This is a genomic window from Williamsia limnetica (assembly GCF_003217475.1).
Taxonomy (GTDB): domain Bacteria; phylum Actinomycetota; class Actinomycetes; order Mycobacteriales; family Mycobacteriaceae; genus Williamsia; species Williamsia limnetica.
Genome location: NZ_QJSP01000010.1, coordinates 1 through 57671, shown reverse-complemented (window position 1 = coordinate 57671; position 57671 = coordinate 1). Strand labels below are relative to the sequence as shown.

The 57671-nt window shown below is 65.5% G+C and carries 53 protein-coding genes and 1 riboswitch (1 of these 54 running past the window's edge); of the genes, 30 read left to right on the top strand and 23 right to left on the bottom strand.

From position 1 onward, the window contains the following. Positions 1-406, top strand: partial view of an RNB domain-containing ribonuclease gene (locus tag DFR67_RS17255; RefSeq protein WP_110470751.1) — the final stretch only. The gene continues 1013 nt to the left of window position 1, outside the view; 406 of the gene's 1419 nt are visible here — the last part of the coding sequence; its start codon lies off the left edge, out of view; it ends in the stop codon at positions 404-406. Here the strand turns inward: DFR67_RS17255 and DFR67_RS17250 are convergent. The 3 genes from DFR67_RS17250 to panB all read right to left on the bottom strand — a co-directional run bounded on the left by DFR67_RS17250 (position 384) and on the right by panB (position 3863). Beyond that, the gene (locus DFR67_RS17250; protein WP_110470750.1) at positions 384-1907 is read right to left on the bottom strand and encodes a CYTH and CHAD domain-containing protein; all 1524 of its coding nucleotides are present in this window, start codon (positions 1905-1907) and stop codon (positions 384-386) included. The two genes, DFR67_RS17255 and DFR67_RS17250, sit on opposite strands and share 23 nt — an antisense overlap. Continuing rightward, the gene (gene pip, locus DFR67_RS17245; protein ID WP_110470749.1) at positions 1904-2890 is read right to left on the bottom strand and encodes a prolyl aminopeptidase; all 987 of its coding nucleotides are present in this window, start codon (positions 2888-2890) and stop codon (positions 1904-1906) included. The genes DFR67_RS17250 and pip overlap by 4 nt, the downstream gene beginning before the upstream one ends. 106 nt (positions 2891-2996) lie before the next feature. Beyond that, positions 2997-3863 carry a 3-methyl-2-oxobutanoate hydroxymethyltransferase gene (gene panB, locus DFR67_RS17240; RefSeq protein WP_110470748.1) on the bottom strand — a complete coding sequence of 289 codons (867 nt, stop codon included), beginning with the start codon at positions 3861-3863 and terminating at the stop codon, positions 2997-2999. 166 nt (positions 3864-4029) lie between these two features. Between panB and DFR67_RS17235 the strand changes: the two genes are divergently transcribed. The 5 genes from DFR67_RS17235 (at position 4030) to DFR67_RS17215 (ending at position 11810) form a co-directional block, all read left to right on the top strand. Next, positions 4030-5622, top strand: coding sequence for an alpha/beta hydrolase (locus DFR67_RS17235; protein ID WP_425451299.1), 1593 nt, complete (start codon positions 4030-4032; stop codon positions 5620-5622). Between the two features lie 85 nt (positions 5623-5707). Beyond that, positions 5708-7051, top strand: a complete 1344-nt coding sequence (gene glnA, locus DFR67_RS17230; RefSeq protein ID WP_084835275.1) for a type I glutamate--ammonia ligase — start codon at positions 5708-5710, stop codon at positions 7049-7051. Positions 7052-7112: 61 nt separating this feature from the next. Further along, positions 7113-10124: a bifunctional [glutamine synthetase] adenylyltransferase/[glutamine synthetase]-adenylyl-L-tyrosine phosphorylase gene (locus tag DFR67_RS17225; protein ID WP_110470747.1), complete on the top strand. Its 3012-nt coding sequence runs from the start codon at positions 7113-7115 to the stop codon at positions 10122-10124. Continuing rightward, on the top strand, positions 10121-11101 hold the full coding sequence (locus DFR67_RS17220) for an endonuclease/exonuclease/phosphatase family protein (RefSeq protein WP_158539980.1): 981 nt from the start codon (positions 10121-10123) through the stop codon (positions 11099-11101). Before DFR67_RS17225 ends, DFR67_RS17220 begins: the two co-directional genes overlap by 4 nt. 52 nt (positions 11102-11153) lie before the next feature. Then, positions 11154-11810 (top strand): biliverdin-producing heme oxygenase, encoded by a 657-nt coding sequence (locus DFR67_RS17215; RefSeq protein WP_110470745.1) that lies wholly within the window; start codon positions 11154-11156, stop codon positions 11808-11810. On the opposite strand, the gene DFR67_RS17210 is transcribed toward DFR67_RS17215, so the two are convergent. Continuing rightward, complete coding sequence (locus DFR67_RS17210) at positions 11811-12410, bottom strand: FKBP-type peptidyl-prolyl cis-trans isomerase (protein WP_110470744.1); 600 nt, start codon at positions 12408-12410, stop codon at positions 11811-11813. It abuts the gene before it with no gap. A gap of 135 nt (positions 12411-12545) precedes the next feature. Here DFR67_RS17210 and DFR67_RS17205 point away from each other — a divergent pair, with 135 nt between their 5' ends. Next, positions 12546-13583 carry an extracellular solute-binding protein gene (locus DFR67_RS17205; RefSeq protein WP_146240468.1) on the top strand — a complete coding sequence of 346 codons (1038 nt, stop codon included), beginning with the start codon at positions 12546-12548 and terminating at the stop codon, positions 13581-13583. A 22-nt stretch (positions 13584-13605) separates the two neighbouring features. On the opposite strand, the gene idi is transcribed toward DFR67_RS17205, so the two are convergent. Together idi and glnA (DFR67_RS17195) are read right to left on the bottom strand one after the other, a co-directional pair. Further along, the gene (gene idi, locus DFR67_RS17200) at positions 13606-14121 is read right to left on the bottom strand and encodes an isopentenyl-diphosphate Delta-isomerase (protein ID WP_110470743.1); all 516 of its coding nucleotides are present in this window, start codon (positions 14119-14121) and stop codon (positions 13606-13608) included. Between the two features lie 175 nt (positions 14122-14296). Then, positions 14297-15730 (bottom strand): type I glutamate--ammonia ligase, encoded by a 1434-nt coding sequence (gene glnA, locus DFR67_RS17195; protein WP_110470742.1) that lies wholly within the window; start codon positions 15728-15730, stop codon positions 14297-14299. A gap of 255 nt (positions 15731-15985) precedes the next feature. On the opposite strand from glnA (DFR67_RS17195), the gene DFR67_RS17190 reads away from it, so the two are divergent. Next, a complete protein-coding gene (locus DFR67_RS17190) occupies positions 15986-16453 on the top strand; it encodes an RDD family protein (protein WP_110470741.1) in 468 nt (155 codons plus the stop codon). Positions 16454-16546: 93 nt separating this feature from the next. On the opposite strand, the gene DFR67_RS17185 is transcribed toward DFR67_RS17190, so the two are convergent. The 6 genes from DFR67_RS17185 to DFR67_RS17160 form a co-directional block, all read right to left on the bottom strand. Continuing rightward, complete coding sequence (locus DFR67_RS17185; protein ID WP_110470740.1) at positions 16547-17284, bottom strand: DUF4191 domain-containing protein; 738 nt, start codon at positions 17282-17284, stop codon at positions 16547-16549. Between the two features lie 86 nt (positions 17285-17370). Next, positions 17371-18423, bottom strand: coding sequence for a lipoyl synthase (gene lipA / locus DFR67_RS17180; protein WP_110470739.1), 1053 nt, complete (start codon positions 18421-18423; stop codon positions 17371-17373). Continuing rightward, positions 18420-19160: a lipoyl(octanoyl) transferase LipB gene (lipB, locus tag DFR67_RS17175; RefSeq protein ID WP_110470917.1), complete on the bottom strand. Its 741-nt coding sequence runs from the start codon at positions 19158-19160 to the stop codon at positions 18420-18422. Before lipB ends, lipA begins: the two co-directional genes overlap by 4 nt. Next, complete coding sequence (locus tag DFR67_RS17170) at positions 19160-20053, bottom strand: TIGR01777 family oxidoreductase (protein ID WP_110470738.1); 894 nt, start codon at positions 20051-20053, stop codon at positions 19160-19162. The genes lipB and DFR67_RS17170 overlap by 1 nt, the downstream gene beginning before the upstream one ends. 3 nt (positions 20054-20056) lie before the next feature. Further along, positions 20057-21838, bottom strand: coding sequence for a 2-oxoglutarate dehydrogenase, E2 component, dihydrolipoamide succinyltransferase (gene sucB, locus DFR67_RS17165; protein WP_110470737.1), 1782 nt, complete (start codon positions 21836-21838; stop codon positions 20057-20059). Between the two features lie 134 nt (positions 21839-21972). After that, positions 21973-23493: a leucyl aminopeptidase gene (locus DFR67_RS17160; protein ID WP_110470736.1), complete on the bottom strand. Its 1521-nt coding sequence runs from the start codon at positions 23491-23493 to the stop codon at positions 21973-21975. A gap of 122 nt (positions 23494-23615) precedes the next feature. Here DFR67_RS17160 and gcvT point away from each other — a divergent pair, with 122 nt between their 5' ends. Together gcvT and DFR67_RS17150 are read left to right on the top strand one after the other, a co-directional pair. Next, positions 23616-24734 carry a glycine cleavage system aminomethyltransferase GcvT gene (gene gcvT, locus DFR67_RS17155; protein ID WP_110470735.1) on the top strand — a complete coding sequence of 373 codons (1119 nt, stop codon included), beginning with the start codon at positions 23616-23618 and terminating at the stop codon, positions 24732-24734. A gap of 54 nt (positions 24735-24788) precedes the next feature. Further along, positions 24789-25892, top strand: a complete 1104-nt coding sequence (locus DFR67_RS17150; protein ID WP_110470734.1) for a branched-chain amino acid aminotransferase — start codon at positions 24789-24791, stop codon at positions 25890-25892. A 99-nt stretch (positions 25893-25991) separates the two neighbouring features. On the opposite strand, the gene DFR67_RS17145 is transcribed toward DFR67_RS17150, so the two are convergent. The 3 genes from DFR67_RS17145 to DFR67_RS17135 are packed head-to-tail and all read right to left on the bottom strand — an operon-like array spanning position 25992 to position 29193. Further along, positions 25992-26756, bottom strand: coding sequence for an adenosylcobinamide-GDP ribazoletransferase (locus tag DFR67_RS17145; protein WP_110470733.1), 765 nt, complete (start codon positions 26754-26756; stop codon positions 25992-25994). Then, positions 26753-28516 (bottom strand): nicotinate-nucleotide--dimethylbenzimidazole phosphoribosyltransferase, encoded by a 1764-nt coding sequence (gene cobT, locus DFR67_RS17140; protein WP_110470732.1) that lies wholly within the window; start codon positions 28514-28516, stop codon positions 26753-26755. Before cobT ends, DFR67_RS17145 begins: the two co-directional genes overlap by 4 nt. Positions 28517-28521: 5 nt before the next feature. After that, a complete protein-coding gene (locus DFR67_RS17135) occupies positions 28522-29193 on the bottom strand; it encodes a DUF3043 domain-containing protein (protein ID WP_110470731.1) in 672 nt (223 codons plus the stop codon). 59 nt (positions 29194-29252) lie between these two features. Between DFR67_RS17135 and DFR67_RS17130 the strand changes: the two genes are divergently transcribed. The 3 genes from DFR67_RS17130 to DFR67_RS17120 all read left to right on the top strand — a co-directional run bounded on the left by DFR67_RS17130 (position 29253) and on the right by DFR67_RS17120 (position 31978). Continuing rightward, the gene (locus DFR67_RS17130; RefSeq protein WP_110470730.1) at positions 29253-30308 is read left to right on the top strand and encodes a glycerate kinase family protein; all 1056 of its coding nucleotides are present in this window, start codon (positions 29253-29255) and stop codon (positions 30306-30308) included. Positions 30309-30444: 136 nt separating this feature from the next. Then, positions 30445-30819, top strand: a complete 375-nt coding sequence (locus tag DFR67_RS17125; RefSeq protein ID WP_084837109.1) for a HesB/IscA family protein — start codon at positions 30445-30447, stop codon at positions 30817-30819. 181 nt (positions 30820-31000) lie between these two features. Beyond that, positions 31001-31978 (top strand): carbohydrate kinase family protein, encoded by a 978-nt coding sequence (locus DFR67_RS17120; protein ID WP_110470729.1) that lies wholly within the window; start codon positions 31001-31003, stop codon positions 31976-31978. A gap of 88 nt (positions 31979-32066) precedes the next feature. Here DFR67_RS17120 and asnB read toward each other — a convergent pair whose 3' ends face one another. Then, positions 32067-33992, bottom strand: coding sequence for an asparagine synthase (glutamine-hydrolyzing) (gene asnB, locus DFR67_RS17115; protein ID WP_110470728.1), 1926 nt, complete (start codon positions 33990-33992; stop codon positions 32067-32069). A gap of 300 nt (positions 33993-34292) precedes the next feature. On the opposite strand from asnB, the gene ctaC reads away from it, so the two are divergent. Genes ctaC through DFR67_RS17100 form a run of 3 tightly spaced genes read left to right on the top strand, consistent with a single transcriptional unit; the run spans position 34293 to position 36289 of the window. Then, the gene (gene ctaC / locus DFR67_RS17110) at positions 34293-35300 is read left to right on the top strand and encodes an aa3-type cytochrome oxidase subunit II (RefSeq protein ID WP_245938026.1); all 1008 of its coding nucleotides are present in this window, start codon (positions 34293-34295) and stop codon (positions 35298-35300) included. 18 nt (positions 35301-35318) lie between these two features. Further along, the gene (locus DFR67_RS17105; protein ID WP_110470726.1) at positions 35319-35735 is read left to right on the top strand and encodes a cytochrome c oxidase subunit 4; all 417 of its coding nucleotides are present in this window, start codon (positions 35319-35321) and stop codon (positions 35733-35735) included. Between the two features lie 38 nt (positions 35736-35773). After that, on the top strand, positions 35774-36289 hold the full coding sequence (locus DFR67_RS17100) for a GNAT family N-acetyltransferase (protein WP_245938005.1): 516 nt from the start codon (positions 35774-35776) through the stop codon (positions 36287-36289). A 136-nt stretch (positions 36290-36425) separates the two neighbouring features. Here the strand turns inward: DFR67_RS17100 and DFR67_RS17095 are convergent, their stop codons facing one another. From DFR67_RS17095 to ctaE, 5 genes are all read right to left on the bottom strand, one after another. Beyond that, entirely contained in the window at positions 36426-36881 is a 456-nt protein-coding gene (locus tag DFR67_RS17095; protein WP_110470724.1) for a GNAT family N-acetyltransferase, read from the bottom strand. Between the two features lie 185 nt (positions 36882-37066). Beyond that, positions 37067-38683, bottom strand: a complete 1617-nt coding sequence (qcrB, locus tag DFR67_RS17090) for a cytochrome bc1 complex cytochrome b subunit (protein WP_110470723.1) — start codon at positions 38681-38683, stop codon at positions 37067-37069. After that, positions 38680-39852, bottom strand: coding sequence for a cytochrome bc1 complex Rieske iron-sulfur subunit (gene qcrA / locus DFR67_RS17085; RefSeq protein WP_110470916.1), 1173 nt, complete (start codon positions 39850-39852; stop codon positions 38680-38682). The genes qcrB and qcrA overlap by 4 nt, the downstream gene beginning before the upstream one ends. After that, positions 39849-40772: a cytochrome bc1 complex diheme cytochrome c subunit gene (gene qcrC / locus DFR67_RS17080; RefSeq protein ID WP_110470722.1), complete on the bottom strand. Its 924-nt coding sequence runs from the start codon at positions 40770-40772 to the stop codon at positions 39849-39851. Before qcrC ends, qcrA begins: the two co-directional genes overlap by 4 nt. 74 nt (positions 40773-40846) lie before the next feature. Beyond that, on the bottom strand, positions 40847-41458 hold the full coding sequence (gene ctaE / locus DFR67_RS17075; RefSeq protein ID WP_081729571.1) for an aa3-type cytochrome oxidase subunit III: 612 nt from the start codon (positions 41456-41458) through the stop codon (positions 40847-40849). 149 nt (positions 41459-41607) lie between these two features. On the opposite strand from ctaE, the gene DFR67_RS17070 reads away from it, so the two are divergent. Further along, the gene (locus DFR67_RS17070) at positions 41608-42069 is read left to right on the top strand and encodes a hypothetical protein (protein WP_211325091.1); all 462 of its coding nucleotides are present in this window, start codon (positions 41608-41610) and stop codon (positions 42067-42069) included. 10 nt (positions 42070-42079) lie between these two features. Next, positions 42080-43132, top strand: coding sequence for an anthranilate phosphoribosyltransferase (gene trpD, locus DFR67_RS17065; RefSeq protein WP_110470721.1), 1053 nt, complete (start codon positions 42080-42082; stop codon positions 43130-43132). Between the two features lie 6 nt (positions 43133-43138). On the opposite strand, the gene DFR67_RS17060 is transcribed toward trpD, so the two are convergent. Both DFR67_RS17060 and DFR67_RS17055 read right to left on the bottom strand, forming a co-directional pair. Next, on the bottom strand, positions 43139-43414 hold the full coding sequence (locus tag DFR67_RS17060) for an Lrp/AsnC family transcriptional regulator (protein WP_110470720.1): 276 nt from the start codon (positions 43412-43414) through the stop codon (positions 43139-43141). Further along, positions 43411-45279, bottom strand: a complete 1869-nt coding sequence (locus DFR67_RS17055; protein WP_110470719.1) for a DEDD exonuclease domain-containing protein — start codon at positions 45277-45279, stop codon at positions 43411-43413. Before DFR67_RS17055 ends, DFR67_RS17060 begins: the two co-directional genes overlap by 4 nt. A 611-nt stretch (positions 45280-45890) precedes the next feature. Then, positions 45891-46071: riboswitch (cyclic di-AMP (ydaO/yuaA leader) on the top strand. Positions 46072-46086: 15 nt separating this feature from the next. On the opposite strand from DFR67_RS17055, the gene DFR67_RS17045 reads away from it, so the two are divergent. The 12 genes from DFR67_RS17045 to DFR67_RS16990 all read left to right on the top strand — a co-directional run bounded on the left by DFR67_RS17045 (position 46087) and on the right by DFR67_RS16990 (position 56995). Further along, positions 46087-46665, top strand: coding sequence for a C40 family peptidase (locus DFR67_RS17045; protein WP_110470717.1), 579 nt, complete (start codon positions 46087-46089; stop codon positions 46663-46665). 206 nt (positions 46666-46871) lie between these two features. After that, positions 46872-47915: a C40 family peptidase gene (locus DFR67_RS17040; protein ID WP_245938004.1), complete on the top strand. Its 1044-nt coding sequence runs from the start codon at positions 46872-46874 to the stop codon at positions 47913-47915. Between the two features lie 8 nt (positions 47916-47923). After that, entirely contained in the window at positions 47924-49327 is a 1404-nt protein-coding gene (locus DFR67_RS17035; RefSeq protein ID WP_158539979.1) for a hypothetical protein, read from the top strand. Positions 49328-49345: 18 nt separating this feature from the next. Then, positions 49346-50470 carry a glycosyltransferase family 4 protein gene (locus tag DFR67_RS17030; RefSeq protein ID WP_110470715.1) on the top strand — a complete coding sequence of 375 codons (1125 nt, stop codon included), beginning with the start codon at positions 49346-49348 and terminating at the stop codon, positions 50468-50470. Positions 50471-50617: 147 nt separating this feature from the next. Further along, positions 50618-51046, top strand: coding sequence for an SRPBCC family protein (locus DFR67_RS17025; RefSeq protein ID WP_110470714.1), 429 nt, complete (start codon positions 50618-50620; stop codon positions 51044-51046). Beyond that, on the top strand, positions 51043-51480 hold the full coding sequence (locus DFR67_RS17020) for an SRPBCC family protein (protein ID WP_110470713.1): 438 nt from the start codon (positions 51043-51045) through the stop codon (positions 51478-51480). The genes DFR67_RS17025 and DFR67_RS17020 overlap by 4 nt, the downstream gene beginning before the upstream one ends. Positions 51481-51503: 23 nt before the next feature. Further along, complete coding sequence (locus tag DFR67_RS17015; RefSeq protein ID WP_158539978.1) at positions 51504-52730, top strand: ArsA family ATPase; 1227 nt, start codon at positions 51504-51506, stop codon at positions 52728-52730. A 74-nt stretch (positions 52731-52804) separates the two neighbouring features. Further along, positions 52805-53245, top strand: a complete 441-nt coding sequence (locus tag DFR67_RS17010; RefSeq protein ID WP_110470711.1) for a hypothetical protein — start codon at positions 52805-52807, stop codon at positions 53243-53245. Positions 53246-53283: 38 nt separating this feature from the next. Continuing rightward, positions 53284-54252 (top strand): ROK family protein, encoded by a 969-nt coding sequence (locus DFR67_RS17005; RefSeq protein WP_110470913.1) that lies wholly within the window; start codon positions 53284-53286, stop codon positions 54250-54252. A gap of 68 nt (positions 54253-54320) precedes the next feature. Beyond that, entirely contained in the window at positions 54321-55031 is a 711-nt protein-coding gene (locus DFR67_RS17000) for a lysophospholipid acyltransferase family protein (protein ID WP_110470710.1), read from the top strand. Between the two features lie 7 nt (positions 55032-55038). Next, positions 55039-55527 carry a polyadenylate-specific 3'-exoribonuclease AS gene (locus DFR67_RS16995; RefSeq protein ID WP_110470709.1) on the top strand — a complete coding sequence of 163 codons (489 nt, stop codon included), beginning with the start codon at positions 55039-55041 and terminating at the stop codon, positions 55525-55527. Between the two features lie 64 nt (positions 55528-55591). Further along, positions 55592-56995, top strand: a complete 1404-nt coding sequence (locus DFR67_RS16990) for a class II 3-deoxy-7-phosphoheptulonate synthase (RefSeq protein ID WP_110470708.1) — start codon at positions 55592-55594, stop codon at positions 56993-56995. Positions 56996-57671 lie beyond the last annotated feature (676 nt).

Below are 57671 nucleotides of genomic sequence, written 5' to 3'. Positions count from 1 at the left end.
CTACGCCCACGTGACCGCCCCACTCCGTCGCTTGGCGGACCGCTTTGCCACGGAGGTCTGCCTGGCGTTGACCGCAGGCGAACCCGTGCCGGAGTGGGTGCTCGCGGCTCTGCCGACCTTGCCCGAGATCATGCGCAGTTCGGGCTCGGTCGCGGGTCGGGCGGACCGGGCGGGTCTCGACCTCGCCGAGGCGATCCTGCTCGCAGACCGGGTGGGCGAGACGTTCTCGGCCACCGTCCTGCATCCGAAACGGGGCAAGCGTCCTGCCCAGATCTTCGTCAGCGACCCGCCCGTCTTCGCGACGTGCAGCGGTGACCCGGCCGAGGGCAGTCAGATATCGGTGCGGTTGACCAAGGCCGATCCGCAAGGCCCGGATCTGGAGTTCACAGCCGAGACTTTGCCCTGAGGTACTCACGCATGGCGGTGGCGGCCGCCGCCTGCTCGCGGGCGTCAAGGCGGCCGTAGACGAACGCGTCGGCGACCGAGACACCTGAACCACCGGCCAACTGAGCGAGGTGTTCGCGACTGACCTCGGCGTCGTGGAAGTCGCCGAGCGCCGCCTGCTCTTGCTTGGCTTGTTTGGCGATCTTCTTGTGCCTGGTGGTGCCCAGCCGATCAGCCGAGTCGGTGGTGTACCGAAGCTGCTTCGCCCGTTTCCGGATGGTGTGCAACTGCTCGATCCACTCCTCGGACTCGACGGTGAGTTCTTCGAGCTTGCGCTGGGCTTTCCGAACTCGCTTGGCGCTGCGTGCCACCGCCTCGTCGAGGGCCTTCGCCGCGGTGAGGTCGGCGTCGGGTCCCGGCTGTGGTTCTGCCACGGTGCTGTCGAGTTCGTTGAGCAGTTCGTAGTACCTCGTCGACCTGAGGTAGTCGAGAACCACCTCGACGGTGGACGCACAGGTCTTGATCTGGTCATCGATCAAAGCCGCGATGATGGTCGCGGGCGCGGTCTCACCTTCGAGCAGGTTCCGATTGCGCTCGAGTTGCACCTCGGCATCGCGGGCGTCGCCGAGAATGCTCGCCAAGTGCTTCAGTTCACCTTCCAGGTGTCCGATGACGTCGCCGTGCAGCACGTCAGGGAACGACCGCAGGACGCTGCGGGCGCGCCGGGTCGCCACCCGCATCTGGTGTACGGAGTCGGGTGCATCGACCCGCACCAGCGGGTCCTGTGCGATGAGATGATCCCGGTGTTCGGCGAGTTCGGCGATCACGAGTTCCAGCGCGGACAGCTTCTTCGCCGCTTTCTTCTTGCCGCCGTGCCCGGGCGAGTCGTTGCCGGTCGGCGTCGGTCCGATGGCGCGGGCCAGTTTCGATGCACTCGAGGCGGTACGGGCGCCACTGCTCCGTAGGATTTTGTCCGCTGCCTTCAACAACTTCTCGTCGCCGGTGACCAGTTCGAGTTCCCACTCGTTCCACGTCTGCGCATGACCACCCGGTAGCAACGACTGGGTGGCGACGCTGTCCTCGCAGAGCACGGCGAGAACCTGGCCTGCCGAATCGAGCAGCTCGGTGATGCGGCGGACGGTGGAGACCGTGGCGATGGGGGACAGCCGCCGCCCGCGCACATGTACCTGGACGTGATCGGTGAGTTCGGTCGGGACCAACACTTCCGAGAAAGGATCGGCCGCCGTTTCCAGCCCGACCTGCATCTCCCGACGACCGGGTCCGGCGGAGGTGGCCGGCCGCTTGAGATGCCAGCCCTCGTCGTGGCCGCCCTCGCGGCGTCGGAGCGTGATCTTGTTGCCCGCGAGATCGAGGGCGTCGGTGTCGTAGTAGGTCGCGTCGAGATGCTCGACGATCGGTCCGGACACCGAGTGCACCGCCTCGAGCACGGTGAGGTCCGGCACCGACGCGCCGGCGTCCAAGTCGTACTTGAGCTCGATCTCCAGGGCCTCGTGCGCGGTCAAGTCAGTGTCCTTTCTCCGGGGGCGGCCAGACCTGCAAACCGGTCGGTCGCCTCGATCAGATGATGGCGGATACCCGTCTCGAACGACGCGTGTCCGGCGTCGGCCACGATGTGCAGGTCGGCGATCGGCCATGCGCGGTGCAGATCCCAGGCACTGCGGGCGGGGCAGACCACGTCGTAGCGCCCCTGCACGATGACGCCCGGGATGTCTTTGATCAGGTGCGCATCGGACAGCAATTGCCCGTCGTCGAGGAACCCATGGTTCCAGAAGTAGTGGTTCTCGATGCCGGCGAAAGCCAAGGCGTACCGATCGGACTCGGTGTCGTCGTCCTCGTCGGATTGGGGCAGAAGGTAACTCGTCGACTTTTCCCAAGTGGTCCAGGCCACGGCCGCACGAGTTGCTGCCGCCTGATCGCCGCCGGTCAGCAACCGGTGGTACGCCTCGACGAGATCACCGTCGCGCTCGGCGGCCGGGATGGGCTCGAGGTACGCCTCCCAGAGGTCGGGATAGATGTTGGCGGCGCCGCCGTTGTAATACCAGTCGATCTCGCTGCGGCGCAGCAGGAAGATGCCGCGGAGCACCAACTCTGTGACCCGCTCCGGGTGGCGCTGTGCGTACGCGAGGCCGAGGGTGGATCCCCATGACCCGCCGAAGACCTGCCAGCGGTCGATGGAGAACTCCTCACGGAGCTTTTCCATGTCGGCGATCAGATGATCGGTGGTGTTGACGGACAGGTCGGCACCGTCGGCGATGTGAGGTGTGGATCTACCGCAGCCGCGCTGGTCGAACAGGATGATCCGGTAGGCGTCGGGGTTGAAGAACCGGCGCTGCGCCGGTGCGGTACCACCGCCGGGGCCGCCGTGCACGAAGATCGCGGGCTTACCGGAGGGATTGCCGCTCTGCTCCCAGTAGATCTGTTGTCCGTCACCGACGTCGAGATGGCCTGCGGCAAAGGGCTCGATCGGGGGATAGAAGTCGCGCATGTGTCCACTATGCCCGCCCCGCGCCGCGCGGGCCCGGAAGTGGTGGGTTCTGGCGAAGTCGACCAGGGGGAACGCTCGCCAGAACCCACCACAATCGGAAGTCGGGTCAGTAGCTGTGCTCGGGGCCGGGGAAGGCCCCGCGACGCACCTCGTCGTTGTATTGTTCTGCCGCGCGGCGCAACTCGCCACCGACGTCGGCGTAACGCTTGACGAACCTGGCGGTCTTGCCGTGGGTGAAGCCGGCCATGTCCTGCCAGACGAGAACCTGGGCGTCGGTTTCGTTGCCTGCGCCGATGCCGACCGTCGGGATGGTGAGTTTGCGGCTGATCTGCCCGGCGAGATCGGCGGGGACCATCTCCATGACGACGGCGAAGGCGCCTGCTTCCTGCACGGCGATCGCGTCATTGATCAGCTGGTCACCGGCGTCGCCGCGGCCCTGGACGCGGAAGCCGCCGAGACCGTTGACACTCTGCGGGGTGAAGCCGATGTGCGCCATCACGGGGATCCCGGCGGCGGTGAGCGTGGCGATCTGGTCGGCGACCCGCTCTCCACCTTCGAGTTTGACGGCGTGGGCGCCGCCTTCCTTGAAGAACCGGATGGAGGATTCGAGGGCTTGCTGCGCGCCCGCCTCGTAGCTGCCGAAGGGCAGATCGGCCACGACCAGGGCGTGGGGGGCACCTTTGACGACTCCGCGGACGAGCGGGAGGAGTTCGTCGATGCTGACCGGAATGGTGGTGTCGTAGCCGTACACGACGTTTGCTGCGGAGTCCCCGACCAGGAGGACTGGGATCTGTGCCTCGTCGAAGATCCGGGCGCTGGAGAAGTCGTATGCGGTGAGCATCGACCACTTCTCGCCCTCGGACTTCATCTGGGCGAGGTGGTGCACGCGGGTGACGCGGCGTCGGGGAGCATCGGCTGCGCCGGCTGAAGTACTCGCCGAAGACGCAGCGCCATAAACCGAATTCTCAGACATCGTTGTCTCTTTCGTGCCTCGAGTCCTGCATCAGCAGGTACCCGGGTGGGTGGATGACCCCACCAGTGTGGCACCGGCTGGTTTGGCGGGAAACAGCAGACGGCTGTGCAATGTGTCACATCGGGCGCTCGGTTCGTTCACGTACGACGACGGGTCCCGTGGCACGATGTGCCTGGTGATCAGGCGAGGGCGACCGCAGGTGCGGCGATGGGTCGGCGCGACAGGTGCAGGGCTGGCCCTGCTGATGGCCGTGACGGCGTGTTCCGAAAGCGTCGACGGCCAGGCCGAGGAGGCCACGTTCAGTGTCGGAGCGGGACCGACCCCGAGTCTGGACCGGTTCTACGGCCAGACGATCCGCTGGGAATCGTGCGCCGCCTACGCCGACCAGGAGGTGACCGGTTATCCGGAGGATCGCAGCGACTGCGCGACGATCACCGTGCCGGTGGACTACGAGAACCCCGACGGCGACGCTGCGGACATCGCAATCTTCCGGGTCCGGGCGTCCGGCGACAAGGTGGGGTCACTGCTGATGAATCCCGGCGGGCCGGGCGCATCGGGCGTGGAGTTCATGGCCGGTCAGGCGCAGAGTTTCGGCAGTCTCGATCTCGGCAAACGGTTCGATCTGATCGGTTTCGATCCCCGCGGAATCGGGAGGTCGACACCGCAGATCCGTTGTTTCACAGCGCAAGAACGCGATGAAGCGAGGGCCGAGACGCTGGTGGACATGAGCCCGGCGGGGATCGCGAAGATCGAAGCGGAGAACAGGGCCGACGCAGACAAATGTGCGCAACGTGTCGGCACCGACTTTCTCGCCCACGTCGGCACCGTCGACGTGGTGAAGGACATGGACGTGCTGCGCGCCGCTCTCGGCGACGACAAGCTGAACTACCTCGGCTACTCCTACGGCACCAAGATCGGGTCGGCGTACGCAGAACAGTTCCCGACCAAGGTCCGCGCGATGGTCAACGACGGTGCGGTCGACCCCTCGGCGAATCCGGTGGACGAGAACATCCGGCAACTCGCCGGATTCCAGTCGACCTTCGACGCTTTCGCAGCCGATTGCATCAACCGGGGCGACTGCGCTCTCGGCGACGACCCCGCCGCGGCGACCACGAGATTCCAAGAACTGACCAGGCCTCTGATCGACAAACCTGCGCCCACGTCGGATGGTCGGCCCCTGTCCTATGGCGACGCGATGACCGGTGCGGGTCAGGCGATGTACTCCGACGCGTTGTGGGAACCGCTCCGTGATGCTCTGACCGAACTCGCCGGCGGTCGCGGGGACACCCTGTTGCGGTTGGCCGACCTCTACGAGGGGCGCGATGCCGCGGGCTACTACACCAACAGCACCGACGCTTTCACGGCGATCCGTTGCGTCGACGACCCGCGTCTGACCGACCAGGCCGAGATCGATCGGCTCGACGTCGAAGGACGCCGCGCCGCGCCGTTCACCGATGACGGGAGGGGAACAGGTAAGGGCGCGCGCGATGTGTGTGCTTTCTGGCCTGTTCCGCCCACCAGCGCGCCGCACGATCTGAACATCCCGAATCTGCCCACGACCGTGGTCATCTCGACGACCAACGACCCCGCGACCCCCTATCAGGCCGGCGTCGACCTCGCAGCGCAGCTCGGGGCCCGATTGATCACTTTCGAGGGTGCTCAGCACACGGCGTCGTTGGAGGGTCACGACTGCGTCGACGATGCCGTCACCGAGTACTTCGTCAATCTCACTCTGCCGGACGAAGGCCTCAAATGCTGAGATTTTTGCCAGAAATCCGCTGGATATTCTGGTTGAAGCGCGCTCGTAACATGCATTTAACAGGGCACTCCTAGGCTCCGGTGTCATGGATCGCCAAAAAGAATTCGTGCTCCGGACGCTCGAAGAGCGCGACATTCGTTTTGTTCGGCTGTGGTTCACCGACGTACTCGGATATCTGAAGTCGGTTGCCATCGCGCCGGCCGAGCTCGAGGGCGCCTTCGCCGAGGGCATCGGTTTCGACGGCTCGGCGATCGAGGGCTTCTCGCGGGTCTCGGAGGCGGACACCATCGCCAAGCCCGATCCCTCGACCTTTCAGATCCTGCCGTGGACGACCAGCACAGGTCGCCACCACTCCGCCAGGATGTTCTGCGACATCGTCATGCCCGACGGTGAACCGTCGTGGGCAGACTCCCGCCACGTGCTCCGTCGTCAACTAAACAAGGCTGCCGACCAGGGCTTCAGCTGTTACGTCCACCCTGAGATCGAGTTCTTTTTGCTCAAGAATCCGCCGACCACCGACGGATCGGTCCCGATTCCCGCCGACAACGGCGGCTACTTCGATCAGGCCGTCCATGACTCCGCGCCGAACTTCCGTCGGCACGCGATCGAGGCCCTCGAGTCGATGGGCATCTCCGTCGAGTTCTCGCACCACGAGGGCGCGCCCGGCCAACAGGAAATTGATCTCCGGTACGCCGACGCGCTGTCGATGGCCGACAACGTGATGACCTTCCGCTACGTGGTCAAAGAGGTCGCGATCGCAGAGAATGTCTGGGCGACGTTCATGCCGAAGCCCTTCAGTGAATACGCGGGCTCGGCGATGCACACCCACATGAGCCTGTTCGAGGGCGACACCAACGCCTTCCACAACCCGGACGACCCCATGGCGCTGTCGGACACCGGCAAGCAGTTCATCGCGGGAATCCTGCACCATGCCGATGAGCTGAGCGCCATCACCAACCAGTGGGTCAACAGCTACAAGCGACTGATCCACGGTGGCGAGGCCCCGACGGCGGCCAGTTGGGGCGCGGCGAATCGCTCGGCGCTGATCCGGTTGCCGCTCTACACCCCGAACAAGGCATCGTCGCGGCGTATCGAGGTCCGCAGTCCCGACTCCGCCTGCAACCCGTATCTGACCTTCGCGGTCCTGCTCGCCGCCGGGCTCAAAGGCATTAAAGAAGGATACGAACTGCCCGAACACGCCGAGGACGATGTCTTCTCCCTCACCTCGGCCGAGCGTCGCGCGATGGGGTACAAGGAGCTGCCGGGCTCGCTGGCGGAGGCACTGACCAAGATGGAGAAGTCCGAACTGGTCGCCGAGGCCGTGGGCGAGCACGTCTTCGAGTACTTCCTGCGCAACAAGTGGGCGGAGTGGACCGAGTACCGCAGCCACGTGACGCCGTTCGAGTTGAAGAACTACCTCTCGCTCTAGCCGCGGCGACAGGCGGTGGGTTGATGGTGCTCGCTGGAATCAGACCAGTACCTTTACACCTGTGACACCACCTGCGTCCCGATCTCGTGTACCCGGCGTCGGCCGGTTGGGTCTTCTCGAGTCGACCGCTCCGGATGACCTGGCCACGCTCGGCTGGAACGGGGAGAAGTGCGTCGACCTGCTGTGGTCGCTGTCGCGGGCACCCAGCGCCGACATCGCATTGCGGGCACTGGTCCGGCTGCGGGCTGCGGTGGGCGAGGACTGGGACGAGATCGACGACCTCCTGCGCACCGATCGCCGATTCCGGGGGCGACTGTTCGCAGTGCTGGGCTCGTCTACCGCGCTGGGCGATCACCTGGTCGCCGAAACCCACGCCTGGCGGTTGCTGACCCGCGAAGATCTGCTCGATGTCGCCGAACTGCGGCGCACGATGCTCGACGCGGTATCGGCGCAACCGGAAACGGGTCACGAGGACAACGACAATCTCATCTACCGGGCCGAACTGACCGGCCCCAAAGCCGTCATCGCATTGCGACTGGCCTACCGCGACCTGCTGCTTCAAGTCGCCGCCCGAGATCTCGCGCCCACCGTCGAGGACGAGCCGGTGCTGCGGTTCGGTGAGGTCAGCAACTTCTTGGCAGAACTCGCCGACGCAGCACTGACCGCGGCGCTCGCCGTGGCGATCGCCGAGGTCTGCGGCGATCAACCGATGACGGCCAGGCTCGCCGTCATCGCGATGGGCAAATGCGGTGCCCGCGAACTCAACTACGTCAGCGACGTCGATGTCATCTTCGTGAGCGAACCGGCCGACGGTCAGACCAGCCGCATCGCAGGAGAGATGATGCGGGTCGGGTCGATGGCGTTCTTCGAGGTCGACGCAGCGCTGCGACCGGAGGGCAAGGCGGGCGCCCTGACCCGCACTCTCGAGTCGCACCTGACCTATTACCGGCGCTGGGCCAAGACCTGGGAGTTCCAGGCGTTGCTGAAGGCCCGCCCGATGACCGGCGACATGGAACTGGGCCGTTCGTACGTCGATGCCGTGAGTCCGATGGTCTGGGAGGCATCCGAGCGCGAGGACTTCGTCATCGATGTCCAGGCGATGCGCCGCCGCGTCGAGGAGATGTTGCCCGAAGACCTGCGAGAGCGCGAGATCAAGCTCGGCAGGGGTGGCCTGCGCGATGTCGAGTTCGCGGTACAACTCCTGCAGATGGTGCATGGCCGCGTGGATGAGAGCCTGCGGGTGAAGAGCACTGTCGAGGCGCTGACCGTCTTGCGCGACGGTGGCTACATCGGTCGCGACGACGGCGCCAATCTCGTTGCCTCGTACGAGTTCTTGCGACTGCTCGAGCATTGTCTGCAGCTCCAGCGGCTCAAACGCACGCACACCCTGCCCGAGTTCGACGATATCGAGGCGATGCGGTGGCTCGCGCGTGCGGCGCACATCCGTCCCACCGGCGATCTCGATGCGGGTGGCGTTCTGCGCGAAGAGATCCGCAGGCAATCCCACCGCGTCCGCCGACTGCACGAGAAGCTGTTCTACCGGCCTCTGCTCGAGGCGGTGACGCGTTTCGACAAGGACGAACTGCGACTGTCGGACACCTCGGCGATCAGGCGGCTCGGCGCCCTCGGCTACGGCAAACCGGAAAACGCGCTCGGACACCTCAAGGCGCTCGTCTCCGAGGCAGGCCGCAAAGGCCAGATCCAGGAACTGCTGCTCCCGACCCTGCTGGAATGGCTCAGCCGCACACCCGATCCCGACGCCGGGTTGCTGAATTACCGCAGGCTCTGTGATTCTGCAGCCGACCGGGACTGGTTCCTGCGATTGCTGCGTGACGAAGGTGTGGTGGCCGAACGGCTCATGACTGTACTGGGTACCTCGGCGTACGCGGCCGAGCTGCTCATGCGCTCGCCGGATGTGATCCGGTTGTATGCCGATGGGGCCAGGGGCCCCAAGCTCAAGGAGGTCGATCCGCAGGACGTCGTGGGCGGTATGGTCGCCTCGGCCATCCGCCAGCGGGACCTCAAGGCGTCGATCTCGGTGGCGCGCTCGCATCGTCGTTTCGAACTCGCCAGGGTTGCCTCGGCGGACATCCTCGGCATGCTCGACGTGCCCGAGGTGTGCCGCGCCCTGTCGCTGGTTTGGGCCGGAGTGCTCAACGCAGCGCTCACCGTTGTCGTCAATGCCTCTGTCGCAGAACGGGGTTCACCGGCTCCCGCCCGGATGGCGGTGATCGGGATGGGGCGGCTCGGTGGCGGCGAACTCGGCTACGGGTCGGACGCCGACGTGCTGTTCGTCTGTGATCCGATCGAGGGAACCGACGACGCCGACGCCGTACGCTGGGCCAACACGATCGCGGAGCGGGTGCGTTCACTGCTGGGTACCCCGAGTGCGGACCCGCCACTCGAAGTGGACACCGGGCTGCGTCCGGAGGGCCGCAACGGTCCCGTGGTCCGCACCCTGGCGGCATACGCGGCGTACTACCAGCAATGGGCGCAGGCCTGGGAGATCCAGGCACTGTTGCGGGCACACCAGGTCGCGGGAGACGAGGATCTCGGACTTGCGTTCCTGCTCATGGCCGATCAGATCCGGTACCCGGCAGGGGGAGTGTCCTCGGACGCGGTCCGCGAGATCCGCCGGATCAAGGCCAGGGTCGACTCCGAACGGTTGCCGCGTGGCGCCGACCCGGCGACCCACACCAAACTGGGCCGCGGCGGTCTGGCCGACGTCGAATGGACCGTGCAGCTGCTGCAGTTGCGGCACGCGCATCGATTGCCGTCCTTGCACAACACCTCGACGCTGCAGTGCCTCGATGCGATCGGTTCGGCCGAGCTGCTGGCCCAGGACGACGTCCTCCTGCTCAAAGAAGCGTGGTTGACCGCGACCAAGGCGCGCAATGCACTGGTACTGGTGCGCGGGAAGCCGATCGACCAACTGCCTGCGCCGGGCAAGACGCTGCGAGCGGTAGCGTTCGCAGCCGGCTGGCATGACGACGATTCAGGGGAGTTCCTGGACAACTATCTGCGGGTCACCCGCAGAGCCAAAGCGGTGGTGCTGAAGGTATTCGGCGGGTGAAGCAGCGTCTGGCTCACCGCGGAGCTGCCTTCAAGGTCTTCTATTTCATCGCGGTCGTGCTGGGTTGGGCTCTCCTCGCGGCGGTCATCGTCGCCATCTGGTTGCACTACTATCCCGGTCGGGGTCGCGCGTCGACGGCTGTCGCCAGCGCGGTGCCCTGGCTGCTGCTGGCTGCGATCCCGGCTGTGATCATCCTCGCCGCTACCCGGCGGTGGATCTCCACGGCTCTGGCGGTGATCCTCCTCGGCGTCGGGATCTGGACGCAGGCGCCGCTTCTCATAGCTTCTGACGCACCAGCCGGTGAACGCATCACTGTTGTGACGTCGAACGTCACCTTGGGGGAAGCAGATGTCGATGACGTTGTCGCGGAAGTGAAGTCGAGCGGCGCCGACCTGCTCACGGTGCAGGAGATCACGCCGCAAGCACTGGCCAGATTCGAGCAGACCGAACTCCGGAGCATGCTTCCGTATGAGTTCGTGGTGCCCGGCAACGGTGGAGTGGGTACCGGCATCTTCAGTCGATTCCCGCTGCGCAACACGGCCCAACTGAACGGCTTCGCACTCAACAATCTGCGGGCCGAGGTCGACCTTCCCGGTGCGCCGACGACGACGGTGTACGCGGTGCATCCGATTCCGCCCTACCCGTACGATCCCGATCGATGGGTGGGGGAGATGAAGCGGCTCCGGCAGACCATTCACTCCACGACCGCCGACCGGGTGATCGTGAGCGGTGATCTCAACGCGACCTGGGACCATGCCCAGTATCGGGCGCTGCTGGAGAACGGATTCCGGGATGCCACCGAGCAGTCCGGAGGCATGTGGAAGATGACCTATCCGGCCGACCGGACCTTTCCTCCAGTCATCGCGATCGATCATGTGATCTCCCGCGAGTTCGTCGCCGCCGACCTCAATACTTTCGGAATCGGTGATTCAGATCACCGTGGACTGGTTGTATCACTGGTACCGGCCGGGGGATGAGGTGCGCCCGCAGGCACCGGTGATCGGACGAGCCGGCTGTGGAGAGTGAACGATGACGACCTTTGATCCGGCGACACCCACTGCGATCGGTTCGGTTTCCGCGCGACTGCGCGCTGCGACCGCAGTGGCACATGAACGCGCCGAAGGTTCCGCGTTCGTTGAACAGTTGCTGGGCGGCCGACTCGATGTCGCTGCCTATTACGCGATGGCTGCTCAGTTGTATTTCGTCTATGACGAACTCGAAATCGTCGGAGACGGCCTCCATCATGATCGGGTGGGAGGCGCAGTGCACGACGAGAGGCTGCGGAGGGCTCCTCGGCTACTCGCTGACCTCACCGAGCTGGGGATCGGCGCGGAGGACATGGTGCCCCTGCCCGCGACACTTGCCTATGTAGCGCAGATTCGCGCTACCGCCGGTGATCCGGTGGCATTCGTGGCCCACCACTACACACGGTATCTAGGTGACCTCTCGGGTGGCCAAGTGATCCGCAGCCGCATGAAACTGCACTACGGGCTCGCCGACGGGGCCCTGAGTTTCTACGTGTTCGACGGCATCGACAAACTCAAGCTTTTCAAGGACGACTATCGGGCCACACTGGACGGGCTGGAGTTGACGGAGCCCGACATCATCCGTCTCCTCGACGAAGCGGTACGGGCCTTCGAATCGAACGAGGCGTTGTTCGCCGAACTGGGCGAGCGTCTGCCGTGATCAGCCCTGCGCCGACAAGATCTTGATGGCGAAGATCAGGGTGTCACCGGGTTCGATGCCGGCGGCAGGCTGCCCGGTGGCATACCCGTCGGCCGACGTCATCGCCACGCCGACGGTGGAGCCGACCTTCTGTCCGGCGATGGCCTTCTGGAAGCCGGGAATGACGCCCGTCAGCGGGAAGTCGACAGGCGAACCGGTCTCGTAACTGCTGTCGAAAACGTTGCCGTCGCGGCCGTTGACACCCATGTAGCAGACCGACACCTCGGCGGTCTCGGGCACGAGCGCCCCGTCGCCCTCGGTGAGCGTCTGGACCTGGGTCGCGTCGACCGAGAACGGTGTGGTCACCGTGACCTTGGGCACTGCGGTGTCGGTCGATCCGGTCACTGCGACCGCACCGGTGGTGCCGTCGAGCGTCCACTGCGGAGCGACGTCGGCGGCCGGGGCCTCGGTGGGACACGACGCGGCGGCCGCGGCAGTGGTGCCGGTCGCTCCTGCAGCGGTGGTGGACTCGGTTGACGACGATCCGTCGTCGGATCCGCATGCGGCCAACATCAGGGCGGACGAAGCGAGGACAGTTGCGGTCAGCCGCTTGAAAGTCATGCTCGCAACTTAACAGTCGGCTCCGAGCGATCGACGGTCACCTTCGGCGACCTTTTGTGCACAGCAACAAGATTCGATACTGTGTATTTGCGCGCCCGAAATGCCCGAATATCCGTTCGTCGAAATGGAGATCGTGTGACGCTCGTCCGGCGAGTCGTGTCCCTTGCAGTGGTATCCGCAGTACTTGCGATCACGGTGGCCTGCGGCGCAGGCGACAACGGATCGAATCTGCAAGGCCGAGAATCGATCTTGGTGTACTCCGGGCGAGATGAGGGTCTGGTGGCCCCGATGATCGAAATACTCAGCGGTGACCTGGGTTTCACGGTTGACGTCGACTACTCGGGCAATACGCATGCGCAAGCGGACAGATTGCTGGCTGAAGGCGATGACACCCCTGCCGAGGTCTTCTTCGGTCAGGATGCGGCAGCCCTCGGGATGTTGGACCAACGTGAGATGCTCGAGAAGTTGCCCGACGACATTCTCGGAATGGTCCCGGCGCGATACCGGTCGAATGACGGAACCTGGATTGCGACCTCGGCGCGTGAGCGGGTGCTCGTCTACAACACGGTGCAGGCGACCGCCACTCAGTTGCCCGCTGGAATCGATGGACTGCTGGACCCCCGCTGGCGAGGCAGGATCGCGTACGCCCCGACCAACGCGTCGTTCCAGTCATTCGTCACGGCTCTGCGGGTTGCCCGAGGCGACGAAGCGGCTCGCCGTTGGCTCACCGATTTCGTGGCCAACGACCCGATTCCTCTCGCGGACAACGGTTCTGTGGTGCAAGCAGTGACCGCCGGACAGGCGGCCTTGGGACTCACCAACCACTACTACTGGTATCCACTGGTCCTGGCCGGCGGCGCTGGATCGCCGGTCGGCCTCCATCGATTCTCCGCCGGAGATCCGGGCGCGCTCGTCAACGTCGCAGGCGCCGGCGTCGTCAAGCACTCCGACAACAAACCGCAGGCGATCGAGTTCCTGCGAGCGTTGTTGTCCGAGGGTGCCCAGACATATTTCGCGGACGAGGCGGCCGAGTACCCGGTGGTGTCCGGCGTGACCTCGAGCACCTACGAGCTACCCCCGCTGGAGGAGGTGGCCGGGCTCGACATCGACCTCGACGAGCTGGCATCTGTCGCTCAGACCCGGACCATGCTGTCCGAAGTCGGAATGTTGTGACTCGGCGAGTGCTCGCCGGGACTCAGTAGAGTTCGCGGGCCTGCATCACAAGCCAGGGGCTGAAAGCCCATGGCGTCGCGTCGATGGCCGTGCGAAGGGCTGCGGTATGGACCCACCGGATCTCCACGACTTCATCCGGATTGGGCTGCAGGTCACCCACCAGCTCCGATCGAAAGACCGGACAGATCTCGTTCTCGACGACACCGGACCCGTCGACGGCGCGGTAGCGAAAGTCGGGCAGGGTCACTGTGATCCGGTCGATGCTGACCCCCAGCTCGAACGAGGCCCGGCGCACGACTGCGTCTTCCATCGCTTCCCCGGGGCCCGGATGCCCGCAGAACGAGTTCGTCCAGACTCCGGGCCAGGTGCTCTTGGCCAGCGCTCTCCGTGTCACCAGGACCCGCCCTTCCTCATCGAACACGTGGCACGAGAATGCCAGGTGGAGAGGGGTATTGCCGTCGTGGACCGACGCTTTGGGGGCCACACCGATCGGCGTGCCGTCATCGGAGACCAGGACGACCTGTTCGGCGGCCTGCATTGCGGTTGTACCTCTTCCGTTCGGTGATCGGTCGACCGTGTTTCCGGCGATCGTCCCCCTACGTACCCACCGTAGGCGATGTCCGGTTTTCGTGGCGGAGCAGATACACCGTCACACAAACAAACCGCCCGCCTGACCGAGGTCAGACGGGCGGATTGAGATGAATTACTGCAGATCACACGTCGTAATAGAGAGAGAACTCGTACGGGTGCGGACGGATCTGCACCGGCTCGATCTCGTTCTCACGCTTGAAGTTGATCCAGGTCTCGATGAGATCCTCGGTGAACACGCCACCTTCGGTGAGGTACTCGTGATCGCCTTCGAGGCGGTCGATGACCGCGCCGAGTGACGTCGGGGCCTGGGGGATGCCCTTGGCCTCCTCCGGCGGGAGCTCGTAGAGGTCCTTGTCCACGGGCTCGTGCGGCTCGATCTTGTTCTTGATGCCGTCCAGGCCTGCCATCATCATCGCGGCGAACGCCAGGTACGGGTTGCCCGAGCTGTCCGGGCAACGGAACTCGAGGCGCTTGGCCTTCGGGTTGTTGCCGGTGATCGGGATACGCACGCAGGCACTGCGGTTGCGCTGGCTGTAGACCAGGTTGATGGGGGCTTCGTAGCCGGGAACCAGACGCTTGTACGAGTTCACCGTGGGGTTGGTGAACGCCAGCAGCGACGGGGCGTGGTGCAGGATGCCGCCGATGTAGTGGCGGGCGAGGTCAGAGAGTCCCGCGTAGCCTGCCTCGTCGTGGAACAGCGGCTTTCCGTCTTTCCACAGCGACTGGTGGGCGTGCATGCCCGAACCGTTGTCGCCGAACAGCGGCTTCGGCATGAAGGTGACGGTCTTGCCGTGCTGCCATGCGGTGTTCTTCACGATGTACTTGAACAGCTGCACATCGTCGGCCGCGTGGAGCAGGGTGTTGAACTTGTAGTTGATCTCGGTCTGTCCACCGGTGCCGACCTCGTGGTGGCCGCGCTCGAGGATGAACCCTGCGGTCTGCAGGTTGGTCGAGATCTCGTCACGCAGGTCCACATAGTGGTCGTACGGGGCGACGGGGAAGTACCCGCCTTTTTGGCGGACCTTGTAGCCGAGGTTGGGGCTACCGTCCGGGTTGGTCTGCGATCCGGCGTTCCACCAGCCCGATTCCGACTCGACCCGGTAATGGGTCTCGTTGATCTCGGAGCTGAACGAGACGGAGTCGAAGATGTAGAACTCGGCCTCGGCACCGAAGAAGCAGGTGTCTGCGATGCCGGTGCTGGCCAGGTAGTCCTCGGCTTTGCGCGCGATGTTGCGCGGGTCGCGGCTGTAGGCCTCGCGGGTGAACGGGTCGTGCACGAAGAAGGTCACGTTCATCGTCTTCGCCTTGCGGAAAGGATCGATACGCGCCGTCGCGGGGTCGGGGAGCAGCATCATGTCCGACTCGTCGATCGACTGGAATCCGCGGACCGAAGATCCGTCGAAAGCCAATCCGTCCTCGAAGACGCTCTCATCGAACGCCGATGCCGGGATCGAGAAGTGCTGCATCACTCCCGGGAGATCACAAAACCGGATGTCGACGTATTCGACGCCCTCGGCCTTGATGCCCTCGAGCAGTTCTTCCTTTGAGTTGTACACCTGCGGGTGGCTCCTTCACTTGTGCCCAATTGCTGCCAGCACCCCATGTTCATGGATGTTGCAAGGCCTGGCGATTGTCCTTCTCCACTCTAGAGTGGCGGATCATCAACGCTGACCGTATTGACGCCAGGTTGCTGGCCAGATACTTCGGTGTTTCGCCTGTGTTACGTACGCAAATCCCCACGGCAACGATTGTGAGATGCGGCACGAAGACGTCGCCGCGTCCCACTCTGTGCGACACCTATCATTGAAGGCATGGGAAGAATCACCGGATCGTGGCTGTCAGGTCCGCAGGCGGCGCTGGAAGACGGTGCTGACGTAGGCGACTACCGCGGCGAGAAGCTCGGCCTGCCCGAATCCGGTCCGGGTGCGTTGGCCTCATCCTGGCATCGTTGCCTGGGACTGCTCGTGGACTGGTTGATGTGCGGCGGCGTCTCACTGCTGTTCGTCCAGGATCTGCAGTCGTCCTCGCTGTCCACCGTGGTGCTGGGGGTCTGGTTCATCGTCGGCGTCGGTACCGTCACCACGTTCGGTTTCACCCCGGGACAATTCCTCACCGGTATGCGCGTCGCCCGCGTGGACGGTGGCGAGCGGGTCGGCTTTGTGCGGGCGTTGATCCGCCAGGCGCTGATCGTGTTCCTGGTGCCGCCGCTGATCAACGATCACGACGGTCGGGGCATGCACGACCGGGCCACCGGAACTGCACTCATCCGCACTCGCTGAATCTCCCGCAGACAAAAACACCCGTTCCGGACAAAAACACCTGCTTGAACGGGTGTTTTTGGCCGGAACGGGTGTTTTTGTGACTGGAGACGATCAGCGCCGACGGGCGGTGCGCTGGATGTTGCGCATCTTCGCACCTGCGGGCATCGGGCCCTTGGGCATACCGGCGCCCGGTCCCTTGCCGCCCAGTGCCGCAAGCCTCGACTCGAGGCTGTCGATGCGGGCCTTGTTGATGTTGTTCGGCAGTTTGCTCAGGTGCCGTTCGAGCTTCTTGAGGGGGACCTGACCCTCTTCGTTGCCGACGATCACGTCGTAGATCGGGGTGTCGCCGACGACGCGAGCGATCTTTTTCTTCTCCTGGGCGAGCAGGGTCTTGACCCGGTGCGGCGATCCCTCGCCGACCAGGATCACTCCCGGCTTACCGATGACGCGGTGCACCGCATCCAGGTGGGTGGTACCGGAGACGGCCTGCTTGACCCGCCACTGCCCGCGCATGTTGTCCAGCGCCCAGGCGGCGGCTCCCGCCTGCCCATCGGCCTTCGTGAACACCGTCTTCTGCACCCGGCGACCGAAGATGATGAATGCGATCAGCACACCGAGAACGATGCCGAGCGGGAGCACGAACACGAGAGAGCCGGTGAGCAGGCCGATCAGCACCGCGAGTCCGGTGAGCCCGATGATCGACCCGATCATCAGCGGCAGAAGCAGCTTGTCTTCCTTGCGCTGCATCTGGAACGCCTGCCACAGCTGTTTGCGACGGGCACGCGATGCTTCTTTACGCGCGGCTTTCGCAGCCGCCTTTGCCTCTTTGCTCGCCTTTGCCTTCGCCATGACGTCCAGGATACTGGCCCACCTCGAGAACTCGGCAGGCCGTGCCGGGTTGCGTCAGCCGAGGACCCGAGGTCCTCGGCGCAGGCTCAGCGGGCAAGGCGGGCCATCAGCGACGACGCCTCCTGAGACGCGTCACCACCATCGGTCAGGTGAGACATCGACTCGGGGAGTTCACGCCCATGGTGTGCCATCGCCTGGGCGTACAGTCGTCCCGCCCGGTACGACGAACGCACCAGCGGTCCGGCCATGACGCCGGCGAATCCGAGGTCCTCGGCGAACTTCGAGTGCTCGACGAATTCCTCGGGCTTTACCCAACGGTCCACCGGGTGATGCCGTGGCGACGGACGCAGGTACTGCGTGATGGTCAGGATGTCGCACCCTGCCTCGTGCAGGTCCGTCATCGCCTCGCGCACCTCGTCCGGGGTCTCACCCATGCCGAGGATCAGATTCGACTTGGTGACAAGTCCGTAGTCCCGGGCGGCGGTGATGACGTCGAGGCTTCGCTGGTAGCGGAAGGCCGGTCGAATCCGCTTGAAGATGCGCGGCACGGTCTCGACGTTGTGTGCCAGCACCTCGGGCCGCGACGCGAAGACCTCCGCTAGCTGCTCCGGGTCGGCGTTGAAGTCGGGGATCAGCAACTCGACGCCGGTGGTCGGGTTCAGTTCCTTGATGTAACGCACCGTTTCTGCGTACAGCCAGGCGCCGCCGTCGGCCAGATCATCGCGTGCCACACCGGTCACGGTCGAATAGCGCAGGCCCATCGTCACGACACTCTCGGCGACGCGACGCGGTTCGTCGCGGTCGAGATCCGCAGGCTTGCCGGTGTCGATCTGACAGAAGTCGCACCGCCGGGTGCACTGTTCGCCGCCGATCAGGAAGGTGGCCTCACGGTCTTCCCAGCACTCGTAGATGTTCGGGCAACCGGCCTCTTCGCAGACCGTGTGCAGGCCCTCGCTCTTGACCAGAGCCTTCAGTTCGGTGAACTCCGGACCCATCGTCGCGCGCGTCTTGATCCAGGACGGCTTGCGCTCGATCGGGGTCTCGGCGTTGCGGGCCTCGAGCCGGAGCAGTTTGCGTCCGTTGGGGCCGACCGACCCCGGGGCGCTGGACTGGGTGGGTTTGTCTTGCTGAACGGTCACCGGACCAACCCTACGCCGCTACCATTTGTCGCGACGATCTGCGGCGTTTCGGCTCGAGGTGGCCGATGTTCGACGACGGGGAGGGTTCCGTCGAGTGCGTCGGAGATGGCTCGGCCGAGTAGTGGACGGACATCCTCGACGGTGATCTTTCGGTCCAACTCGCCTGTGAGAGAACCTGCTCCGGCGTCAGGGATGCCGCACGGGATGATCGAGGTGAAGGCGCTCAGGTCCGGATCGCAGTTCACCGCGATGCCGTGCAAGGCGACAGCCCTGGCGACGCGGATGCCGATGGCACCGATCTTGCGGTCCTGCCGCAGACCGTCGCCCAGCACCCACACGCCGGACCGCCCGTCCACGCGGTAGGTGTCCAAACCAAACTGGTGGGTCACGGTGATCATGGCCTCTTCGAGCCGCCGCACGTAGTCGACGACATCGACCGGATGAGCGAGCGCGACGATGGGGTAGGCGACCAATTGCCCGGGTCCGTGCCAGGTGAGTTTGCCACCGCGATCGACGTCGATCACAGGAGAACCGTCGGTGGGGCGATCGGCATCTTCGGTCCGACGCCCGGCGGTGTACACCGCCGGGTGTTCCAGCAGGAGGAGCACGTCATGGTCGAGAATCCCGTCGGCGCGCTCGGTGGCGAGCCGGTGCTGCAGATCAAAGGTCTCTTGGTAATCGACCCTGCCCAGCCAGCGGATCTCGAGCGGTTCGCTGGAAAGACGAGCGCTACCCATCACGCCTCCTTGCTCACGGCATGAGCCAGGGCTGCATCGAGGGTCGGATGCCGGAACTGGAAACCTCTGTCGATCAACACACGGGGTACAACGTTCTGGCCCTGCAATAACATTTCATCGGCCATCTCGCCCGCGGCTTTCGACAGGACGACCGCCGGCACGGGCCACGGCGCCGGGCGGTGCACGGCACGACCCAGGGCTGCGGTGAACTCCGCGTTTGTCACCGACACCGGCCCGCACATGTTGACCGGCCCGCTGATCGGAGAATCCATGACGAACTCGAGCACCCGGACCGCGTCGGGCAGGCTGATCCATGGCAGGTACTGACGACCGTTGCCCAGCCGCCCACCCATTCCGAGCTTGAACAGCGGGCGGAGTTTGCCGAGCATCCCGCCGGAGGGGGACATCACCGGCGCGGTGCGGATGAGCGCCACCCTTGTTGCATCAGGTGCGCCGCTCAGTGCCGCGGCTTCCCAATCGATGGTCAGATCTGCGAGAAAGCCACTGCCCGCAGGGTCCTCTTCGGTGACGGCCGACGATCCGGTGTCTCCGTAGTGACCGGTTGCGCTCGAGCTGATGAACGTCGGGACCTGCGCGACGCGAACCGCTTCCGCCAGGACCTGGGTCGGGATGATCCGGCTGTCCCGCAGCTGCTGCTTGACGTGGCCGGACCATCGCCGATCGCCGATGCCGCGTCCACAGAGATTGACGACGACGTCGACGCCGGCCAATGCCGCGGGATCGATCCCGAAGGATTCCGGTTGCCAGTGGACCTCGTGCTCCGAGGTCGTGGGTCTGCGAACCAGGCGGAGCACCTGATGGCCGGCCCCGGTGAGACTGTCCACCAGGGCCGTGCCGATCAGGCCAGATGATCCCGCGACAGCGATCCGCATGGGCTATAGGCCCAGGTCCGCCTCAAACGCCGCCTCTTCCAGCCGGTGCTTCACGGTGGTCAGGAACCGTCCCGCGTCGGCGCCGTCGATCAGCCGGTGGTCGTAGGTGAGCGGCAGGAACGACATCGACCGCACGGCGATCGATTCGGATCCGTCGGCACCGGTGAGCACGACCGGACGCTTGACGATCGCTCCCGTACCCAACATCGCCGCTTGCGGCGGGACCAGGATCGGGGTGTCGAACAAAGCGCCCTGGCTGCCGATGTTGGTGATCGTGAAGGTTCCACCGGTCAGGTCGTCGAGTTTGAGCTTGTTGCTCCGCGCCCGACTCGCGATGTCTGCGATCGCCCGTGCCAGCCCGGCGATCGACAGATCGTCGGCGTTGTGGATCACGGGGGATAGCAGGCCCTGCTCGGTGTCGACCGCGATACCGAGATGCACCTTGGAGTAATAGGTGATCTCTTTGGCCTGCTCATCGATCGACGCGTTGACGTTGGGGTGTGCCTTGAGGGCTTCCACAACGGCCTTCGCGATGAACGGCAGGAACGTCAGGTTGACGCCTTCGCTGGTCTTGAAGCCTTCCTTCGCGGCCTTGCGCAGGGTGACGATCTTGGTCATGTCGACCTCGAACACCTGCGTGAGCTGTGCGCTCTCCTGCAGCGACTCGCGGGTCTTCTTGGCCGTGATCTGGCGGATCCGGTTGATCTTCTGCGTGGTGCCGACCAACTGTGCCAGCTCTGGGCTCGGCGCGGCGGGTGCCGACTTCTTCTCCGCAGCAGCCGGTTCGGACTTCGACGGGGCGGGCTCTGCGGGGGCCTTGGCGGCCTCCGCTGCGGCCAGCACGTCCTGTTTGCGAATACGGCCACCGACGCCGGTGCCCTTGACCGAGCTCAGGTCGACGTCGTTCTCTGCAGCCAGCTTGCGCACCAGCGGGGTGACATAAGGGCTGGAACCACTGTCGTCCGACTTGGCCGCAGGCGCCGACTCCTTCTTGGGCTCAGGCTTCTGGGGCTCGGGCTTCTTGTCGGGCTCCGGTGTCTCGACCGGTGACAGCTCTTCTTTGGCCTCGGGCTCGGGCTCGGGCTCAGGTTCCGGCTCTGGCTGTGCCTCGTCCTTGGTCTCTTCCGGCTCGGAAGGTTCAACGGTCGGGGTCGCATCTGCTGAACCGACCACGGCCAGCCGTCCGCCGACCTCGACGACGTCGTCTTCGGCCGCCACGATCTCGAGCAAGGTGCCGGCGACAGGGGACGGGATCTCGGTGTCGACCTTGTCGGTGGACACCTCGAGAAGCGGCTCGTCGGCGTCGACGGAATCGCCGACCTCCTTGAGCCAGCGGGTCACGGTGCCCTCGGTGACGGACTCGCCGAGCTCGGGCATGGTGACGTCGGTGCCATCACCCGAACCGGACGACGACGGCTTCTTCGGCTCCGGCTCCGCTGCGGGCTCCGGTTCGGACTCTGGCTCCGCTTCGGGCTCGGCCTGCGTCTCGTTCTCGGCAGGAGAATCGTCGGAGCTGCCCGAGTCGTCGGAGTCATCGGCGGACTCGCCGGCCTCACCGATCTGGGCCAACTCACCGCCGACCTCTACGACGTCGTCTTCCTGCGCGACGATCTTGGTGAGCACGCCCGAGGCGGGAGCCGGGATTTCGGTGTCGACCTTGTCGGTCGACACCTCCAACAACGGCTCATCGGCCTCGACCGTGTCACCCTCCTGCTTGAGCCACCTGGTGACTGTGCCCTCGGTGACGCTTTCACCCAGGGCGGGCATTTGGACGGAGAAGGCCATCGTTGTCGACTCCTCGATTTCGAGATCCGGTGTGCGGTCTGATGTCTGGACCGGGTCGCCGGTATTGGTGACCCGGAGTGGGGGTGGGGCACGCCCGGTAGGGCAAACCGCCGGTTCAAACCCTACCTTCCGAGCTAGCCTTCGGCAGCGATCTCCTCCAGCAAGGCGTAGATGGTTCTGACCGGGACGCCGGTGCCACCCTTACCGGTATAGCCCCACGGGCCGCCGGTGTTGAAAGCAGGTCCGGCGATGTCGATGTGCGCCCACTGGACGCCGTCCGCGACGAACTCACGGAGATAGATTCCAGCGGACAACATGCCACCCCAGCGGTGGTTGGTGACGTTGGCCAGATCGGCGACGCGAGAATCCAGGTCCGGGCGGAGCTCGTCGGGAAACGGCATCGGCCAACCCGATTCGCCCTCGGCCTGCGAGATGGCCGCGACGCGGTCGCGGAACTCGTCTGTGCCCATCACACCGGGGGTACGGGTTCCGAGTGCAACCATCTGCGCGCCGGTCAGCGTCGCGGTGTCGATCAGATAGTCGGGGTCGTCCTCGCAGGCGCGCACGATGGCGTCGGCGAGAATGAGCCGACCCTCTGCGTCGGTGTTGATCACCTCGACGGTCTTGCCGCCGTACTGGGTCAGGACATCGCCTGGCCGCTGCGCCGTGCTCGACGGCATGTTCTCGGCCATCGGGACCGTTGCGATCACGGTGACGCCGACGTTCAGCTCGGCGGCCAAAATCGTGGTCGCGATGACGGCGGCGGCGCCGCCCATGTCCGAGGTCATGTTCTCCATGCCGGCGGCGGGCTTGATGGAGATACCGCCGGTGTCGAAGGTGATGCCCTTGCCGACGAGTGCGACGGTTTTCGCCTTCCGGCCCCCGCTGTGGGTCAACCGAACCAGCCGCGGTGGGCGCGAGGAGCCCTTGCCGACACCGATGATGCCGCCATAGCCACCCTTCTCGAGGGCGACCTCGTCGAGGATCTCGACCTTGAGGCCTGCCGCCGACCCGAGGGCCTTGGCGCGGGCGGCGAACTCGTCCGGGTACAGGTGGCTCGGCGGCGTGTTCACGAAGTCGCGGGCGATGGACACCGCACGAGCGATGGCTTCGGCGCGCTCGAGGACTGCCTTGGTGTCCCGGTCCACCGCGGGGACGAGCAGACGGACGGACCCAAGCGGTGCCTTCTCGGGCGGGGTCGTGCGGAACTCGTCGAACCGATAGGCCCCGAGGAAGAAGCCTTCGGCGGCGGCGGTGAGATCGGCAGTCGACAGCGTGGTGACGGCGGTGCTGACACCTGCCAGGCTGCGAGCCGCGACACCCGCCTGACGGCGGATGTGCTCGGCATCATCGAGTTTTGCCGGAGCGCCGAGGCCGACGGCGAGAACGGACGCGACGTCGAGGCCGGCGGGGGCGGGCAGGCGGGTCAGCTCTCCGGCCGATCCCTGTGCGCCGACGGCGGCCAGTGAGGCGTCGATGGCCGAGGCGACCGCGTCGTCGAACAGTCCCTCGCCGATGACCAGGCTCGGCGTCCCGTCCCCGTCGGTCTCATCCGCCGTGGTCAGTCCGATCACCAGGACGTCGTCGTTCTTGCCGATCCCGGTGGCCAGCGACAGCTCCGGACCCAGACGACGATTTGCACTCGACTTGCTCACGTTTGCACTCCCACTCGTAGCCCTACTCATGCCTGCCGGTCAGCTTAGTTGGCTGCCCGGCAACGCCGACGGGGGTGCGCGTCCGCCGTCGTCGCGGCACCGGGCGCGATAGCGTTGGCGTCATGAGTGAAGGTGAATTGCTGGCAGGTCCCATCGAGGCATCGCATCGCGCGCTCGGCGCGAGCTTCGCCGCGTTCGGTGGCTGGAACATGCCCGTGTCCTACGCAGGCACGGTGGCTGAACACACCGCGGTCCGGGAGGCTGTGGGCATCTTCGATGTCAGCCACCTCGGCAAGGCGTCGGTCACCGGCCCCGGCGCCGCCGATTTCGTCAACCGCGCGCTGACCAACGATCTCGGCAAGATCAGGCCCGGCAAGGCTCAATACACGTTGTGCACCAATGACTCCGGTGGCGTCATCGATGACCTGATCGCCTACTGGGTGTCATCGGACGACGTCTTCCTGGTTCCCAACGCCGCGAACACCGCCGCGGTGGTCGCAGCGCTGGCTGCCGTCGCGCCCCAAGGGATCGAGGTGACCGACCGGCACCGCGATTTCGGTGTCATCGCCGTGCAGGGGCCCAAGTCGGCGGAGGTGCTGGACAGCCTCGGGTTGCCGACCGAGATGGAATACATGTCGTTCATCGATGCTGAACTGGTGGTGGGTGATTCAAGCTATCCGGTACGGGTGTGCCGAACCGGGTACACGGGTGAGCGCGGGTACGAACTGCTGCCGACGTGGAACGACAGCGCCGGCGTCTTCGACGCGCTGCTGACCGCGGTGACGGCAGCCGGTGGACAACCCGCCGGCCTCGGCGCCAGGGACACCCTGCGCACCGAGATGGGCTACCCGTTGCACGGGCACGAACTGTCGGTCGACATCACCCCCGTGCAGGCTCGCTGCAGCTGGGCTGTCGGCTGGAAGAAGCCGGAGTTCTTCGGCCGCGACGCGTTGCTGGCGGAGAAGGAAGCAGGACCCGTGCGCAGGCTGTGGGGGCTGCGGGCCATCGGCAGGGGTGTTCCTCGCGCCGACCTGGGCGTGCTCGCCGAAGCGGGCGGCGACCGAATCGGGGTGTGCACGTCCGGAACGTTCTCCCCGACCTTGAAGACCGGCATCGCGCTGGCACTGATTGATACGGCAGCAGGGGTCTCCAAGGGAGACACGGTGGTGGTCGACGTCCGTGGACGCCCACTCGAATGCGAAATCGTGTTGCCGCCCTTCGTGACAGGAAGCACCAACTGATCTGCGAACCCCTCGCGTCGCAGCGCACGCGAGGCCGGGCGTTACGATTGCCGAATGACCTTGGAGTTCGTCCGGACCGAGCACCCGCAACCGGTGTCGCAATCACGCCGCGCCGACATCCTGGAGGCCCCGGGATTCGGTAGGCACTTCACCGACCACATGGTCGTGATCGATTACACCGCCGACAAAGGCTGGCACGACGCGAACGTGGTGCCCTACGGGCCCATCTCGCTCGACCCGTCTGCGATGGTGCTGCACTACGCGCAGGAGATATTCGAGGGCCTCAAGGCCTACCGGCAATCCGACGGCACCATCGCCTCTTTCCGTCCCGACGCCAACGCCGCACGCCTGCAGCGTTCGGCGCGACGGCTGGCCATGCCCGAACTGCCCGCCGAAGACTTCATGGCCTCGCTGCGAGCGTTGCTGGAGGTCGACCACGAGTGGGTGCCCGCCGCAGGGGGCGAATCGTCGTTGTATCTGCGACCGTTCATGATCGCGACCGAGCCCGGTCTGGGCGTCCGTCCGGCGACGGAGTACCGCTACCTGCTCATCGCCTCGCCCGCAGGCGCCTACTTCCCCCGGGGCGTACACCCCGTGAGCGTCTGGCTGTCGACCGAATACGTGCGCGCCGCACCCGGTGGAACCGGCGCGGCCAAGTTCGGCGGCAACTACGCAGCCTCACTTCTGGCCCAGGCGCAGGCGGCCGAACACGGCTGCGATCAGGTGGTCTGGCTCGACGCGATCGAACGCCGCTTCATCGAAGAGATGGGCGGGATGAATCTGTTCTTCGTGTTCGGCTCCGGAGCCGACGCAAAACTGGTGACGCCTGAGCTGTCCGGTTCGCTACTGCCGGGCATCACCCGTGAGTCGCTGTTGCAGCTCGCCACCGACGCCGGATTCGACGTCACCGAACGCAAGATCAGTGTCGAAGAGCTGCGCAAGGGCGTCGCGTCCGGGGAGATCACCGAAGTCTTCGCCTGCGGGACCGCGGCCGTCATCACCCCGGTCGGCCATGTCAAGGGTGATACGGACGACTACACCATCGCGAACGGGGAGCCGGGCGAGGTGACGATGGCACTCCGCGACACCCTCACCGGGATCCAGCGCGGAACGTTCGCCGACACGCACGGCTGGATGACGACGCTCCACGGGAACTGACGTTCGTCGTCTCTGAACCGGGCCCCGCCGCGGCGAGACTGCGGCAATGAAGCGGCCTACTCGGCCGATGGCTTCGTGGTGGCAGTCTCGATGGACGGGTCAGCCGGCAAGGACGACACACAGCGCGATCAAGGTACTCACCTCGATGAGGGCACCGAGCACATCGCCGTTCATCCCACCGAAACGCTGCGCGCAGTGGGCACTGAACAGCCAGGCGAACAGCGTCACGACCACGACGGCTAGCACGCCCGGCACCGGTAGATCCGGACCGACCGCGAAACCCACGGCGAGCGCACCGAGTACCCAGAACGGAATGGTCAATCGCTGAGTGCCTGCGGTGAGGCCGCCGAACTTGGATTCTGCGGCCGGTGGCAGGGAGATCCGGCAGCCGATCACCGTGGCCACGCGTGACACGAACCCGATGAAGATGAATGCGGCCCAGTTGCTCTCCTGCATCAGAGTGCCGTAGCCGACGGCTTGGGCGCCCATCACGATCACCAGGGTCGCCGCGCCGAACGGCCCCGTGGAGCCGCTGTGCATCACCTGGTGGACGCGGACCGGGGGTCCGTAACAGCCGAGCCCGTCAGCGGTGTCGGCGAGTCCGTCGAGGTGCATGCCGCGGGTCAGGACCGCCAGCAATCCGACTATCAACAGCCCGCACAGCAGTGCCGGGAGTTCGGTGTGTTCCAACCCGAATGCGGCGGCCGCGGCGATGGCGCCGAGCACGCACCCGACCAGCGGCGTGGAACCGATCGCGGCGCCACCGAGGGAACGGTCGAACGGGCCGGCGGGCTCGGGTACGGGCAGGATGGTCAGCCACGAGAACGCTGTCTGGGGGCCACGGATCGCGCCGCGCAGACTCATCTCTCCGGATTCACCGACGTCGGATCCGCCGCGCCGCTGACCGCGGCCTCGGAGAAGGTGGCCATCGAGGCGAGGGTGGCGACCGCCGACTGTACGACGGGCAGCGCGGTCAGCGCGCCGCTACCTTCGCCGAGTCGCATCGACAACTCGAGCAGCGGTTCGAGATCGAGTTGTCTCAGGGCGATGGTGTGCGCGGGCTCTGCGGACCGATGACCTGCCAGCCACCATTCCCGGGCGCCGGGCGCCATGTCATTGGCCACGAGCGCCGCGGCCGTCACCACGAGACCGTCCAGGATCACAGGCGTCCGGCGCAGGGCCGCCTGCGCGAGAAAACCTGCCATGGCCGCTATCTCCGCTCCGGCGACCGTGCGCAGCAGTTCCAGCGGAACCCGTGCATGAGGGCGGCCCCGGCGCATGCCGTCGCGGACCGCGCCGGTCTTGCGGATCCATCCGTTGTCGTCGATGCCCGTGCCGCGCCCGACCACGACCACCGGTTCGGAATCGGTGAGCAGGCCGACGAGGATCGTCGCCGGAGTGGTGTTGCCGATCCCCATCTCACCGGCCATCAGCAGATCGGCGCCGGAATCGATCTCCTGATCGGCGATGGCGCGTCCCGCTGCCAGCGCGGCCCGGGTCTCTTCGGTGCTCAACGCGTCCTCGCGGGTGAGATCGCCGGAACTCCTGCGCACCTTGAAACGGCTGATCGCCTCCGGGGTCTGGGCATCGACCGCGAGGTCTTCCACCCGGACCCGGGCACCGTGCAGGCGTCCGAGCACGTTCACGGCCGCGCCGCCTGCGCCGAAGTTCGACACCATTTGCGCGGTCACCTCGGGAGGGAACGCCGACACACCTGCTCTGGCGACGCCGTGGTCGCCGGCGAAGACGACCACGGTCGGCGTTTCGAACGGCGCGGGTGGGCATTTTCCCTGGCAGGACGCGACCCAGACCGCAACCTCTTCGAGCCGCCCGAGTGAGCCGGGGGGTTTGGTGAGCTCACCTTGCCGTTTGCGGGCCGCGATCGCCGCGTCGCGGTCGGGCGCAGCGATGAACTCGAACTGCTCGGGAAGTTCGAACTCCGTTGTCGAGGCGAGGCTTTCAGCACTCGTGGTCCCGGCCTCGGGGGCGAACTCGCGCGCCGCTGCGTCGACTGGGTCCGAGTCCGCTGTTGAATCGACGGGGGCACCGGTCGGAACGGGCAGAGGGACGGCTGTTGCGACGGTGTCGACGCCGATGCGGGTGTCCACACCGAGTTCGAGAACCTGCCCGGCGACGATGAGGACCACGCGGTCACAGGCGGTCGCGACGGCGCTGTTGAGCAGGCCGAGCTGATCTTGGAAGAGGCGGCCGGCGGGTGTCGGCGCCACGAGGGACAGGCCGACCTCTGGACTGATGATGACGAGGTCTCCGGTGAACTCGGAGATTGCAGAGGAGATCTCGTCGATCACGCCAGACATGTCGAAGTCGTCGTCGCTCCAGCCGCCGACCGAGTCGATATGACGACTGACCCAGCTGCCGAGGTCGTCGACGAGCGTGGAAGTACTCGAGTCCGAACGCAATTCGGCAGCGATGTCGCCTGTTTCGATGGTCGTCCACTGCGCGGGACGACGGACTCGGTGCTGCGCTATCCGGTTGGACCACTCGGGGTCGCCGGTGGCGGGGTTTGCCGCCGTGGCCAGATAACGCACCCCGGTGTGCGGAAGAAGCCCTTCACCGAACGCTGATTTTCCCGAACGAATCCCACCCAGAACCAGAGTTCGCATCCCGGTCAGACCGCGTCACCCGGTTTGACCCTGGGTCGCGGCGCCCGCATGAACCGCATCTGCATGGCGCGGCTGAACCCGTACCAGCCGAGTTTGAAACCGCCGTCGGTGGTGCTCGGGAAACGTTCGCGTACACGGTTGTTGAGGATCCGGCCGAGCAGCACGCCGTCGATCACCAGGAAGACCACGAAGATCAACATCAGCAGGGTGGCGTACACCGCGATGGCCGGGACGAACATCACGATGATCAGCATGATCGCGAACGGCATGAACAATCCGGCGAAGTTGCGCCTCGAGTCGACGAGGTCACGGGCGAACCGGCGAGCGTCGCCCTTGTCGCGCGGCATCAGGTACCGCTCGTCGCCCTCCATCATCTTCTCGCGCTGATCGGCCCGTTGCTGGCGGCGCGTATCGGACTGGGCCTTCTTGTCTTCCTTGCTCAGATTGACCGAGCTGCCCTTCAGCTCTTTCTTGCGCGCGCGAGCCTCGGCCCGCGTGGTCGGGGCCGGAGCGACCGGGCCGCGACGCCTGCCCTGGGCATCGCGCCGCTTCGGCGTGGGCCGGCCCTTGGCCTCGGTGTACCGGCGCTTGGCCGCAGCTTCTTCCACGGTCAGCGCGACGGTGGTGTCGGCCGCGTCGTCGGCGGCGACGTCGTCTTTCTTCCAGGGCAACTTCACCCGTCCAGATTATCGCGACGTGCGCTGCCGGAGTGGGCCACCCTTCATATACTCAGCCGATGAAGGCTTTGATCGCCCCGGATTCCTTCGGCGACACCTTGACGGCCGTCGCGGCAGCCGAGGCGATCGCCGCGGGTTGGGCCCTCGGGCGCCCCGCCGACGAGCTCACCCTCGTTCCGCAATCCGACGGCGGGCCCGGTTTCGTGTCCGTCCTCGCCAGCCGATTCGGTGAGGTATACACCGAACGCGTCAGTGGTCCCCTCGGCGCGATGGTGAGCGCCCACTGGTTGCTGGACCGGCGACAGGACCGCTCCGTTGCGTATGTCGAGTGCGCCCAGGCCTGTGGGTTGCATCAACTCGGCGGCGCGCCGACGCCCCGGACCGCCCTCGCGGCGGACACGTTCGGTGTCGGTGAACTGATCGTCGCCGCGGTGGCGGCGGGGGCCACCCAGATCGTCGTGGGGTTGGGTGGCAGCGGGAGCACCGACGGTGGTTGCGGGATGGTCGATGCGCTCGGAGGGCTGGCCGAGGCCGCGCGACTGCTCGGACCGGTGCAGCTGGTCGCGGCGTCCGATGTGGAGAATCCGTTGCTCGGGCCTGCCGGTGCGGCCGCCGTGTTCGGTCCGCAGAAAGGCGCCGACCCGGACACCGTTGCTCTGCTCGAAGAGAGACTCGCCGACTGGGCCCAGCTGCTCGCCGGGGTCGCCGGCCGCGACATCTCGGACGAACCCGGAGCCGGTGCCGCGGGTGGGCTCGGTGCAGCGCTGTTGGCGCTGGGGGCGCAGCGTGTCCCGGGTGCCACGGTGATCGCCGAAGCGACCTCTCAGGCCGATCTCATCGCCGCCGCCGACCTCGTCATCACGGGGGAGGGCAAGTGCGACGAGCAGACCCTGAAGGGCAAGGTCGTCGCCGCACTGACCAAGTCGGCCCGCGGCCGGGGTATCCCGACCATCGTGCTCGCCGGCCAGGTCGCGCTGACCCCGGCGCAACTCGCCGACGCCGGCATCACGCAGGCGCGATCGATCGTCGAGGTCGCCGGAACGGTCCAGGTCGCCATGGACGACGCGGAAAATCAGCTGATCGAGCTCGCCCGGCAGGTCGCGGAAGGCTGGTGACCCTGTGCCGTGTACCGGCGACGCAGGCGCGCGGGAATAGGCAGGGCAGGAGTACGGTTATAGGCGACGGAAGTTCGTATCCGATACCTGGCAACCAGGAATCGAACGCCTACGCCCCGCACACTGAGGAGAATCCATGACCGCATCGAACGACACCGCTGTGCAGACCGAGACAGAAGCGCCTGCGCACGGCGTGATTCTCACCGATGCCGCCGCTTCCAAGGCGAAGGCCCTGCGCGAGCAGGAGGGCCGTGAGGAACTCATGCTGCGCATCGCCGTCCAGCCCGGCGGCTGCGCGGGTCTGCGCTACCAGCTGTACTTTGACGATCGCAATCTCGACGGCGACCTGGTCGTGGAATTCGACGGAGTCGGCCTCGCGGTCGATCGCATGAGCGCCCCGTACGTCATGGGAGCCAGCATCGACTTCGTGGACACCATCGAAAAGCAGGGTTTCACGATCGACAACCCGAATGCCACCGGCAGCTGTGCCTGCGGCGATTCGTTCAACTGACGCCTGACCTCTCACAGGCAGCACGACCCGCACCTGAAAGGGCCGTATCCGAGTTTCTCGGATGCGGCCCTTTCTGTTCGGTGACGTCGACGCGTGTTCACGAGACGGGGCCCACCGGGGGACACCCGACGTCGGAGGTAGCGTTGAGCCATCTGCCAGGTGACAAGAAAGGTTCTTCTTCGTGGCCATCGCCATTTGTGGATCCATTGCGACCGATCATTTGATGCGCTTTCAGGGGAAGTTCTCCGAGCAGTTGCTCGCCGAACACCTGAGCCACATCTCGTTGAGCTTTCTCGTCGAGGAGTTGGTGATCCGCCGGGGCGGCGTCGCAGGCAACATCTCCTACGCGATGGGCGTCCTGGGGGGATCCCCGTTGCTTGTCGGGTCGGTCGGTAGCGACTTCGACGACTACCGCTGCTGGCTCGAGGGCAACGGGGTCGACACCCGCGGTGTGCGGGTGTCGGACACCGCGCACACCGCACGGTTCATGTGCACCACCGATGACGAGATGGCCCAGCTGGCCAGCTTCTATGCGGGCGCGATGAGCGAGTCGCGAGAGATATCCCTGGCCGGGCTCGCCGAGGAGTTCGGCACGCCCGAGCTGGTCCTGATCGGCGCCGATGATCCCGACGGCATGATCGCGCACAGCAGGCAGTCGCGGGAGCTGGGCATTCCTTTCGCGGCCGATCCCAGCCAGCAACTCGCTCGACTCGACGGCGAGCAGGTCCGCGACCTCATCGACGGCGCGACCTATCTGTTCACCAACGAGTACGAGTGGGGTCTGCTCCGGCAGAAGGCGGCCTTGAGTGAAGCTCAGGTCGCCGAGATGGTGGGGCTTCGGATCACCACCCTCGGCAGCGCCGGAGCCGAGATCGTCGAAGCGGACGGCTCCCGCATCCATGTGCCGGTCGTCCCCGAAACCGAGAAGGTCGACCCCACCGGAGTCGGTGATGGGTTCCGGGCCGGTTTCCTGGTAGGCAATGCAGCCGGACTCGACAACGAACGCAGCGCGCAGCTGGGATCGATGGTGGCCGTCCTCGTCCTCGAGACGGTCGGCACACAGGAATGGGTGTGGGACCGCGCGTCGGCCCTGACCCGTCTCGCCGGCGCCTACGGGGACGAAGCGGCTGCAGAGATCGCGGCCGTGCTACCGACGTAATCTCCAGACGCTCCACATATACGACGACGCGCCACATATGTGGCGCGTCGTCGTATATCCGGCGCGTGTGCGGGCGCGGCGGGTGGGATCAGAGCTTGACCGGGTACCGGTGATCCTCGATTGCCGGGACGATCGTGCCCTCGACGAAAATGCCGTGCCAGATCATGAACACCAGCACAGTCCACAGTCGTCGACTGTTGTCCACGGTGCCTTCCCGGTGCTCGGCGAGCATTGTGCGCACCGCAGCCTTGTCGAAGATGTGGTCGGTCTGAGAATGGTCGATGGTCTGGTGAGCCCAGTCGTAGAGTTCAGTGCCGGCCAACCAATGTCGCAGTGGTACAGGGAAACCCAGCTTCTTGCGATGTAGGACGTGGGCCGGGACGATCTGCTCGAGCGCCTTGCGCAGCGCGTATTTGGTCGTGCCGTGCGAGATCTTCTCCTCGAATGGCAACGCCTCGGCAACCCGCATCACCTCGGGGTCGAGGAACGGCACCCGCAGCTCGAGTGAGTTGGCCATCGTGATCTTGTCCGCCTTGACGAGGATGTCCCCGCGCAGCCAGGTGAACAGATCCAGATGTTGCATACGGGCAACAGGATCCCAGCCCGCCGAGATGGCGTAGATGGGTGCGGTGACGTCGGTGTGGGTCCACTCGGGCCGGAAGTCCTTGAGTACTGCGCGGAGCCGGGCGTCGTCGAAGCTGCGGGCATTGCCGTAGTAGCGCTCTTCCAGGGTCATCGAACCCCGGTGCAGCAAACTCTTGCCGCGCCTGCCCTCGGGGAGCCGGTCCGACAATCTGCCGGCGGCCGCACGCAGGCCGCGGGGGAGCCGCTCGAAGGGTTTCAGGGACAACGGTTCCTTGTAGATCGTGTAGCCGCCGAAGAGCTCGTCGGCGCCTTCGCCGGAGAGCACCACCTTGACGTGCTTACGGGCTTCCTTGGCGACGAAGTACAGCGGGACCAGCGCCGGATCGGCGACGGGGTCGTCGAGGTACCAGACGATCTCGGGGATCGCGGCAGCGAACTCGGCAGGCCCGACGACCTTCACGACGTGCCGGGCGCCGATCGCTGCAGCCGACTCGGCAGCGACGTCGACCTCGGAATACCCCTCACGCTCGAACCCGGTGGTGAAGGTGATCAGGTCCGGGTTGTGGCGGATGGCCAGAGCGGCGATAGCGGTCGAGTCGATGCCACCGGAAAGGAAGGACCCGACGGTGACGTCGGCACGCATGTGCTTGGCAACCGAATCCTGGAGAGCATCGGCGATCTCGTCGTAGCGCGCCTGCTCACTGCCCTTGGTGAAGGGACGGACTGCGAACTGCGGCGTGAAGTAGCGATAGACCTTCGGGAGCTGACCTGGTCGCAAGGTCGCGTAGCTGCCGGACTCGAGGCGTCTGATGCCCGCGTGGAGTGTCTCGGGCTCCGGAACGTACTGCAGGACGGTGTAGTGCTCGATGGCGCGATTGTCGAGCACATCGGTGACACCGACCCGATCGATCAACTCGAGCAGGCTCTTTTTCTCGCTACCGAACAATGTGCCGCCGGAACCGGACGCGATGAAGAGGGGCTTGATGCCGAAGGGGTCGCGGGCAAGGAACAGCGAACGCTCGACCGTGTCCCAGATGGCGAACGCGAACATGCCGCGAAGCCGCGACACCGCGTCCGGTCCCCAGTGGTGGAAGGCGGCAACGATTGCCTCACCGTCGCCCTCGGTGAGGAACTCGGCACCCTCGTCGCGGCTCAGCTGTGCCCGGATCTCGAGATAGTTGTAGATCTCACCGTTGAAGACCAGTGCGTACCGCTCAGGGCTCTCCGGGGGGCCCCAGCGCAGTGGTTGGTGTGAATGTTCGATGTCGATGATGGAGAGCCGGTTGAAACCGAAGACGACATCGTCGTCGTTCCAGGTTCCGGGCTCGTCCGGACCGCGGTGGCGCATGCAGCGCGACGCGGCGCCCACGAGTTCGGCTGATTCTCCCGCTGACGCGTCGCTGGACAACAGACCTAGCAGACCACACACGAAAAATGCCTCGATTCGCCCTGGAAGAACACACGGAACTGCCCCGAGTATGCCGCAGTCCCCGGTTGCCCCGCCCGTCCGGCCTGCCAAGCGGTGAACCAAAAACCCGGGTGTTGGCGTGTTCGGAAACCCAACTACGAATGATGAAGTCGGTTGGTCTACGCTGCGTAGTACACGAGCTACCAGTCGTGGGTGGCTGTGTGGCTGTTTCCCAGTCAGAGGGCAGGGTAGGAAGGCGTGAAATTGGCACACGGTGGGCGACCTCCGGCATCGGCTACGCGTCAGCACCGCGGACGTCGAATCAAGCAAGTCAGCGCAGCGTTCTTTCTGGGCGTCGGCGCTCTTGTGTTGTCGAGCTGCAGCGCTGAAGAAGCGTTGCGTTTCGGCTGGCCCAAGGGCATAACGCCTGAGGCAGAAGACATGCGGCACCTCTGGACGTGGTCGGTCATCGCCGCCCTCGTGATGGGTGTTCTGGTGTGGGGTCTGACGTTCTGGACCATCACCTTTCACCGCAAGAAGCCCGGCGGCGACGAGTTCCCCCGGCAGACGGCGTACAACGTCCCGTTGGAGTTGACCTATACGGCCATCCCCTTCGTGATCATCGCGGTCCTGTTCTACTTCACGATCATCGTGCAGAACGATGTCGAGGGTAAACAGCCGAATCCCGATGTGGTGGTGGACGTGACCGCCTTCCAGTGGAACTGGAAGTTCGGCTATCGCACCGTCACGATGGCGGACGGCACCGTCTACAACGGTTTCGAGAAAGACGGCAGTCCTTACGAGGCGCAGATCGCCGAACCGGACCCGACCGAGGAAGAGGAAGCACACAGTGCTCCCGACGACCAGAAGAACAACGTCCGTAACTACCTGAAGTTCGACAAGATCGAGACGGTCGGCACCTCCGATGAGATCCCGGTCCTGGTCTTGCCGACCGGTAAGCGCATCGAGTTCGAGATCGCCGCGGCCGACGTCATCCATTCGTTCTGGGTGCCGGAGTTCCTGTTCAAGCGTGACGTGCTGCCATTCCCGAAGCAGAACCACACGGACAACCGATTCCAGGTCAGCTCGATCGACCGTGAAGGCGCCTTTGTCGGTCGGTGTGCAGAGATGTGCGGCACCTACCACTCGATGATGAACTTCGAGGTCCGTGCCGTGAGCCCGGATCAGTTCGAGGACTACATCGACTTCCGCGAGGCCAACCCGAACGCAACGAACGCGCAGGCGCTCGAATCGATCGGTCAGACGCCGACGGCGATCACGACCAAGCCTTTTGACACCAAACGCGGCACCCAGACGGCGTCGAACTAGTCAGCCAGGAGCTACGAGATGAGAATTGAAGCGCGGCTCTTCGAGATCCTTACCGGGTTCTTTTTCCTGGTGGCGGTCGCCTACGGACTGGCCACCGGATTGACGAGCAAGAACGTCGAGTGGGTCGGTGTCACCGGGCTGGTCATGACCGGCGGCCTGACGTTGATCATCGGTACCTACTTCCGCTTCGTGGCCCGACGGGTGGACATCCGCCCAGAGGACTACGAAGACGCCGAGGTGTCCGACGGCTCGGGCGAATTGGGTTTCTTCAGCGCCGGTAGCTGGTGGCCTATCCTGATCGCGCTCGGTGCCGCTACCTTCGCGGTGGCCCTTGCGATGGCCAACTTCTGGCTCGTCGCATTTGCTGCCGTCTGCATCATCGGTGCAGTGGCCGGACTCGTCTTCGAGTACCACGTCGGGCCTGAGAAGCACTGACGCACAATCCCTCTCAGCTCCCAGGTCTGCACCTAGACGTGCAGCATACCTGGGAGCTGAGTGCTGTCCGGGCCAGGTCACTCCGCGCACTGTTGGACCTGGCGTTCGCAGGCGACTTCGCCGACACCGACTATGACCACGCGCTAGGCGGAGTCCACGTGTTCGTCACCGGCGCCGATGACGCGATGGCCGGCCATGCTGCTGTCGTCGCCCGGTCGATGATGGTCGACGGCATCCCATACCGAGTGGGCTACGTGGAAGCTGTAGCGGTCGATCCCGGCAGGCAACGTCAGGGCATCGGCGATCAGCTGATGTCTGCGGTCGAACGGGTCATCGTCAACGCCTACGATTTCGGCGTTCTCAGTGCCAGTGAGGCCGGACTACGGTTGTACCGATCTCACGGTTGGCGCCTATGGGAGGGAACGCTGTCTGCGATGACGCCGGCCGGGGTGAACCCCACGCCCGACGACGCAGACAGCGTCTTCGTCTTCGGGGGTCCCGAGACCGCTGCGGGCGAATTGACGTGTGATTGGCGCGCAGGCGACCTCTGGTGACCTAAGCCCCCAGCGGGCCCTTGTGCGCGCCGACCGTGCCGTTGCAGCCGCCGACCGTGCTGTTGTGCGCATCGAGTGTGCCCTTGTCCGCTTGACCGATCCGTGCGGTGTGGCGAGCGGGGTCCTCGGGACTCCATCAGGTCGACGCTGCGCTGGAGACCATGCGCAGCAGTGGAAACGGACGCCCGTCGGCGTCGATCTCAGACCGTCCGACGATCACGAAACCGTGGCGCCGATAAAAGGCAACTGCGTCGGGATTCTGTTCGTTGACATCGAGCTCAAGTCGTGGGATTCGGTCGAGCACCTCGCCGAGGAGCGCACCACCTACGCCTCGTCCGCGGTAGTCGTCGTCGATGAACAGCATCTCGAGCTTGTTGCCGTCGGTGCCTGAGAACCCGACGGTCCGACCATCGATTCTGGCGACGCGTAATTCGACCGCCGGGAGGTAACTGTTGGCCACCTTCGGCGCGTAGAAATCGACGTCTTCGTGCGTCAGGAACACATGGGTGGATTCAACTGAACGTCTCCAGATACGCGCAAGCGCGGGAAACTCTGCCCGGTCGTGACAGCTGACGATTTCGATGTTGCTCACGAACGTAAGAGAGTAACAACGGCACGTTCGGCGTCCGCCAACGGCACGCTCGACGTCCACAAGGGCACGCACTCTTCCGGCGCGAACGGATGAACGCACCGCAGTGGGGGAGGGGAGGACCCGGCTCCGGCCACGAAAAAGGCCGACCCGCTGATGCAGGCCGGCCTCTTCGGTTGTTCGATCTATCAGTCGATGAACGGGTCTCCGCCGCGCTTCTGAAGTTCGCGCAAAGCCTCGTGCTCCTTGTGATGAGCCTTGGCCTCGAGTTCCACGTTCCGCTGTTGCTCCTCGGGGGGATCGGCCAACATCAGCGAGCCGGTACCCGGAGCGCCTGCGGAACCGAGCTTGTTCATCCGCTTCGGCAGAGCCGCACCCTCGTAAGGCAGCGGGATCGGGTGGCCATGGTCATCGACCGGGCCGAGCGGCTGGTGCAGCTCGATGAACTCACCGTGCGGCAGGCGCATGATGATGCCCGTCTCGATGCCGTGCTCCAGCACGAACCGGTCACTGCGCTGCAACGCGAGAGCCCATCGGTATGCGATGTAGTAGGCGAGCGGCGGGATGATGATCAGCCCGATGCGGCCCATCCACGTCGTCGCGTTGAGGGACACATGGAACTTCAACGCAATGATGTCGTTCATACACGAGATCGTGAGGATGACGTAGAAGGAGATCGCCATCGCGCCGATGCCAGTTCGCACCGGAACGTCACGCGGACGCTGCAACAGGTTGTGATGCGCGGTGTCCCCGGTCAGTCGCTTCTCGATGAACGGGTAGGCGAAGAGGATTCCGAAGACGATGCTCAGCACCACAACGACCCAGAAGATGGCCGGGATCGTGTACGCGTTGCCGAAGTAGATCTCCCAGGCCGGCATCAGTCGAGCAAGGCCGTCTGTCCACATCATGTAGATGTCCGGCTGCGAACCGGCAGACACGTGCGCCGGGTTGTATGGCCCGAGCACCCATACCGGGTTGATCTGTAAGAGACCGGCCATGATCGCGAGGATTCCGAAGGTGACCGCGAAGAACGCACCGGACTTGACTGCGAAGACCGGGAGGATACGAACACCGACAACGTTCTTCTCGGTGCGGCCGGGGCCGGGGAACTGAGTGTGCTTCTGGTACCAGACCAGGGCCAGGTGGGCACCGATCAGCGCCAGGATGATCCCCGGGAACAGGAGCACATGCAGGATGTAAAGCCTCGGGATGATGATGTCGCCCGGGAACTGGCCACCGAAGAGTGCCCAGTGGATCCAGGTGCCCACCACCGGGATACCGAGGACGATGCCCGACATGGCGGCGCGGACGCCGGTACCCGAGAGCAGGTCGTCGGGGAGTGAGTATCCGAAGAAGCCTTCGAACATGGCCAGCACCAGCAGGAAGCAGCCGATGATCCAGTTGGCCTCGCGCGGACGCCGGAATGCGCCGGTGAAGAAGATGCGAGCCATGTGGATGATGATCGACGCCGCGAACAGCAGGGCTGCCCAGTGGTGGATCTGCCGGACGAAGAGTCCACCGCGCACCTCGAAGGAGATGTTCAGCGTCGTCTCGTAGGCCTTCGTCATCATGACGCCGTTGAGGGGTTCATAGGCACCGTGGTAGGTGACCTCGGCCATCGACGGATCGAAGAAGAACGTGAGATAGACGCCCGAGATCAGCAGGATGACGAAGCTGTAGAGGGCGATCTCACCGAGTAGGAAAGACCAGTGGGTCGGGAAGACCTTGTTGATCTGACGGCGCATACCTGCCGCGAGGTGATACCGAGAATCTACTTCCTCGGCCTGCTGTCCGATCTTGCTCATGGTCGATCCTTCCCCTTCCCGCGTTCCCAGAACGCGGGGCCTACGGGTTCGATGAAGTCGCCGGCGGCCACCATGAAGCCCTGCTCGTTGACCGTGATCGGCAGCTGCGCAAGCGAGCGGGCAGCGGGGCCGAAGATGGGCTTGGCGTATTCAAGGGCGTCGAACTGTGACTGGTGGCACGGGCACAAAATACGGTTCGTTTGCTGCTCGAACAGTGAAGTCGGGCAACCGAGGTGCGAGCAGACCTTCGTGTACGCGTAGTAGTCGCCGTAGTTGAAGCTCTCCTGGCCCTGACGCTTGATCGCTTTGGCAGCGTCGTTGGGGCGAAGGCGGATCAGCATGACGGGGTTGCTGATGTAACGCAGACCTTCGATCAACTTGTGCCGGGATTCTTCGGTCTCTCCGGTCCCGTCCGAGACGCGCCACGGGAAGACGGTCTCCATTGCACCGGCGTCGAGGTCCTCGGGACGCACCAGCACGACGGACATCGGGTTACCGGTGTCGCGGCGCAGGAAGATGGTCTCGTTCGGATTCTCCGGCGGGTTGTAGATCGGGGACCAACCCGTGTGCCACAGGGCCGAGTTCTTGCCTTCGGCCCAGGGGTTCTTGATGATTCCGCCGAGGAGCGCGACGGCGCCGGTCACCGCGAAGGTCCCGAGGCCGAACAATCCGGCACCGATGATCATCTTGCGACGCGGCAGGGTCGAGGTGTTCAGCGAATCGCCGAGTTCGGCGACGATCGTCTTCTTGTCGGTCTCGGTGGAACCGCCGTCGTGACGGTCCTGAACCGAGATCTCCTCGGGGATGAACTTCTTCGTGAACTGCACGGCTCCGATGCCGATCGCGAGGATCGACAGACCGAAGGTGAAGCCGAGCAGCGGCGTGTTGAGCAGGTACGCCCGGTAGTTGTCGCCGCCGGGCATCACGAACTCCCATTGGTTGAACAGGAAGATCACGAAGCAGGCAATGGCGGAGATGCCCGAGAGGACGAACCAGAAAGCGACGCTGCGCTCAGCGCGCTTCTCTGCCTTGGTTCCCGGCACCGGGAAGCGCTCGCGGCGGTGGATGACCTCCACGCCGTCGAGATTGGTGCCCAGTTTGACCAGCTGATCGTTGCTCATGGAGTCGAGCTCGTCCTGGGTGGGAACTGGTTTCTGCTGATCACTCATGTTCGAGATCCCATCCACATCGCGGCGGCGACCACAGCCACTGCGCCGATTGCCCACATCGCCATACCTTCGGACACCGGGCCGAACCCGCCGAGGCCGTATCCACCGGGGTTACCCGAGGTGGTTGCGTACTTGACGTAGCCGATGATGTCGCGTTTTTCCTGATCCGTCAGTTGCCGGTCGGAGAACTTGGGCATGTTCTGCGGGCCGGTCAACATGGCGGTGTAGATCTCTTGCTCGTTGGGGGCGTCCAGAGCGGGGGCGAACTTGCCCGACGACAGTGCGCCACCACGACCGGTGAAGTTGTGGCATGAGGCGCAGTTCAGGCGGAACAGTTCGCTGCCTCGACCGATGTTGTCGCCGCGGAGCTCACCCTGCTCGATGACGGGGTACCCGTCCTTGAAGATCACGTTGCCTTCGGCGTCCTTGGCGTAGACGACCTGGGGGCCGCCTCCGACCGACTGGATGTAAGCGCCGAGCTGGTCGATCTGAGCCTGCGTGAACTTCGCCGGCTTGCGCACGATCTGCGCTTCACCGCGAACGGCGGGCATGCGGCCCGACGACACCTGGAAGTACACGGATGCGTCGCCGACGCCGACCAGCGACGGGCCGCGCTCGGCGACGCCTTCGAGGTTGGCGCCGTGGCATGTGATGCACGACGTCTCGTAGAGCTTCTTGCCGTCCTGGATCAGTGCGGCGCTGGACTCACTGTCGGCCTTGGCCACCTGCGGGTCAGGCGTGATCGCGGTTGCGAGGCCGCCCGCGACGACGAGTCCGGCCAGCAACAACAGGATTCCCGATGCGCGGCGACGCAGTTTGCGACGCGACTTGACCTTTTTCGCGTCGATCCTGCCTGCACCCTCGCTCAGGGTGCCCGGGGCCGAATCCCCGGGTGAGGTGGGTGGGGGAGATGAACTCATCTGTATCTCTCTGCTTAGCGGACTGACTTTGCCTGGGCTGAAGATCGGTCTGTGCTGAAGACGGTCTGGGCGCGTTACCGGATGAAGTAGATGGTCGCGAACAATGCGATCCACACGATGTCGACGAAGTGCCAGTAGTACGACACGACGATCGCGGCGGTCGCCTGTGCCGGGGTGAACTTGCTGAGCCGCGTCCGGATCAGCAGGAAGACGAAGGCGACGAGTCCGCCGATGACGTGGAGGCCGTGGAAGCCGGTGGTGATGTAGAAGACCGACCCGTAGGCGCTCGACGAAAGCGTCGTGCCCTCGTGCACCAGGTGGTAGTACTCGTACGCCTGTCCGGCGACGAAGATCGCACCCATGATCAGGGTGATCGTGTACCACCGGCGAAGGCCGAACACGTCGCCGCGCTCGGCGGCGAACACACCGAGCTGGCACGTGACCGAGGACAGGATCAACACCGTTGTCACGGGGATCGCCAAGGTCAGATTGAGCTCGGTGGGCTCCATCGGCCAATTGCCGTAGTTTCCGGCCCGCGCGACGAAGTACATCGCGAAAAGTCCGGCAAAGAACATCAGCTCGCTCGAAAGCCACACAATCGTGCCGACGCTGACCATGTTGGGTCGGTTCAGCGAGTGCACGCGCTGGGTGATAGCTGATCCTGTGGGTGCTGCAGCGCTAGTCACTCCTGAAGTATGACGGTTCGTAGTAACCCCTGACTACTTGGGTCCAGATTTTTTTACGGACGGATACGCAGACCCTGGTAGAGCGCCACAAAAGCCCTGGATTCGGCGTGTCCCGGACGTGAGAAACCGGTAGCTGGGAGGCTGTTCGGATGGCACGTGACGTGAACGGCAACCCGATCGAGGCATCGCGGTGGAAGCAATGGACCTCGCGGTTGGGTGGCAACCGAAAGCTCAACGCGGAGTTGTCCGTCGACGATCCGGAATTGATGGTGACAGCGGAGAGTTTCGACGACAGCATCGCCGCGTCGACGACGCTGTCCGATTCGGCGTGGCGCGAGGACGAACAGTCGGTCCTGCGCCACTTCCTGGTGGTCCCGGCCGACGCGGTTCAAGCGGCCGTCGCCGTGGCCGCGCAGGATCACTATCGCCGGGTTCCGGTCCCCTCCGGGGCATCCGATCGAACCGATGTGGAGGGCGAGCTGTTCGCACTCGCCCGGGTGCAGTTGATCGACGCCCTGCACGTGTCGCAGGAGCGATCGCGCATGGCCGGCCTGGCCCAGCGACACGGCGGCACGGTGCTGGCCTGGCAGGTCCTGCAGCCACCTCGATAGGCTCTGGGCCGTGACCCATCCCGATGCGCAGGCCCGCACGTGGCCATCGATACTCGGCGCTCTTGCCGACGGCCGTGATCTCGACGTGGCCGACGCCGAGTGGGCGATGAACGAGATCATGTCCGACAACGCCACCTCCGCGCAGATCGCGGCGTTCGGGGTCGCCTTGAAGATCAAGGGCCCCGTGTCGGCGGAGTTGCGCGGATTGTCGGCAGGCATGCTCGCCCATTCGACGGTGGTCCCGACCTCGGTGGCCTGTGTCGACATCGTCGGGACCGGTGGAGATCGGTCGAACACCGTGAACATCTCCACCATGACGTCGGTCGTGGTCGCGGCGGCGGGTGTACCCGTGGTCAAACACGGCAACCGTGCAGCATCGTCGAAGAGCGGCGGGGCCGACGTCCTCGAGGCACTCGGGGTCAAGATCTCGCTGACCGCCGACGCGGTCGCCCGCTGTGTGGAGCAACTCGGCATCGGTTTCTGTTTTGCCCCGGTCTTTCATCCCGCATTGCGTTTCGCGGCCGCGCCGCGCAAAGAGATCGGGATACCCACGGTCTTCAATGTGCTCGGACCGCTGACCAATCCCGCGCAGCCCACGAGTGGACTCGTCGGATGTGCGTTTGCAGACCTGGCGCCGGTGCTCGCCCAGACTTTCGCGGACCGGGGCCACTCTGTGCTGGTCGTCCGCGGCGACGACGGTCTCGACGAACTGACGACGACCGCGACGTCGACGGTCTGGCAGGTGGCGGGTGGGATCGTGAGGCGCCAGGTCGTCGATCCCACCACCATCGGGCTGCCGCGGGTAGAGCTGTCTGCACTGCAGGGCGCCGATGCCGACTTCAACGCGCAGATCGCCCGAGAGTTGTTCGCGGGGATGACCGGCCCGGTGCGTGATGCCGTGCTCCTCAACGCCGCGGGGGCTCTGGTCGCCTACCGGCCGCGTCCGGAAGTGGACCTGCACGATCAGCTGCGTGAGCAACTGGCGGTGGCGGCCGCCGCCATCGATACGGGTGCGGCCACTGCGCTGCTCGCCGACTGGGTGCGCCTGAGCAACAGTTTGTAGGGGCGGTTACTCGCCGATCGAGAATCCGGCGTCGACGTCCGCACTCGAATAGCTCTTGAAGGCGATGTGGGTGGCGCTGTGCTTGACGCCGGGCAAGCGATTGATGCCTGCGGTGACGACCTCCGCGATGTCGCTGTGCTCGCGGACCCGGATCTTGGCGATGAGGTCGACGTCACCGGCACACGAGAACACCTCGGTGACGCCTGCGATGTCCGCGACCGCCTGAGCGGTCTCCGGGATCTGATGAACGTCGGTCTGGATCAGGACGATCGCGGTAATCATGCGTCCAGACTAGTGCCGCGCGGCGCGGGCCTGTGGGGGTCTGCGACCTCGCCGCGGTGCGACAGGATCGGTACGGGCACCGCAGTGGCCGACCTCGCTCGGCCTGCGGAATCGTGGTCCCTGGTCCCCCGCAGGGTGCGATGGGCCGAACCGACCATGTCCCGCCACTGTGTCCAGCGGGCGCCGCCGTGCAGGGGGAGGCTCAAACCGCTTGTGGCGCAGACTATCCTGACCCCGGGTGTGGTCAGCCAGCGATAGATCAGTGCGACCTCCTCGTGCGGCGCGCCATAGAGCGGGCCGGGGTCGGGGAGTACGGTCTCGGCGGCCGCCGCGAGCGCGGCGACGACAGGCATCGGCGGGACCCCGCGCACCGCGACACCCGCACTGGCCAGGCGGCCGTGTCGGATCACGGCGAGTTCCCAGCCGCCGTCGCCGTCCGGACCTGCCGCCACCAGTTCAGAGATCCGGGCGAGGGCGGCCAGTCGTTGACACCGTTCGAGTTGACCCACCAACTGGTCGAGTCGGTCGCGCAGTCGCGCAGCGTTCTCGAAGAGTTCGGCGTCCGACAGCGCCATGAGTCGGTCGAGGGCTGCGCGAACGGGAGTGTCTGTCTGACCCGTGAGCAACGCCGCGGTGACCTCCGCACGGGAGGAATACTGCGGTGCGGACATCGGCGTCGCCGTCGCACCGTGACATCCACCCACCAGGCTGCGCCCGTCCGGGCCCACCTCGCACGTGTGCTTACCGGCGGCCTTCAAGGCCGTTCGGCAGGTTCGGAGGCCGCAGGTCTCGGCGATCAGGTCGGCGACGTCGTATGCGACCCCCCTCGAGCGGAAGGGGCCCAGAGCGACTGCGCCCGCGTTGCGGCTGACCTTGAGGCGAGGAAAGGGCTCGTCGGTGAGGCACACCCACCACCCGCGATGGGGAAACTTCGATCGCCGGTTGTAGGGCGGAGCATATGCGCCGAGCAGTCGCAGTTCCCGCACGCCTGCTTCGAGTCGGTGTGAGCACTCGACGTGATCGACGCGCGTGGCCAGCGCGACCATCTCTTTCACGCGGGTGCGGTTTTCGGACCCGGTGAAATAGCTGCGGACCCGGCGCCGCAGATCGACGGCGGTGCCGACATACAGCACCTCGTCCGAGGGGCCGCGAAACATGTAGACGCCGGGCTTGGCAGGCAGGTGCTCGGCCAGTACGCGTTTGTTCCGGGTCTCTCTGGGTACACCGGGCAGGTAGTCGAGCAGATCGCGGAAGGACTCGACGCCCAGATTGCCGACTCGCTCGAACAGGCGGTGCATCACCTCCACGGTGGCGCGGGCGTCGTCGAGGGCACGGTGGGTGGGCCGGGTCTGGACCCGGAAGAGATACGCCAGCGCAGACAACTTCACAGTGGGTGCCTCGTCCTTGGTCAGCACACGGCGAGCGAGCTTCACGGTGCACAGCACCCGTCGGAACGGCCAGGGGTGGCCCGATGCGGTGGCTGCGGCCCGCAGGAATCCGGTGTCGAAGCCGGCGTTGTGGGCGACGATGACCGAATCCTTGGCGAACTCGAGGAACGCCGGCAGTACCTCTTCGATGGTGGGGGCCCGGTAGACCATCGCCTCGGTGATCCCGGTCAGCCGGACTATGTGTGGCGGTATACCGCGCTGTGGGTCCACGAGGGTGGCGAACTCGCCGATCACCTCACCACCGCACACCTTCACCGCACCTATCTCGGTGATGCGATCGTCGGCTGAACTGCCGCCCGTGGTCTCCAGATCCACCACCACGAACGTGATGGAGCGCAGCGATGCGTCGTCCGGGTGGCCCAGAGCCGGGTCGTCAAGGGACAGCTGAGTCCCACCGGCCTCATCAACAACACTCACCCCACGAACACTAGTTCGAAGCTCTGACACGTCGGGTGCGCCACGCCTCGAGCGGTGATCTGGGCCACTGCGGACGGTCGGGGTGGTTGCGATCGAAATGGGTTGTCGGACGGTGCCGCTAGCGTCCGGGCCAATGGATCAAAAGTCGGCGATCCGGCCTCAGGGAAAACCCTGAGGGCCCCCTAAGAGGGGTCGGCGACCGAATGAGACGGAGATCACAATGCTTCTGGACTGCAACACCTGCCCGGGGCGACAAATCGCCTGTGACGACTGCATGATGACCGTTTTTCTGGGACCTGTCGGGGTCCCGAGCAGCAAGAACTCGGAAGTTCGCTGTGATGAATTCGTTATTGACGACGCGGCCAACATCGAGGCGGCTGTCGCACTGTTCAGTGCGGCGGGCATGTTGTCGAAGTCTGACACTCACGATCACGCTCGACGTGTCAACGCAGGTAAGGCCCCATTTGTTCCCGAAGAAGGCGACCATTTGTGGGCCGTGTGAGGCGACACGCCCGAGGCGTCGCTGTCGTCCCCCTAGTGGACACGGGCCACCACCGTTTCGTAACCTTCCTGAGACCTTACGAAAGCGTCCCCTCCAACCGGAGAGGATCGTGAGGTCGCCGCTCAATCACCTACCAAGGTGAGCCGGGGAACCACTGATGCCGACCACGAGTCGCATCCGGGGTGAATCCCACCGGACCCTGAGACCGCAAGGTTTCTGGGTTCAACGGGTAGGGCCATCTTCCGGCCCGAATCCGACAGCTAACCCGGTCGGCGGACAGGGAAGAAACAAGGAGACCTCGCTTCGTGGCGAAACATCGTTTGCAACAGCCGAACCGCGGCATGAAGAGTGCCCGTGGCGCATTGATCGCCGGTTCCATCACACTCGGCGCAATGGGAATGGCAGCTGCACCGGCCATGGCTGCACCAATCGCCATCCCAGGCGTCGGAACGTTCGACATCCCGGGCGTGACCGAGGGTCAGATCCCCAATGAGCTCAAGCCCCAGAACTTCCTGCCGCAGGCCGCTGCTCCGCAGGCGAAGCCTGTCGGTCAGATCGCTGCCGACGCCGCCGTGAGCAAAATCGGTTCGCCGTACGTCTACGGCGCCGCAGGCCCGGACGCGTTCGACTGCTCCGGACTCGTCTACTGGTCGCATCAGCAGGCCGGACAGAACATCCCGCGTGACAGCTACGGCCAGCTCGGTGGCGGAACCAGCGTGAGCGCTGCCGACGCCCAGCCCGGTGACGTGGTCATCTACAACGGTGGCGGCCATGCCGGCATCTACATCGGTGGCGGCCAGGTCGTGCACTCCTCGACCGAGGGTGTGCCCGTGGCAAAGATGGGTCTGCACGACCAGTCAGTCCTCGACATTCGTCGCTACTGAGCGACAACAACTGAATACGGCCACTTGGGCGGGATCGCTGATGACAGCGGACCCGCCCAAGTGGCATCCGGGCCCACTCCCGGACAGGCTGCGTCGATAGCGGCGCCGCTGTTGTCGGGGCTGTGTAGCCTGGCCGGGTTGGGGTGGAGAAGTGTCGACGGGCCGCGCAAGCGGGCCCGCTGCAGTTATTGAGGAGTTACATCGTCGTGGTGCGTGAGCGATATGCCGCCGTGATGCGGACAGTGATCGCCGCAGTCGTGCTGGCGCTGGCCGTTGCGCTGGGGGCCGGAGTGCCTGCCGGAGCCGAACCCGGTCCGCGGAGCCCGGATGACATGCTCACCGAGTACAAATCCCTCGGTCGCGAGGCCGAGCAGGCAACCGAGGCCATCCACAGCACGACCATCGAGCTCACCAAGCAGCGCGAGGCAGTCGCCGCTGCGACCACCGAGGCCACCGCCGCCGATCAGACCCTGGCGGATCTGAAGAAGCAGGCCGAGGGACTGCAGACCGCGGTCGACGCCTTGGTCAACGCCAGTTACAAGGGCGCCCGGGTCAACCGGCTGTACGCCGTACTGGTCAGCGACTCACCGCAATCCCTGCTCGATCAGATGTCCGGCCTGGAAATGGTGTCCAGGCAGACCGTCGACGACGTCCGCAAGTTCACGCTCGCGAACGAGAAGGCGGAGGCGGCCAAGAAGTCGGCCGACGCCACCAAGGCCAAAGCCGAAGCGGCCGTCGCAACCGCAGAGAAGACCAGCGCCGACCTGCAGGCCAAGCAGAGCGAGCGGGTGTTCAAGGCCACCGAGATCAGGGCCATGTACGAGGCCCTCACCGGCAAACAGCTCGCCGAGCTCGCTGGTCCGAAGATCGAGTTCGACGCGGCGATGCTGCCCAAGGGCACTGCCCCCGAGGTCATCGCAGTCCGGGCCGCCCTCACCCGAATCGGTGATCCATACGTCTGGGGCGCCACCGGGCCAGATCAGTTCGACTGCTCAGGTCTGATGGTGTGGGCGTACAAGCAGGCAGGCAAGACCCTGCCGCGATCGAGCCAGGCGCAGTTGGCCGGTGGTACCGCCGTCGACAAGAACGACATGCGCCCTGGCGACCTGGTCATCTATTACCCCGACGCAACGCACGTCGGCATGTACGTCGGCAATGGCTATGTCATCCACGCATCCACCTTCGGCGTTCCCGTCAAGGTCGAATCGGTCGACGGCGCCGGTCCGTTCAACTCCGCCCGCCGGTACTGAAATCCGCGGTGCGAGAATCTTCTACGCCACCGACTGAGCAGGGTGGTGTCCGCCGTGGTCATCGTTTGGCCTGGGTGGCAGTGGCCATCGCCGTCGTCGTGGCCATCGCGGTGACGCTGACGATGACGTTCACGGACTTCGGTGCAGACCGCGGTACGCAGTCGCAGGAAAGTGCCCAGCGTCCGCAGAATCCCTTCGAAGAGGCCCGCACCCTGGGTGTCTCGCAAATACTCGCGGACTACAGCGCAGCTCTGCGCGACGGGGATGCGGCGTCGGCGATGACAGCGTTGGATGAGTCCGCGACCGACACGGTGCGTGATCGCACCCGACGTGCTGCGGTGGGGATCGGCGCGTTACCCCTTCCCACGTTCGAATACCGGCTGTCCAGCACACGTGGCCCCGAACGACTGGTGCCCGCCGACCTGCAGGCGCGACTCGACGCCCAAGGCAGTAGTGACTCCTGGGTGGCACCGGTACAGCTGCGATACGCCTATGAGGGAATCGACAGCGCTCCCGTGGTGCTCGAGGTACCGATGGTGATGGCCAGATATCCCGAGGGATGGAAGATCGTTGCCGACGCCGGGCCGTTGTTCGGCGAGGCGGGTCCGGCGGGTCAGGTCTGGGAGTTCGACCAGCCCGCTGCCAAAACGGTCAGCACACCGCCGGGGGATTCGCTGGTGCTCACCAATGGCACCTCGTCCCTGACCGACCTGCTGGCGGGGCAGCTTCCGGCGGCAACCGCGTCCGTGACGGACTTCTGGGGTACGCGGTGGGCGCAAGGCGCCGGCGTCACCATCGCGGGCTCCGACGAGGAGTTCGCGTCCATCGCAGGCTCGAGCCAGGCAGACACCGATGCTGCTGCCGCCGTGACGATCTTCAGCTCCGTCGACCCCGCAGGTCCGACCGCGCTCGGGCAGCGCGTCGTGTTCACACCGCAAGCGGCGCAGCTCGATCCGAACACCCTCGCCGTCGTCTTACGGCACGAGCTGTTCCACGTCGCCGCCCGAACCGCCACCGCCGCGGCGGCCCCCGTCTGGGTCACCGAGGGCGTTGCCGAATACGTCGGCAGGCGTGGCACCTATACCCGACTCGAGCAGGCCGCTCCAGCGCTGGCCGCAGAGATCGCGGCGAACGGGCCACCCGCAGACCTCCCGACCGATGCGAACTTCGCACCGAGCAATCCCGATGCCGCACTTGCCTACCAGTCCGCCTGGTCGGTTGCGGCGTTCGTCGCCGACACCTACGGTGACGACAAGCTCAAGCGTTTCTACATCGCGCTGGCAGGCGCGGACCAACCGACCGACCCGACTCTGGTGTCCACTGCGCAGAACACGGCCGCCCAAATCGTGCTCGGTATCTCGCGCGATGATCTCGTCGCCCAATGGCGCGCCTGGCTCAGCCGACAGCCCTGACGCGGCTACGGTGGGCCAATGCATCGGACGCTGTTGGTCACCAACGACTTTCCGCCCCGTCAGGGCGGTATCCAGTCGTACCTGCAGAATCTGATCGATCGACTACCAGCCGACGAGATCATCGTCTACGCGCCGAGATGGCGTGGTGACAGCCATGTGCGCTTCGACAAAGATCAGCCCTACGAGGTGATCCGGCACCCCACCACGTTGATGGTGCCGACGCCGATCGTCGCGCACCGGGCGGCTGAACTCGTTCGCGCACACCAGGTCGACACCGTCTGGTTCGGTGCCGCGGCGCCGCTCGGGACCCTGGCGGGGACGGTGCGCCGCGCGGGTGCGAGTCGCGTGGTCGCGAGTACACACGGGCACGAGGTCGGCTGGTCGATGCTCCCGCTCGCCCGGCAGACGCTGGGCACGATCGGGCGTGGCACCGACGTCATCACCTATGTCAGCACCTATACGCGCGGTCGGTTCGCGGCCGCGTTCGGGCCGCAAGCGGCGCTCGAACACCTGCCACCCGGCGTCGACGTGGAGCGGTTCAAACCTGATCCGGCTGCGCGACAACACTTTCGGGAGCGCCACGAGCTGGGGGAGGCTCCGACGATCCTGTGTCTGTCGCGATTGGTGCCACGCAAGGGGCAGGACATGCTGATCCGGGCACTGCCCGAGGTGCGCGCGCAGATCGATGGCGCGGTCCTGATGATCGTGGGGGGCGGTCCCGATCAGCGCCGACTGCGCGAACTCGCGGTCGCGATGGGAGTGTCCGAGCACGTCATCTTCACCGGCTCCGTCCCCGCCGATGAACTCGCCGGCTACCACAACATCGCGGACGTATTCGCGATGCCCGCCAGGACCCGCGGTCGCGGGCTCGACGTCGAGGGGCTCGGCATCGTCTACCTGGAGGCCTCGTCGACGGGTGTACCCGTGGTCGCAGGCAACTCCGGCGGAGCGCCGGAGACCGTTCGTCAGGGTGAAACCGGACTGGTGGTCGACGGTCGGTCGCACGCCCAACTCGTCGGGGCTCTGACCACCATCCTCGGTGACCGGGAACTGGCCCTGTCCATGGGGCGGGCAGGCCGCGAGTGGGTGCAGGCCCGATGGAGATGGGAACACATGTCCTCACGACTCTCGCAACTGCTGTGACCCGCGGCCGTGGGCTCGCCGGAGGACATCGCCAACGGCTTCATCGACGGCATCGACCGACCCCCGGCTCGTACGCGTGTGCCGCCGTGACCGGAGCAAGTACGGGTTTGTGATGGGCGCGCGAGGTCGATATGTGAAGCTAAAGCGGTGACCAGTATTCAGGTTGCCGACCAGACATTCATCGCGGCGCCCGCAGAAGCGGCGACGGAGCTGATCTCCGACCGCGCCAATTGGCGTCGCTGGTGGCCGGACCTGCAGTTGACCGTCGTCGAGGACCGAGCAGAGCAGGGGGTGCGCTGGAGAGTGAGTGGACCACTGAACGGAACCACCGAACTGTGGCTGGAGCCGGTGCTCGACGGGTTCGTGCTCCACTACTTCTTGCACGCGGAGCCGACGGCGCAGCTGCCCACCGAGCCCCGCGCGCTGACGATGGAGGTGGGCAGGCTCAATCATCGCAGGCGTGTCGCGGGTCGAGCGATGTCGTTCGAGGTGAAGGACCGCTTGGAGGCCAGCAGGCATGTCGGAGGTCCGGCGGCAGGAGCAGCCGACGGCGCGGCGTCCGGGGGTGCCAGGTGACAGATCGTACGGAGCAGTCCATCGTCATCAACGCCGATGCGCAGGACATCATGTCGGTCATCGCCGATTTCGAGCAATATCCGAAGTGGGTCTCGGCCGCCCGGGAGGTCCAGGTGACCGTTCCCGGTGCATCGGGGCTGGCCCGGCAGGTCCGGTTCGTCCTGGATGCCGGTGTCCTCAAAGACAACTACGAGTTGAGCTATGACTGGTCGCCCGACGGGACCTCGGTGACCTGGGATCTGATCAGCAGCGATCTACAGACAGCTCAGCACGGGCGGTACCTGCTGGTGCAGCAGGCCCCCGGGTCGACGAAGGTCACCTATGAGTTGAGCGTCAACCTCTCCATTCCGATGATCGGCCAGCTCAAGCGGAGGGCTGAGAAGGCGATCACGGACGCAGCACTCAAAGAACTCAAGAAGAGGGTCGAAGGCTGATCGATCTAGCACCCATCCACCTCGTGCTCGGCGCGGGCGGGGCGGGAACCACCACGGTCGCCGCAGCCGGCGCCGTAGGCGATCGGACGACCGGGCGCAGCGGCCGTTCGGGCAAGACGCTGCTGGTAACGCTCGACAGATTTCACTCGGCGGCCTCCGTATTCGGTGTCTTCTCGGTCCCGGGAGAGCCGATTCCCGCCTCTCAGCAGGTCGATCTGCTCGAGCTCGACCCGATGGCGATGCTCGAGGAGACCTGGGGGACGGTGCGCTCTGCGCTGACCACCGGCGAATTGACGGGTACCGGCGTCCCCGGGGTGGGTGCGGTGCTCGCCGGTCTCGATCCCGAAGAAGTGCTGGGGATGCCCGGGGTCGAATCGCTGCTCGCCCTGCGTCGGATCCGGGACGAGGCAGCGTCGGGTTCGTGGTCGCGCGTGGTGGTGGACACCTCGGGCGCCACGGACCCGTTCGAGTTGCTGCGCGTCCCGCAGATGGTCTCCGACACCGTCGAGAGGCTGTGGCCGCGGCATCGGCGCTTGGCGGCGTCAGCAGACAACGCCCGTATCGCCAGAGTTGTCGCGGTGCTCGATGCACTCGTCCGCGACTGTGCGGACGTCGATGAACTGCTGTTCGACACCAGCGGAGTCGACGTTCATCTCGTGGTGGGTGCTGATAGACATGGGGTGGCCACGGCGGAGCGAGCTGTTGCGGTGTTGCAGGTGCTGGGGCTGCCGCTCAGCACGGTGCTGGCGAACCGTGTTCTCCCGAAGGGTGCTTCGAGTCCGGCGTCGGTCGCCGACCCGACGGGGCGGACTTCGTGGTGGGATGAGCAACTCGCGATCCAGGCCGGTGCCGTCGAACAGCTTCGGGACATCGCCTCCGATGCCGAACTGATAAGCCTGCCATGGCTTTCCGAGCCGCTCGACTCGGTGCTGTCGCTGCGCCGGCTCGGAGTGCGTATCGAATCTCGGCCGATGGACACCGTCGGTCCCCAGGCGGCCGAGGTGGAGCGTGAATCTGGCTCGGGGGTCGAGTCGGTCTACCGGATGAGCTGGAAACAGGCGCTGCCCGACCCGTCAGGGCTGCAGCTGGGGCGAAGCGGTGACGATCTCATGATCACGGTGAGTGGAGTGCGCAGGCGGGTACGGCTACCGTCGGTACTGCGACGGTGTCTGGTCTTGGGGGCCCAGTGGGACGGCGGGGTGTTGACGGTTCGATTCCGCCCTGACCCCTCTGTCTGGCCCCAGCCATAGCAGATAGGTAACAATGACGGACATCGCAAGAGCCACCCGAGGGGTGAAGACAGCGTGAACGAGAGAAGGCCGGCTTGACCCATCAGCATGGCGGCGACGCAGACGGTGCTCGGTCGGGCTCGGACGCCGAGGCCTGGCGCGCCCTGATCCTGGGTGTACTCGACCGCTTCGACACGCTGGCGGCAGGCCTCCTCGGTGAGGGCGGCGGGCGGAACGGTGAATCCGGTGGCCGGACAGGCGCCCGCAGTGGGTCCCGACCACCGACCGACTTCGCCGGGCAGGCGCGCATCGCTCTGGACGGCATCCTCGAAGAGGCAGGCGAACTGCTATGGCAATTATTGGGACAGCTGATCGCGATCTTGGAGGCGATCCAGGCTGCGTTGGAGCAGATGATCGGCGCAGGCGGGGCGGCGCCAGGGCCCCGGACAGCAAGCGAGACCGGCCGTGACGCTGCCTATCAGCCCATCACCGTTCGCTTCGAACCCGTGGATGACGACTCCGTGGACCTGACGTGAGCGACGCACCGGCCCGGCACGGTGCGGGCAGAGGGGACATGGCCGTCGGTATCGACATCGGCGGGACAAGCATCCGCGCCGCGGTCGTCGACGAAAAGGGTCAGGTGCTCGACACCGTACGGTCTCAGACGCCCACGACGGCGGCCGCCCTCGAGAGCTGTCTCGACTGGACCGTTGCGGAACTGGCAGAACGGTGGACGGTGACTGCGGTCGGGCTCGCGGTGGCCGGGTTCCTCACCAACGATCGCCAGGTGATCCGGTTCTCACCCCATCTGCCGTGGCGCGAGGCCAGGGTTGCCGAGGAGATGGCGGCCAGGATCGGCCTACCCGTGTTCTGCGAGCACGACGCCAATGCTGCAGCCGTCGCCGAGTATCACTTCGGTGCGGCGGCCCGCGGCCACAACACCCTTGTCATCGCGATCGGCACCGGCATCGGCGCCGGACTGCTCCTCGACGGTGAGATCTACCGTGGCAGCTTCGGCGTCGCCCCGGAACTCGGACATCTGCGCGTGATGCCCGACGGTAGGCCCTGCTCGTGCGGAAAGTTCGGGTGCTGGGAACGATATTGCAGCGGGACAGCATTGGTGGACACCGTCGTCGAGCTGATCGCTGACGGCGGCATCTGGAACAGTCAGCTCGCCCGTGAGATCACCGACGACCCCGGTTCGCTGACCGGGCGCCGGATCGCGGCTGCCGCGCACGATGGTGACGCTCTTGCGCTGGCGGCGTTTGCCGAGTTCGCGCGGTGGCTCGGATTGGGGCTGGCGATGGTGTGCGACGTCTTCGATCCCGACCTCGTGGTCCTGGCGGGGGGTGTGGGTTCGTCGTCGGGTCTGTATCTCGATGAGGCACGCGAGCACTATTCGGCATTGCTGACCGGAGCAGGGCATCGGCGGATGGCTCGCATCCGCGGAACCCAGCTCGGAGAGGCGGCGGGAATGATCGGTGCCGCGCAGATCGCCAGGATGGGGGCCAGGGCTGCGACGGATCAGCGCCCGGGTGGGTAAAGTTCGGGGCGTATGTGGTGTCGGCAACAGCGGCGGGGCGTTTGTGGCTCGTCAGAGAGTGAGAAGACATGTGGTACTGGGTCTTCAAATACATCCTGATGGGACCTGCGCTGCGGGCCCTGGGTCGGCCCAAAGTCGAAGGGCTGGAGAACATCCCGGCCAAAGGGCCGGCGATTCTCGCCAGTAATCATCTGGCTGTCGTCGACAGCTTCTACCTGCCTCTGATGGTGCCGCGCCGGATGTACTTCCTCGCCAAGAGCGAGTACTTCACCGGTACCGGGGCCAAGGGTGCATTCCAACGCTGGTTCTTCAATGCCTCGAGCCAGATCCCGATCGACCGTACCGGCGCCGACGCCGCGGCCGGAGCTCTCGTGTCGGCTCGGCGCAAGCTCGATGTCGGCGACCTCATGGCGATGTACCCCGAGGGCACCCGGTCTCCTGACGGTCGGCTGTACAAGGGTAAGACCGGGCTGGCGCGGATTGCGATGGAATGCGGTGTGCCGGTGATTCCGGTGGCAATGATCGGGACCAGCGAGCTCAACCCACCCGGCACCACGATCCCGCGCCCCGGCCGCATCACCGTGAAAATCGGGAAGCCGCTCGACTTCAGCCGTTATGAGGGCATGGAGGGCAACCGGTTCATCGAGCGCGCGGTCACCGACGAGATCATGTACGAGCTCATGAAGCTGAGCGGCCAGCAATACGTCGACGTCTACGCCGCCACCCTCAAGGACCAACCGGCCGCAGAGCCGGTCACCGAGACGCCCCCGGCGGCCTGATCCGCCGGTGCGCTACTTCTACGACTGCGAGTTCATCGAGGACGGCCGCACGATCGAGTTGGTCTCGATCGGGATGGTCGCCGAGGACGGCCGTGAGTTCTACGCGGTGTCAACCGAATTCGATCCTGATCGGGCTGGTCAATGGGTGCGGACGAACGTGTTGCCCAAACTGCCGTCACCTGCATCGAAGGCGTGGCGCTCTCGCGCCCGGATCAAGGAGGATCTGCTCGAGTTCGTGAACGCCGGACCCGGGACCATCGAGCTGTGGGCGTGGGTCGGCGCCTACGACCACGTGGTCCTGTGCCAGCTGTGGGGCCCGATGACGGCATTGCCCAGAGAGCTGCCGCGCTACACCCGGGAGCTGCGTCAGCATTGGGAACTCAACGGTCGACCTGAGTTGCCCGCCGCTCCCAAGGATGCACACGACGCGCTGGCGGATGCGCGGCACAACCTCAACAAGTGGCTGGCGATCGAGAGTTCGGTGAACCGACCGTAGTGATCTGGGCGGTGATTCGAAGAACGAATTCGGTTCGGATGTCGGGGGGCACTAGGCTGGTCTGGTGGTGAACTGGACCGTAGACGTTCCGCTTGACGAACTCCCTGAGCTGCCGCCGCTACCCGGCGACCTCGCAGCCCGATTTGCAGAGGCGCTGACCAAGCCTGCGTTGCAGCAGCCGAGCTGGCCGGAAGACAAGGCACGGGCGATGCGCACCGTGCTCGAGAGCGTGCCGCCGATCTGCCTGCCGAACGAGGTGGAACAGCTCAAGGCGCAGCTCGCCGAGGTCGCTCTCGGCCGGGCGTTCCTGCTGCAGGGTGGTGACTGCGCGGAAACGTTCGCAGACAACACCGAGCCGCACATCAAGGGCAATATCAGGACGTTGCTGCAAATGGCCGTGACACTCACCTACGGTGCCAGTCTGCCCGTGGTGAAAGTGGCCCGCATCGCCGGCCAGTACGCCAAGCCGAGGTCGTCGGACACCGACGCACTGGGTCTGCCCTCTTACCGCGGCGACATGGTCAATGGCTTCCTGCCGGAGTCGACGGTCCGTGAACATGATCCGTCCCGGCTGGTTCGTGCCTACGCCAATGCCAGCGCCGCCATGAACCTCGTCCGCGCGCTGACCGGAGCCGGTCACGCAGACCTGCATCGGGTACATGACTGGAACCGGGAGTTCGTGCGGACCTCGCCGGCCGGAGCCCGGTACGAAGCGCTGGCCTCCGAGATCGACCGCGGCCTCAAGTTCATGGACGCCTGCGGGGTTCGCGACTCCAACCTCGAATCGGCCGACATCTATGCCTCCCACGAGGCCCTGGTGCTCGACTACGAACGCGCGATGCTGCGGCTGGCCGACGATCCGGCCGACCCCGACAGCGGCAAGAAGGTGCTCTACGATCTGTCGGCGCACTTCCTGTGGATCGGGGACCGTACCCGCCAGCTCGATGGTGCCCACATCGCGTTTGCCGAACTCATCGCCAACCCCATCGGGCTGAAGATCGGCCCGAGTACCACCCCCGAACTCGCCGTCGAGTACGTCGAACGACTCGACCCGAACAACGAGCCCGGTCGGCTCACCCTTGTCGCGCGCATGGGCAACGGCAAGGTTCGCGAGCTGCTGCCTCCGATCGTCGCCGCCGTCGAAGCGACCGGCCACAAGGTTATCTGGCAGTGCGACCCCATGCACGGCAACACCCATGAGGCCAGCACCGGATTCAAGACCCGACACTTCGACCGCATCGTCGACGAGGTACAGGGCTTCTTCGAGGTGCATCACGCCCTCGGTACCCACCCCGGTGGCGTGCACATCGAGCTCACCGGCGAAGACGTGACCGAATGTCTCGGTGGAGCACAAGACATCTCAGACCTCGATCTCGCAGGTCGCTACGAAACCGCCTGCGACCCGCGGCTCAACACCCAACAGTCATTGGAGCTGTCGTTCCTGGTGGCGGAGATGCTGCGGGGCTGAGGTAAGGCCGACGCGGTTTGCTCGGGCTGGGCTGGGCTTTGCTCGGGGTCGGGTTTGCTCGGGTCGGGTTTGGGTCTTGTCTCACCAGCTGTGTTTTGTCGCTCCGCTTCGCTGCGCGGGGCGTGCGGCCCTTTGTCGCGTGCTCTTCCTCAGTCGACTCAGTCGCTGCGCTCCCTCGCTCCCTCGTCCAGAGCACGCGGGCCGCACGCGGGCGGGGCGAGTTCGCCTTGCTCACCGCCCTGAGTTGGGTTCCGTCGAGCGTGCCGAAACTGCCGTTGAGTGTGCCGAAACTGCCGTCGAGTTCCCGGAATGGTCGTGAATGTCGGCGGTCAACGAGAAGTTCGGCGTCGGATCGGCACGGTCGGTGGTCGGATCGGCACGGTCGGTGGTCGGTAGGGCACGGTCGGCGGTCGGTCCGGCAGGGTTGCGAGGGCTGGGAGCCGAAGTCGGAGGATCTGGTAGTTCCTCCGACTTGAGTGACATCCTCCGACTCCAGAGGCTGTTGCCTAATCCCCGCGGGCGTGTTTGATCGTGGGGGCGTGGCCCGATCGGGGATTGGCCCGGGGCCTTGGCCCGGGGTTAGATGGTGGCGAGGTTGTTGACTTTCACGTAGCGCAGGAAGTTGGTGGCTGCGGCGGAGAGGATGAGTTCAGATTGTGCGGCTGCGAGGCCGCGT

What these genes read in the sequence shown, in the direction of transcription:
- pip (WP_110470749.1), bottom strand. Translation starts at nt 2,890, where the DNA reads ATGCGCGACTTCTATCCCCCGATCGAGCCCTTTGCCGCAGGCCATCTC.
- panB (WP_110470748.1), bottom strand. Translation starts at nt 3,863, where the DNA reads ATGTCTGAGAATTCGGTTTATGGCGCTGCGTCTTCGGCGAGTACTTCA.
- DFR67_RS17235 (WP_425451299.1), top strand. Translation starts at nt 4,030, where the DNA reads ATGTGCCTGGTGATCAGGCGAGGGCGACCGCAGGTGCGGCGATGGGTC.
- glnA (WP_084835275.1), top strand. Translation starts at nt 5,708, where the DNA reads ATGGATCGCCAAAAAGAATTCGTGCTCCGGACGCTCGAAGAGCGCGAC.
- DFR67_RS17215 (WP_110470745.1), top strand. Translation starts at nt 11,154, where the DNA reads ATGACGACCTTTGATCCGGCGACACCCACTGCGATCGGTTCGGTTTCC.
- DFR67_RS17210 (WP_110470744.1), bottom strand. Translation starts at nt 12,410, where the DNA reads ATGACTTTCAAGCGGCTGACCGCAACTGTCCTCGCTTCGTCCGCCCTG.
- idi (WP_110470743.1), bottom strand. Translation starts at nt 14,121, where the DNA reads ATGCAGGCCGCCGAACAGGTCGTCCTGGTCTCCGATGACGGCACGCCG.
- DFR67_RS17190 (WP_110470741.1), top strand. Translation starts at nt 15,986, where the DNA reads ATGGGAAGAATCACCGGATCGTGGCTGTCAGGTCCGCAGGCGGCGCTG.
- DFR67_RS17185 (WP_110470740.1), bottom strand. Translation starts at nt 17,284, where the DNA reads ATGGCGAAGGCAAAGGCGAGCAAAGAGGCAAAGGCGGCTGCGAAAGCC.
- lipB (WP_110470917.1), bottom strand. Translation starts at nt 19,160, where the DNA reads ATGGGTAGCGCTCGTCTTTCCAGCGAACCGCTCGAGATCCGCTGGCTG.
- DFR67_RS17170 (WP_110470738.1), bottom strand. Translation starts at nt 20,053, where the DNA reads ATGCGGATCGCTGTCGCGGGATCATCTGGCCTGATCGGCACGGCCCTG.
- sucB (WP_110470737.1), bottom strand. Translation starts at nt 21,838, where the DNA reads ATGGCCTTCTCCGTCCAAATGCCCGCCCTGGGTGAAAGCGTCACCGAG.
- gcvT (WP_110470735.1), top strand. Translation starts at nt 23,616, where the DNA reads ATGAGTGAAGGTGAATTGCTGGCAGGTCCCATCGAGGCATCGCATCGC.
- DFR67_RS17150 (WP_110470734.1), top strand. Translation starts at nt 24,789, where the DNA reads ATGACCTTGGAGTTCGTCCGGACCGAGCACCCGCAACCGGTGTCGCAA.
- DFR67_RS17145 (WP_110470733.1), bottom strand. Translation starts at nt 26,756, where the DNA reads ATGAGTCTGCGCGGCGCGATCCGTGGCCCCCAGACAGCGTTCTCGTGG.
- cobT (WP_110470732.1), bottom strand. Translation starts at nt 28,516, where the DNA reads ATGCGAACTCTGGTTCTGGGTGGGATTCGTTCGGGAAAATCAGCGTTC.
- DFR67_RS17130 (WP_110470730.1), top strand. Translation starts at nt 29,253, where the DNA reads ATGAAGGCTTTGATCGCCCCGGATTCCTTCGGCGACACCTTGACGGCC.
- DFR67_RS17125 (WP_084837109.1), top strand. Translation starts at nt 30,445, where the DNA reads ATGACCGCATCGAACGACACCGCTGTGCAGACCGAGACAGAAGCGCCT.
- DFR67_RS17105 (WP_110470726.1), top strand. Translation starts at nt 35,319, where the DNA reads ATGAGAATTGAAGCGCGGCTCTTCGAGATCCTTACCGGGTTCTTTTTC.
- qcrB (WP_110470723.1), bottom strand. Translation starts at nt 38,683, where the DNA reads ATGAGCAAGATCGGACAGCAGGCCGAGGAAGTAGATTCTCGGTATCAC.
- qcrA (WP_110470916.1), bottom strand. Translation starts at nt 39,852, where the DNA reads ATGAGTGATCAGCAGAAACCAGTTCCCACCCAGGACGAGCTCGACTCC.
- qcrC (WP_110470722.1), bottom strand. Translation starts at nt 40,772, where the DNA reads ATGAGTTCATCTCCCCCACCCACCTCACCCGGGGATTCGGCCCCGGGC.
- DFR67_RS17070 (WP_211325091.1), top strand. Translation starts at nt 41,608, where the DNA reads ATGGCACGTGACGTGAACGGCAACCCGATCGAGGCATCGCGGTGGAAG.
- DFR67_RS17060 (WP_110470720.1), bottom strand. Translation starts at nt 43,414, where the DNA reads ATGATTACCGCGATCGTCCTGATCCAGACCGACGTTCATCAGATCCCG.
- DFR67_RS17030 (WP_110470715.1), top strand. Translation starts at nt 49,346, where the DNA reads ATGCATCGGACGCTGTTGGTCACCAACGACTTTCCGCCCCGTCAGGGC.
- DFR67_RS17005 (WP_110470913.1), top strand. Translation starts at nt 53,284, where the DNA reads ATGGCCGTCGGTATCGACATCGGCGGGACAAGCATCCGCGCCGCGGTC.
- DFR67_RS17000 (WP_110470710.1), top strand. Translation starts at nt 54,321, where the DNA reads ATGTGGTACTGGGTCTTCAAATACATCCTGATGGGACCTGCGCTGCGG.